Raw genomic sequence first — 54421 nt, 5'->3', positions numbered from 1 at the left:
TTGAAGAAGGTGCAGGAGCAAGGATATGCCGACGATTACACCGGAATCCGCATCTCCCGCAGCGGACGAAGATTTTATATTAAGAAGGCTACGGTTTGGAATATCGCGGATAAGGATGGCCGTTATGCAGGGCAAGCCGCCTGTTTCTCCGAATTCGAATATTGTTGACACATCCCCGTCCGTTCCGGCGGGGATTTTTTATGTATGCACCCGTTGTCGTTCATACCCAGTTTATATTTCTGTTGTAAAGTAAGTCCTAGTTGAAGGAAGTTGAACATCAGAAAGGCGGTTGACGAAGCAAATGAGCAGAATCATGGTTGTCGACGACGATCCGCATATCCGCGAGCTGGTTAAAGTATGCTTGCGTCAGGAAGGCTTTACGGTGCATGAAGCCGCCCACGGGCAGGAGGCGCTCGATAAGCTGGAATCGTTCAAGGCGGATTTGGTCATTCTCGACATTATGATGCCGCATATGGACGGCTGGGAGCTGTGCCGTCAGCTTCGGCAGCTTTACGATTTGCCGCTGCTCATGCTGACGGCGATTGGCGAGACGAAGCAGAAAGTCAAGGGCTTTGAGCTCGGCACCGACGATTATCTCGTGAAGCCGTTCGAGCCGGCAGAGCTGATCGTCCGCGTGAAGGCGTTGTTGAAACGATACCGAATCGCTTCGTCGCAGACGCTGCAGGTCGGCGAACTGACGATGAACCGTCTTACCTATGAGCTTTCCGTAGGGCAGGGGAACATCACGCTTCCGCTTAAGGAGTTCGAGCTGCTGTTTAAGCTGGCCAGCTATCCCGGCAAAACGTTCTCGCGCGATCAGTTGATCGAAGATATATGGGGCTACGACTATGACGGAGGCGAGCGGACCGTCGACGTTCATGTGAACCGCCTTCGCGAACGCTTTCCCGAGGACCGGCATTCGTTCAAGATCAGTACGATCCGGGGGCTTGGCTATCGGCTGGAGTTGAGGGCATAGTAAGCGGAATCAAACGGTGGAATAACCGAGGGCCCTGCTTGAGTTTTGCCTCAAGCAGCCGGCCCTCATTTTCATTTGCGTGTTGCCCGATCATACATCGTAAGCAGTTCTTCCGCGTAGAGGTCGATATCGAACTGATCGTTCTTTGCCAGTTGATACCCGGCAGCGTCAATTGCGCTTCGCAGCATTACCGCCATGAACCTTTTTGAAAAGCTTCTAAAGGTCCCCTCCACTTCTTGTCCGTATTGAAATATTTCTTCAAGCGGAGCATAAATGGCCTCCTCCTGTCCGGCAAAGCGCAATTCGCCTTGTTCGTTGCGATCGTTCGTCACGATTTCTATCACTGCCGCCACATGCTTTCGGTTCTCTTTGATAAAAAGTAAATTCGATACAATATAGGCTCGCAACATGTCGATGGCATTGTCCGGATTCTGCAGATGCTTGTCCATGAATGAGGCGGCTTTTTGATATAAATCGACAACGACTCCCGTCATCAATTCCTCTTTGTCCGAAAAGTGATACGTGATGACTCCTTTGCTGACGTGTGCTTTTTGTGCAATTTTTCCAATCGATGTGTTCGCACACCCGATTTCGGTGATGACATCGATGGTGCACTCGATAATTTGCTTTGTTCTTGCCTTCTCCGTGAAAGTCTTTTCTTTTGGTTTTTTACCTTGTTTATTCGTATCCATGTATTGAATTTAGCACTACCGCACTAATCTAGCAATACACCTCCGTTTTCCCACACCCTTTATCCCCGTGATTACATACTCTGCACCTTTTGGCGTGAGCTTATTTTTTGTTTTTACGCATATGATCGCCTATTCCCGCAAGGAATAAACCAATGACGATGAGTCCGAAATTGGCATACATCTCAAGCTGCTGGGAAACCCTTCCCACCCTAGGCTAATGCAATCATTCCAGCGACTAAATAAAACGTGCCCATCCAAAACATCCTTTCTTTCCATTCGGTATATAGTATGAATTCGTACTTTCGAGCTGATCGTACTAATTCTTCAACGATACCTTAACGCATGCACCGCACGTCTGGCAAAGGAACACTATCCAGAGACAAACGGCTGTGATAAAATTACCTATTGTCAGAATGGCTTCGGAACAGGATATCAGAGCGGAAGGACAGGTTGGCATTGAACAGAACATTAGTCATCAGCGACATTCACGGGAGCTATGAGAGCTTCGACGCACTGCTGCGCGCTGCGGAGTATAACGCCGGTCAGGACCGGCTCATTCTGCTTGGAGATTATGTGGATCGCGGACCAAGAAGCAAGGACGTCGTCGAACGGGTGATGACCATGGTTCGGGAGGATGGGGTTATCGCGCTGCGGGGCAATCACGATCAACGCTTTGTCGATGTCGTAACAGGCCCGTGCGAAGAGAACGAAGAGATGAAATTTTTAAAATACGGCGGAGTGCAGACACTTGCGAGCTACTATGCCCCATTTGAATCGAATGAAGGGACCGACCGGGAGCGTACCGAGAGCGCCAAAGAATGGGTTCGGTCGGAGTATGGCCATCATTTGGCTTTTTTAGGCAGCCTGCCTTTGTTTTACGAGGACGAGCGGTTCATTTATGTTCATGCGGGCTTGAATCCGGCGTATCCCAACTGGAAGGAACAGCCTGCCCGGGATATGATCTGGATACGCGAACCGTTTTATGGTCATCCGACCGTGGTCGAGAAAACCGTTATTTTCGGTCACACGAGAACCTCGTGCCTGCACGATTCTCCCGGCGTATGGTTCGGCGGCGACAAAATCGGCATCGACGGCGGCTGCGTCTACGGGCAGCAGTTGAACTGTCTGGTCATCGACGAAAACGGAGGCTTTACGACGTATCACGTGGAAGGGACGAATTGGGAGCGATGAACGAACCTTATGCCCTGGGATCGATGAATGCCGGCGACGGTGCGCATTTGCTGGCCTTGACCCGCAGCGTCGGTTGGCACTTTTCTGCGAAGCAGTCCGATTTGTATTTGCGAACGGGCCTGGTAGTCGGGCATCGGGACGGAGAAAAATGGATTTCGTGCGCGGGATTTTATGCGTACGGCCAAGCGCTGGCCTCCATCGGCCATCTTATCGTCGATCCGGCCTATCAAGGCCAAGGACTGGGAAAACGTCTGATGCTTCATTGTCTGGCGGAAGCGGCCAAGACGGGCTCGGCGGTTACCCTCGTTTCGACAAAGTCCGGGTTTCCACTGTATACTTCGCTCGGCTTTCAAACGGTCGGGTACGCCCACAGATTTCTCTACGATGTTCCTGCGGAAGGCCTGCGGCATGAACGGTCTTCTTCTGCTGAAGGAGATCTGGTACCGCTGAATGAAGCCGTGCTGCCTGAGGTGATCGAGCTGGACCAGACAGCCGCAGGCGTCCGGCGAGAACGCGTGCTTCGTTCCATCGATGAGCATAAAATCAGCGGATGGGCTGTACGAGATTCATCCGGCGCAATGCAAGGCTATGGCTTCGCCCGGGCGAAGGATGACATCTTGGTCGTGGGTCCTCTCGTGTCGTCGGACGCGGATATGGCTGTCCGGCTGCTGAAAGTGCTTATAGCAGAATGGCAGGGGCGGATTCAGCTTGATGTTCCCGGCGTTCAAGTCTCATTTCAAGACCGGCTCCGGGGGCTGGATTTTCGGGAGACGTCCGTTTCGCCGCAAATGCTGCTCGGGGCTTCGTCTTTGCCCGGCCGGCGCGAGCTGTTGTTTGCACTTGCCGACCCCGCATTCGGGTAAGAGCCCGGGCGGCCGCTTTCTAGTCAGGTCCGAGACTATTGCACCGACGTTCAAAATCTCAGTTGACAAATTGGAATACTCTGTATAGTATAAAAGCATCAAATGAACGAAAAGTGCCAGGTTGCTGACCGTACGGACGGAAGCCCTTGTTTCATTCTGCGCAAGCGGAACGAAGCAAGGGCTTTTCCTTTGTTGCAGACCGTGCATGGCATCCCGTAGAAAGGCAGGAATCCATCGTGACCTTCAGCTATGTCTCGCATTTGTATTGTCCAAAATGCGAAGCGAAGCATTCCGCTCAAGCGGCGGTACAATGTTGCTCTTGCGGTTCGCCGCTGCTCGTCCGCTACCGTTTGGAGGAGTTGAAATCGTCGCTGGACCGCTCCGAGCTGGCGGCAAGAACAGAACGGAGTCTTTGGCGCTACCACGAGTTGCTCCCGGTAGAACGCGCGAACAACGTAGTGACGCTCGGCGAGGGAGGCACCCCGCTCTTGCGGATGCCGAAGCTGGGCAGCGGGATGGGCATCCCACATCTGCTGATGAAAGACGAAGGGATTGTTCCGACCGGCTCGTTCAAGGCCCGGGGCGCAGCCGTTGGCGTCTCCAAAGCGAAGGAGCTTGGCGTGCGCGAGCTGGCGATGCCCACGAACGGCAACGCCGGAGCGGCGTGGGCGCTGTATGCGGCCAGAGCCGGCATCCGGGCAACGGTCGTGATGCCGACGGACGCTCCCGAGATCACGCGCAAAGAATGCGCCGCCGCCGGGGCCCGTCTTTACTTGGTCGATGGCCTGATTAGCGATGCGGGCAAAATCGTCGCCCAGGCGATCGCGGAAGAAGGCCTGTACGATGCGTCGACGTTAAAGGAGCCATACCGGATCGAGGGCAAAAAAACGATGGGCCTCGAAATCGCCGAGCAATTGAACTGGCGGCTGCCTGACGTCATACTGTATCCGACCGGTGGCGGCGTCGGCTTGATCGGCCTCTTCAAAGCGTTCCGGGAGCTTCAGGCGCTGGGCTGGGTTCAAGGCCAGCTGCCGAGGCTGGTCGCCGTCCAAGCGGAGGGCTGCGCCCCGATTGTTCAAGCGTGGAAGGAGAAGAAGACCGAATCGGCGTTCTGGCCCGCATCCTCCACGGTTGCCTTCGGCATTAACGTCCCCAAGGCGCTCGGCGATTTTCTCGTGCTCGACGCGATCTACCGTACAGACGGCTGTGCAGTAGCGGTCGATGACCGGACCTTGCTGTGCGAGCAGCTCCGGGTTGCTGGGGAGGAGGGAGCCTTTGTGTGCCCGGAGGGCGCTGCGGCGTTTGCTGCCGCCCGTTTACTGCGGAGCAGCGGGTGGATTCGGGAAGAGGAGACCGTCGTCGTATTGAACACCGGCTCCGGGGTGAAATACCCGAATACGGTTCAGGCCGCCCCGCCTGTGCTGCAGCCGGGCGAGCGGTTGAGCGATCGGGGAGAGCCATGGCTCCGGCCGCCGGATGACCAAGCGGGCGGGCAGAAACGGGAACCGCTGCCATGACACTTGATACCGCATTCATGCTCGACCATCTGCCGGACTTCGGCCATGCGGCGCTCGTGACGCTTGCCGTCGCCGGAATCGCCATCGTCTCTTCGCTGCTTGTGGCTGCGCTGAACTCGGCCGTTATCTTTTTCCGGGTGCGCGGGCTCATATGGGTTGTGCGCGCCTACGTCGAGCTTGCGCGGAATACGCCGCTGCTGATTCAGCTGTTTTTCGTTTATTTTGCGCTGCCGTCTCTGGGCATCCATCTGTCCAATTACGCTACGGCGGTACTGGCGTTGACGTTTCTCGGCGGCGGCTATTTCACGGAGGTGCTCCGCGCCGGGATCGAAGCCGTATCCGGGAGCCAGACGGAATCGGGACTGGCGCTCGGCCTATCCCGCTGGCAGTTGTTTCGCTTGATCGTTCTGCCTCAAGCGCTGCGGATTGCGACACCGTCCTTGTTTGTTAATTTTATTTTTTTGCTGAAAGAAACGACGGTCGTTTCCGCTGTGGCGATCCCTGAAATTTTGTACACCACCACGAACTACATCGCGCTCTATTATAAAACCTACGAAATGCTACTGTTGATGACCTTCCTGTATTTGCTGCTATTCCTGCCGCTGTCCTTCTTGCTTTCTTGGGTGGAAAGGAGGTTCCGGCATGGTCAGTTCGGGATTTGATCTCTTGATCGTATCGCTTCCCCAGCTCGGCAAAGGCTTGCTTCAGACGTTAACGCTCGCGTTGTACTGCATCGTGTGCAGCACGGTCGGCGGCCTTGTGTTCGGAGTGCTTCGGGCCTCCCGCAGACGCTGGCTGGGCGTGCTTACCCGGACGTATCTGGAGCTGTTCCGGTCGATTCCGATTTTGGTCTGGCTGTTTTTCTTTTTCTTCGGTTTGCCGATCTTCTTCGGCATTGACCTGCCCGGCTTCGCCTGCGCCGTTCTGGTGCTGTCGCTGTGGGGGATGACGGAGGTCGGCGAGGCGGTCCGCGGCGCCCTGATCTCACTGCCCAGGGGGCAGAAGGAAGCGGGGCAATCGATCGGTCTGAGCCCGGTGCAGCTTTATGTCCACGTCCTGCTTCCGCAGGCGCTGCGCCGCATGATTCCGCCCGTCATCAACGTGTATACCCGCATCGTCAAAACAACGTCGCTCGCCGTCCTGATCGGCGTAACGGAAATCATCAAGACGGGGCAGCAAATGATTGAGCGGACAGGAGAATCCGTACTGATCTACGGAACGCTGTTTCTGCTCTATTTTGCACTGTGCTATCCGCTGTCCGTCTTATCCAGAAGATTGGAAAATAAACTACGGAGTGGGGGCGAGGCGGGTGTCCGGGATTTTGCTTGAACTGACGAAGGTAAGCAAAGCTTTCGATCGGCATTGGGTGCTGCGAGAGATCGACCTTCAGATTGCCAAAGGCGAGGTGGTCGTCATCCTTGGGCCGAGCGGCTGCGGCAAAAGCACCTTGCTGCGGTGCCTGAACGGGCTGGAAACGGCGCAAGCCGGCAGCATCCGGTTTTGCGGGCAGGAGCTGACCTCGGGGAACGTCCGCTGGCAGCACATTAGGCAGCAGATCGGCATGGTGTTTCAGAGCTACCATCTGTTCCCGCACTTGACCGTTCTCGACAATATCATACTCGGCCCGGTCAAAGCCCAGCGCCGGTCCAAGCGGGAAGCGGAGGCTCAGGCGGAAAAGCTACTGGAGCGCGTCGGATTGCTCGATAAGAAGCATGGCTATCCGAGGCAGCTTTCGGGCGGTCAGCAGCAGCGAATTGCCATCGTGCGGGCGCTGTGCATGAACCCGGAGGTCATTCTCTTCGACGAGGTCACGGCGGCGCTGGACCCCGAGATGGTCAAGGAGGTGCTGGAGGTCATGCTCGGTCTGGCCGAGCAGGGCATGACGATGGTGATCGTCACCCATGAAATGGGCTTCGCCCGGGCGGTAGCCGATCGGATCGTCTTCATGGACGAAGGGAGAATCTGTGAGACGGGCTCGCCGGAGGCGTTTTTTACAAAACCGAAAACCGAGCGTGCCCGACGCTTTTTAGATAAATTTTTGCTTGTGGAGACATGGAAAGGGAGAGAGAGCGGATGATAAAAAAGAGAAAACTGTCCTTATTGGTTTTAAGCCTGCTGGCAGGCTTGCTTGCCGCCTGTGGCACGGGCGGAAAGGCGACGAACGATGCGAAATCGGGAGTGGAGCCGAAGACGTCAGGCGCGCTGCAAAAAATCAAAGACCGCGGCAAGCTGATCGTCGGCGTGTTCTCGGATAAGCCTCCGTTCGGCTTTACGGACGAGAAGGGCAAGCTTGTCGGCTTTGACAACGACTTGGCAAGGCGCTTCGCCAAAGATCTCCTCGGCGACGAAAGCAAAGCCGAGTTCGTGGTCGTCGAGCCGGCAAGCCGCATTCCGTTCCTGCAAAGCGACAAGGTCGACCTCATCGTCGCCAACATGACGGTGACCGAGGAGCGGAAGCAGGCGGTCGATTTTACCAACCCGAATTTGAAGGCGGCGACGCAGGTCATCGTGCGCGACGATAGCGGCATCAAGTCGCTGGCCGATTTAAAAGGGAAAAAAGTGATCGTCACGAAAGGAACGACCGCCGATATTTTTCTGACCAAAAACCGGCCGGACGTCGAGCTGATCAAATTTGAAAAAAATACCGAGTCGCTTCAAGCGTTGAAGGACGGTCGAAGCCCCGCGTATGCCCAGGACAGCCTCATCTTGTTGAGCTGGGTGCGCAAAAATCCCGGCTTCACGGTGCTTCCCGAGAAGCTGGAGAAAGAAGCTCCGATCGCTCCGGCGGTGAAAAAAGGAAACGGCGAGCTGCGGGAATGGGTCAATCAGGAGCTGGAGGCGCTGGGGAAAGAAAAGTTTCTGCTGCAGCTCTACGACAAATACGTCAGGGCAGAGCTCGGTCCGGACGTCGATCCGAACGAAATTATCGTAGAAGGCGGCAAGTGGCAATAGTTTGCGGAAAAAGGGAACCAAGCCCAACGGCATGTCAGGGCTTGGTTTTTGATTTAGTCAGACGGCCTTCTCCTGTAAAGCAGCGACCAACTGCGGGTGAAGCGTACGGCTGGCGGCTGCGATTCCGCCGGGACCTTGCCTGAACGGGCGGCCTTCCGTATCCGTGACCGTGCCTCCGGCTTCCTGTACCAGCAACGCGCCGGGCAGCCAATCGAAGGTGTCATTCCCGTGCTCCCAGTAGGCGTCCAGCCTCCCGCTTGCGACATAAGCGAGCTGAAGCGACACGGAGCCCAGCATCCGGGTGATCATCGAACGGGACATAACCCGTGAAAGCCCTTGAATCGTCTCCACCAGCGTGCCGTCTTTGGAGACTAGGGTAGAGTGGGAGGTGGCGACGACGGCATGCTTCAGCTCCTGCTTTTTGCCCGCGGCTATCCGCACCCCGTTTAAATAAGCGCCTTCGCCCTGCACCGCATGAAACAGCTCGCGGTGGCACGGGTCGTATACGGCGGAAAAGAGCGGAGCGCCGTCCCGGATCAAGCAGAGCGCCGTAGACCAGAACGTGAAGCCTTGGAAAAAGTGAAACGCTCCATCCATCGGATCGCAGATCCAGTAGTCGCCCGAACGCATGGCTTGCCGCTGTTCTTCCAAATCGAATTCCCCGTCGGACCAGCGGATCGCCGGATAGTTCGTTTGCAGCGCAGAGCGGATGGCGTCCTCCGCTTGGCCGTTAAGCTGCCGAAACCGCTGTGCAAGCTCCTCGAAATCGTGCGGCGGGGTTCCTCGCGTCTCCGCAAATTTCGCATACAGGTCGTCTCCGACTTCCTTCAGCAGTCCTGTGCAAAAAGCAATATCGATCCCAGTCATCCAATATCCCATCCTTTGTTATTCATATTATTAGGCAAAATGAGGCAAACAGCTTTTCATAGTTTTCTCTGTACTTCAGCCGAAGCAATTCGATGCATACGCCGTTCCACTCCTTTACAGTAGTATGTATAAATACTACTTCGAAAATCGTGTCAGGTCAAGTACTCGAGCAATGGCAGCTTAGTTGACGAAAGCGCTTGCGACACGAAACTTTCAAGCCAAAAGCCCTATGCGAGGCAGGTATAAACTGGTATACTGAATTGTGGAAATAGTATAACTTTTCAAACATGAGGGGAGTTGAACAGATGAGAGTTCTACCGAAAACGAACGACCTCGGCTTCTTTGAAATTCGGCTCGAATCCATCGGCGGCTTGGGAGCCAACCTGGCGGGGAAAATGCTTGCGGAGGCTGGCGTCGTTGGAAGCGGGTTTAACGGCGTGAGCTTTTCTTCTTACGGTTCGGAGAAAAAGGGCTCGCCGGTTAAAGCGCATATCCGTTTTTGCGACATAAATACGAATATTCGCGATACGACTCCGGTGGAACGTCCGCACGTCGTAGGCATTTTTCATGAAAACTTGTCGAAAACGGTCAACGTGATCAGCGGCATTTACGAGGACAGCCTGGTTCTGGTCAATTCGGCAAAAAGTCCGGAAGCCCTCAAAGAAAAAATGAAGCTGATCGGCGGCACCATTGCGGTGGTCGATGCAACCGGCATTGCGCTGGAGGAGAAAAACCGCGTCAACATGGCGATGTTGGGCAGTCTGTTCCGGCTGTGCGACTTCCTCGATTTCGAGCATATGAAGAGCATTATCCGCAAATCGCTGGAGAAAAAATACCCTGGCGCGGTCGAGCCTGCCCTGCGTACGTTCCAGCGCGGCTATGACGAGGTGCAGTTCCAGACGTTCGCGCTGCCGGAGGGCACGGAGATGCCACTGCCGAAGCGGTGGGATATTCCAATGTACGGATATGAGACCCAGCCGATCGGCGGGATGGTGACGAATCCGGGGAACAGCCTCCTGAAGGATCTCAGCATATCGCGCAGCGGGATGATGCCGCATTTTGACGACGAGAAATGCATTCACTGCGCGGCCTGTGACACCGCCTGTCCCGACTTCTGCTTTGTGTGGGAAGAGCAGCCGGACAAAAAAGGGCGTCCGCAAATGTTCCTGCAAGGGATCGACTATCAGTACTGCAAAGGCTGTCTCAAATGCGTCGTCGCCTGTCCGACCGAGGCGCTGTCCTCCAACCGTGAGACGGAAGGCTATGCGGAAGAGCATCGTGTGCCGCATCGTTTTAGCTTGGCCCAGTAAGACAAATCACTGTTAGCAGGGAGAGGTGAACCAAACGAATGGCTATTGAAATTAACAAAGAGGTCAGCCAAGGTACGGTTGAGCAGCGGATGGTCTACGAATCCGGCAACGAGATGGCGGCTTATGCGGCTCACCAGATTAACTACCATATTATGGGTTACTTCCCGATTTCGCCGTCAACGGAGGTTGCGCAGTTCCTCGATCTGATGAAGGCGAACGGCCAGCATGACATCAAGCTGATTCCGGCGGACGGCGAGCACGGCTCGGCAGGGATTTGCTACGGCGCTTCCACCGCGGGTGGACGCGTGTTCAACGCGACCAGCGCGAACGGTTACTTGTATATGCTGGAGCAGATGCCAGTGCAATCCGGGACCCGGTTCCCGATGGTATTGAACCTCGTCTGCCGTTCGGTATCCGGACCTCTGAACATCCACGGCGACCACTCGGACCTGTACTACGCGCTCAATACGGGCTGGCCGATCCTGATGTGCCGCGACCCGCAAGCCGTCTACGATATGAACATTATGGCCATCAAGCTCGCCGAAGATCCGGAGGTTCGCCTGCCGGTCATCGTCGCTTCCGACGGTTATTTCACTTCTCACCAAAAACGCCGCGTGCAAACGTTCGCTCACAAATCGGACGTGCATGCCTTCATCGGTGAGCAGCCGAAGCAGTTCCCGCATGTGCTTGACCGCAACAATCCGATTACGGTAGGACCTTACATGAACGAGCCGGATTACATCAACAACTGCTATCAGCAGTCCGTTGCGATGTACAACGCCGGAGAAGTATTCGACCGCATCCGTCAAGAATACCAGGTGCTGACGGGCCGCGATTATCCGATTCTCGACCTGTACCGGATGGAAGACGCCGAAGTGGCGGTATTCCTGATGAACTCGGCGTCCGAAATCATTAAAGATGTCGTCGATCAACTGCGGGCCAAAGGCATCAAAGCCGGTTCGATCGCGCCGAATATGATTCGCCCGTTCCCACAGAAGCAGATCGCCGAAGCGCTCAAAAACGTCAAAGCCGTCACGATCGGCGACCGCGCGGATTCGTACGGGGCGCACGGTGGGAACATGACGATGGAGATCAAAGCGGCGCTGTTCACGGAAGGCAACCGCGATACGATGGTCATCAGCCGGATTTACGGGCTGGGCGGCAAAGACTTCTATGCGGAGGACGGTCATCACCTGTTTGAATTGGCGATCGAAGCGGTCCAAAAAGGCCGGGTCGACGTCCCGTTCGATTATTACGGGCATACGCCGGGCGATCCGGACAAGAAGCCGCAGCGTGTCATCGAGCCGATGAAATACGAGGATTTGAAGACCGGATTGATTACGGTTGACAAAGACGAGACGACGGGCCAATTGAAGGTAAAGGTTCCGCCGATCCGCCAGCTGACCAAGAAGCCGAAACGGCTTGCACCGGGGCATGGGGCCTGTCCGGGCTGCGGTATTTTCTCCGGTCTGGAGCTGTTCTTCAAAGGGATCGAAGGAGATATCGTGGCGCTGTTCCATACCGGCTGCGCGATGGTCGTGACGACGGGGTATCCTTATTCTTCGCATAAAGCGACCTACATTCACAACTTGTTCCAAAGCGGAGCGGCAACGCTCTCCGGTGCCGTGGAAATGTTCTGGGAGCGCAAACGCCGCGGCGAGTTGGAGCATCTGAACCTACCGGACGATTTCACGTTCGTCATGATCACCGGCGACGGCGGGATGGATATCGGGATGGGCCCGGCCATCGGCGCTGCGCTGCGCAATCATAAAATGATCATTCTCGAATACGATAACGAAGGCTATATGAATACCGGCGCGCAGCTGTCCTATTCGACGCCGCTCGGCCACCGGACCTCCACGTCCAATGTCGGGAAGCATCAGGGCGGCAAGCTGTTCCATCATAAGGACACGCCGCAGATTATGGCCGCGACGAACATTCCTTACGTGTTCACCGGGTCCGAAGCGAACCCGCAGGATTTGCTGAAAAAAGCCGCCAAGGCGCAATATTATGCGCAGAACGAGGGTCTGGTTTACGGCAAAATCCTCATCACCTGTCCGCTCAACTGGCTGTCCGAGGAACAAATCGGGCAATCGCTGATCGATCAAGCTGTCAACTCCTGCTTCTTCCCACTGTACGAAGTGGAGAACGGCGTAACGACGATCACGTTCAATCCGGAAGAGAAGAACAAGCGGATTCCGGTTGGCGACTGGTTGAAAAATATGGGCAAGACGAAGCACCTGACGAAGCCCGAATACGCGGAGGCGCTGCAATCGTTCGAGAACGAAGTCGAACGCCGCTGGAGCCGTCTCAAGGCGAAGCACGAAAATCCTTACCTGTAATAGGGTAAGGCCGGCACGAACCTCAGGCGCAAACTCAACCTGTTGAGCTTGCGCCTTTTCATTTTCAGAACCGATTCGGAGGAGTTCCGATGCCTTATGTACTGAGACATACCGATTCCGGTGAAATCGCCGCATGCATTCAAAAAAACGTATACGATTTCGATTATTTTGGCGTCAAACAGTGGGAGGAAGAGGGGCAGGCCGCGGCGGATAAGCATGCTTTTCTGGAGAGCATCGGGTATGATAACCCGCATCATTGGCATATCCTTTTGATCAAAGAGGATCGTGTCAAGCTCTGCAACGTAAAGCTGAAGAACGATCCGTCGCGCCGGGTGCGCCTGAGCGGAGACGGTCAGATCACCGTTCATTCCGCCTCCGAACGACTATAAAAACGGGGAATGGTAGTTTTGATGAATACAAACCCTTTTGCCGATTTCGAAGCGGCGGGCACGGCGCAGGAGCTGGCCGCGATTCAGGAATCGATTCGAACCCAGGGATTTACCGGCTTCAGGCTGCTGCTCGAAGGCTTCCGGGATCGTCTGAAGCAATTTTCGGACGGTGACATTGCATCCGTGAATAAGCTGCTGGCGCAGGCTAAGCAGTTGTTTCCCGAGCCGGAGACGTTCAGCCCATCCTGGCGCAACATATGGGACGAATTCGAGCGGATTGCCGCATACAAGCAAACGGTGCTGGAGACCATTCCGGCCGAAGAGCGCGAAGGGGAGTGGCAGGTGTTGCTCGATAACCCGTATACGAATTCGGATCTTGTATGCTATCCCGGACTCAGCTTTTTGGAGGGGGCGTATTTATACGCGTACTTCCGCAGCGACCTGAAGCAGAACGAATATATCCGGCTGCAAAAAATACAAAATCTCGTTATGGCCTTCGGCAGCGAGCGGCAGGAAGCCGCGAACAAAAATAAAGAAGGTTAAATTTGGAGAGTATAGGAGATTAAAGGATAACCGGGATTCGAGCGGGAAACCGTTTCAAATCCCGGTTTTTCGTATGGATAAAATTCGTCCTACGTTACATCCGTTCAGCGAGCTTCAGTGCGAACAGCTCCAAATAATGCTGATCCTTCTCGTCGAAACGATTTTTCTCCGGACTGTCGATATCCAGCACCCCGATCAAGCGCTCGCCATGGAGAATCGGAATGACGATTTCCGATTGCGAAGCGGCATCACAAGCGATGTGGCCGGGAAATTGATGGACGTCCGCAACGCGGACCGTTTCCCGGAGGCTGGCTGCACGGCCGCAGACGCCTTTATCGAGCGGAATGCGCACGCAGGCAGGCAAGCCTTGAAAAGGCCCAAGCACCAGTTCCCCTTCCTCGATTAAATAAAAGCCGACCCAGTTGATCCGCTCCAGAAACTGGTTCAGCAGCGCGGCGGCGTTAGCCAGGTTGGCAATCCGGTTCGGCTCATCTTCGATAAGCGCGGACAATTGGGAAATGAGCAGCTTGTAATTTTCCTCACGAGTTCCTGTATAGGCAGAGGCATGAAACATTAACGACGACTCCTTCTTGGCGGCAGATTACGCTGAAATTAGCATATTTTTCATGGGACGTCAAGGCGTTGAAAAACGGAATACGGTCCGGCTGGAATGGTTACCCTGTATACAAACGGCTGCAGGAGAACGTATGACGCAATCTATTCTGGTCATTGAAGACGAAGAACATATCGCCCGTGTGCTGACGCTTGAGCTCGAACACGAGGGCTACGAGGTCGAGACGGTGCATGACGGCCGGGAAGGGGCCAGACTGGCTACTTCCAAGCCTTGGAGCCTTATTTTGCTTGATGTGATGCTGCCGGAATGGAACGGACTGGAAGTGCTGCGGCGCATCCGTCAAGCCAACGCCGAAGTGCCAGTCATCTTGCTGACGGCCCGCGATGCGACGCCGGATATTGTAAGTGGGTTCGATCAAGGCGCGAACGATTACGTGACCAAGCCGTTCGTGATCGAGGAGCTGCTGGCGCGCATCCGCAACCTGATCGGGCTGACGAACCGGCATAAGCCGGAGACCGATACATTGAGCGCGGCGGACTTGACCATCGATCTCAAGGCGCGGAAAGTGACGCGCGGAGGCCATCCGATTGAATTGACGCCGAAGGAGTTCGACTTGCTGCAATATTTGATTCAGCACAAAGGGCATGTCCTGACGAGAGAACAAATTATTTCCGACGTATGGGGCTACGATTTCGTAGGTGATACCAATATTGTCGACGTCTATATCCGTTACTTGCGCCAAAAGGTTGACAAAGGTTACCAGCCCAAGCTGATCAAGACGGCGCGAGGCGTCGGCTACGAGCTGGCGGACCCCGAGCCATGAGCCTGCGGACGCGACTGATGCTGCTGTCGTGTGTGTGGATTTTGTTGATCGTCGTCTTTTTCAACTGGTTCATTTATTACTATATTTTGAAGAAGACGACGGATAACGAAGTGCGGCAGCTGTGGAATAAAGCGCAAATCATTTTGCGCGATCCGGAGATTTATGCTCCGTCCCGTTGGAATTCCAGCCAATTGCAGCAATATTTGGAGTCCGACACGCTCATTCGAATCATTTCGCCCGACGGGGCCGTGCGCGCGCAAGTGTCGTCAAGCGAGGAGCTGTCGGCTCACCCGGCGACCTACCGGACGCATTATCATACCTTCGTGCAGAATGAGCTGGGCCTGCTGATTTTATTCGTTCAAGTGCCGATTGTCGGCAAAAACCACGTTCAAATCGGGCTGCTGGAGCTTGGAAAAGGGCTGAATGTCGTCGCCGCTTTTATGGACCTTCTGGTTGCGGGACTCACGGTGACGACGGGCAGCGTGCTGCTGTTTTCGCCACTCGTCGGTTTTTTCTATACGAAGGTGCTCGTGCGTCCGATCCGCCAATTGCTGGAGACGATGCGAACGATCCGAAGCAAGGGGGATTTTATTCTGCTCAGCCCTCAGATCACGGCGAAAAAGGACGAGCTGGGCGAGCTCGGCCGGACGTTCAACGAAATGATCGTGTGTTTGCAAGAGAACGACCGGCGGCAAAAGCATTTTGTCGCGGATGCCTCTCACGAGCTGAAAACACCACTGACCGTCATCGAAAGCTATACGTCGCTGCTGCGCCGGTGGGGAGGCCAGGACCCGGCTATCCGGCAGGAAGCGCTGAATGCGATTCATTCGGAAACCGTGCGCCTCAAAGGACTGATCGACGCTCTGCTGCGGCTGGCGGAGGTGGAACGCCTGTCGATGACGGAGCTGCATCCCGTCCGCATCGCGGAGCTCATCCGCTCCACCGCCGAGCAGATGCGCCGGGCGTTCGGCAGAGATATTATCGTCCGAATCGGTTCGGAGGAGATCCAATGCCGCGGCGATGAAGCAAGGCTGAAGCAGCTGCTGATCATCCTGCTGGACAATGCGATCAAATACAGCCGGAAAAATGTCCTCGTACAATGCGATGAGGAAGAGCGCTACGTTGTTATCCGGGTGAAGGATCAAGGAATGGGGATTCCGTCCGAGGAGCTTCCTTTGCTATTCGAGCGGTTCTATCGCGTGGATAAAGCGAGAAGCCGGGGGACTGGAGGATCGGGTCTGGGCCTGGCGATAGCGAAGCAAATTGTCGAGCTGCATCAAGGCTCGATCCGCCTTGAGAGTGAGGAAGGGAAGGGGACGACGGCAACGGTCAAGCTGCCAAAATCATCCTTGACAGCGTTTTAATAAGAGCAATATGAGAGTTTTCTCATGAATTTTTAATAAAAAGGTCTGAGGCACTGCGGGGCGTGTCTTTAGCGGAGTTTGGCGCCAATTCCTTCGTTTTCATCTGTGCTATAGTGGGTACAGGCAATCAGCCAACCTTACTTCAAGGAGGACGTTACAGATGAAACAACTGTTTGGAAAACGTTGGGGGAACTTGGTACTGTCGATCGGCTTGTGCACGGCTTTTCTGTTCGGCAGTACGCTCGCGGCTCCGGCCAATAGTGCTTACGCGTATTCCGCATCCAAAGCGCAAAGCATTATTTCCACAGGGAAAAGCTACCTGCACACCCCTTACAAGTTCGGTGCGCGTGTAGGTAACACCAAAGCATTCGACTGCTCTTCTTTCATGGCGACAATCTTCGGCAAATACGGCGTGAAGCTGCCTCGTTCGTCAGCAGCTCAATCCAAAGCGGGCACCTATGTGCCAAGAAGCCAATTGAAGCCGGGAGATCTGGTCTTCTTCTACTCTCCGATTCATCACGTTGCAGTTTATATAGGTAACGGGAAAATTATGCACACGTACGGCAAGCCGGGGGTTACCATCTCCGATCTGAACAGCGGCTGGTGGAGCAAGCACTATACGACGGCACGCCGCGTACTCTAATCACAGACAAAAGCGAATGAACAAAAGCCGCTGCCCCCGGGTTTCCGGGAAGCAGCGGCTTTTTGCGTATTAGGTCATCTCTGTTCTGCCGGTCTGGGCGGCGACGGCTTCCCGTTCGTTCGAGCGGAGGAACATCCATACGCCGGACAACAGGACGAAGCCGGCCGCGGCCTGCATCCATGTGATGCTCTCGCCGAGCAGCAGGTAGGCCAATATCGTTGCACCCAGCGGCTCCCCGAGGACGCTCATCGATACGGATTCGGGACGCATATACTTCAGCAGCCAGTTGAACAAATAGTGGCCGAACAGTGTCGGAATGACGGCCAGAAGCAGAAAGATGCCCCATTCTCGCGAATCGTAGCCGGAAAAAGGCAATCCCGCCGCCACATTATATACGGCGAGCACCAGCGCGGCAAGGACAAAGACGAAGAAGCTGAATACAAAGGCGGGAATGCGCTTCAGCATGCTTTTGGCAAGCAGGATTTGCACGGCCATCGCCGCCGTTCCGAGCAGGGACAGCAGGTCGCCGAGTAGAGCATCTCCGGTCAGCCCCCAGTCGCCCCAACCGATCATGGCCGCGCCCAGAATCGCAACCGCCATGCTGAGCACGGCCAGCATATTCGTCCGTTGGCCGAGGAACAGGCACGCGCCGATCAGGACGAAGACGGGCTCCAGCGAAAGGATCGCGGTCGAGCTTGCGACCGTCGTCAGCTTGAGCGATTCCATCCAGAACAAGAAATGGAGGCCGAGCGCGAGTCCGGACCAGAACAAGCCCGCCCAGTCGCTTAGACGCAGCTGCGCCACCTCGCGGCGGTACCGCAGCAGCAAAGGCAGCAAAATGGCCGCGGTCAGTAGCAGCCGGTACATCGCAATGACCGACGACGAAGCATTCGACCAGCGGACAAAAATGGCTGAAAAAGAAATCGCGACGATGCCGATCACGAGCAGCAGCGGCAAAGGAACGGGAAAACGTTTCACAGCATTCATCAAGTTAACTCTCCATTTCATAACGTTCGGTTACAGGCACATTGCTTTATTATAGCACCGTATTCCCGACTCTTACAGAGCCAGAATTGAAAAAGCCGGCAAAGCGTGAGAAAGTCTGCAAAGTTGGACTTTTATTCCCAATTGTGATATGAAAGAATGTAGGCCGGACTTAAGAACGGACGCATCACAATAGGGGGGAATTGGAATATGTCCCGGCGTTTTGTTATCGAGGCGGTGCTTGTGGCTGTATATGGTGAACTCATGGCGCCAAGCCGCCCGGTGGAATATTTGATTCCGTATTCGACGATATTGGAATTATACGAGATGAAAGACAGCCCCGAGCCGGTTATGCCGGACCCGGAGGACGACGCTCACGTGAAAGGGAAAATCGGGGAGCTCATCGCCTTTTTCGACGACTCGTTCAATAAGAAAAAGCTGGAGCGCGCGCTTGTCGCCCCATGGCGTCCAAGCCCGCCGCTGCCGATTAACGAGAATGTGACGTTCACGGTCATCAATGCCGTGGATAATGCCCAGTACGGGGAATCGTTCGATCCGATCGAAACCGAGGTCGTGCTGACCTCCCTGCGGGAGAAAGCGCCTATTTTGACGGACCAGCTTGAATTGATGGAGAAAATCATTCAGGCCGAGGTTCCCGCTCAAGTGTATGACGTGTACGATTTTGAATTCGCCGTCGAAGACGGGATCACCGCAGACGATTTGATGAAGCCGTAACCGCCGCATCGCGCTCAGCGGCCCAATGCATGCCGGAATCCCGATTAAGGGATGCCGCCGGCGACAGGCCAACCGGATTTGCCCGGTTGGCTTTTTTTGCGCTTTTTTCGCGCAGGCTGTCACAAGCCGGTCCTTTCGTTCGCCATAAGGGTAAAAGACGCGAGAGGGTGGATCACCATGGAAAGCAAAACAATCGTTGTTGTCGGCGGAGGCTACGCCGGTCTGAATGCGGTTCGGGCGCTGCAAAAGCAATATGCCCATGCGAAACAAAAGGTTCGGTTGATCTTGGTTGATAAGGAGCCGTACCACTTGCGAAAGGTGCTGCTGTTTAAGGCGGCCGTCGGGGAGCCGGAGCTTCGGGTACCGTTCTCCTGCTATTTTGGCGATGAGGTGACCTGCATTACCGCTGCGCTGACTTCCGTGAATGCAAGCCGCCGTACGATTCAAGTGACTTATCCGGACGGTACGACCGGCGCGCTGCTCTACGACCGGCTGATCCTTGCGCTGGGCAGCATCGTCGTCTCGCCTACGCCCGAGCAGGGAGGCATTCCGCTGACGAGCGTCGCGGCCGCCGAACAAATCCGAAACGAGCTGAAGCGGAAGGTGGAGCAGGCGCGGTTGGAAAGGGAGCCCTCTCAGCAAAAAAGCCTGCTATCCGTAGCGGTCGTCGGCGGAGGCATCACGGGGATGGAAGCTTCGGCGGAAATCGCTTATTGGTTGAAGCGGGAGGCAGAGCAGGGCGGGCTCGATCCCCGCTTGGCCGAGGTGCATCTCGTCCATTCGGGGAAGCGGCTGATGGACAATGCTCCCGCCGTTGTCGGACGCAAGGCCGAGAGCAGGCTCGGCCGCGTCGGGGTGAACGTACGGTACGGCGTCCGGGGCACGAAGCATGCGGACGGCGTGCTGCATTTGAGCGACGGCTCCAAGCTGCTTGCCGGCGTATGCGTGTGGACGCTTGGACTCAAGCCGAATCCGGCGCTGAAGCAGCTAGGGCTGCCCACGGAAGCCGACGGCAGATTGACCGTAGACGCCCATTACCGAGTTAAGGGTACGAGAGACATTTATGCGATCGGCGACGGGGCCCGAATTATCGACCCCCGTACAGGACAAGAGGACGCGATGACGTGCAAAGAGGCGATTCCGCAGGCGCAGCGGCTTGCGAAAATTATTTCGTCCGAGATGGAAGGAAAGGAAGGGCCGAAGCATCGGTCGTTCATGCCGCTGTACTGCATCGGGCTTGGTCCCGAGGACGGATTGTTCTGGATGCGCCAATGGGGGATGAACCTGATTCTGACCGGAAAGGCGGGATTGTTCGTCCGGAATGCGACATGGGATTCGGCAAGCTTGATTGGCGGCGATCTCCGGCACAAGCTGGCAGAGCGGCATGCAGCAAAAGCTGAAATTTAATCTAATCAATGGTACAATAGAAATAGGACCATAGCGAGGTTCCCCTTCAGGTTAACGTGCTTGTGCTGCAAATCGCACCACGCGAGCTGGAAGGGGAGTTTTTTGTGGAAGGAGAACTTTTAAATGAAAGGTTATATTGTGACCGGCGCTTCCAAAGGATTAGGACTGGCTCTGACCCGCCGCTTGCTCGCTGCCGGGCACCGCGTCATCGGAATTTCACGGACCGCGGCGGACGCCGGCGACCGTGCGGACGGAGCTGCTGCCCCGAGGAAGGCCGAGCATTACACATATGATCTCAAACGCGTGGACGGGATCGAGGCACTGATCGCGACTATCGTCGGATCGCTTGAAAAGGAGCCGCTCGACGCCCTCACGCTGATCAATAACGCAGGCATGCTGGAGCCGATCATGCCGCTGGAGCAGGCCGATAGCCTCACGCTGACGGAGCAGATGAACGTCAATCTGCTGGCCCCGATGCTGCTGATGTCCGCTTTTATCCGGGCAACGAAGGATTGGTCCGCTTCGACGGCCAGAACGATCGTCAACATTTCTTCCGGCGCGGGGAAAAAGCCGTATTCCGGCTGGAGCGGCTACTGCGCCACCAAGGCCGGGCTGGATATGCTGACGCGCTGCGTCGGGCTGGAGCAAGGCGACGGGCTGCAGGCGGTGAAGGTCGTTTCGATCGCGCCCGGTGTCGTGGACACGGGTATGCAGGAGCTGATCCGCGGGACGGAGTCAGACCGGTTCCCGGAGGTGGAGCGCTTCGTAGGGCTGAAGCAAACGGGCGGACTGTATACGCCGGATGAGGCGGCGGAGCGAATCATAAACGTGGTGGAGGGCGGACGCTTCGCTCAGGGAGACGTGCTGGATATCCGCCATTTGCCGCAGGCGTAAAGCCATGCTGCGAAAGGGGAAGTTACCTTGTTTGACCCGACGATTTTCGATAATTTAAAAGTAGTGCTCGAAGGACATTTGTACGATTTGGATGCGGAGCAAATGATCCGGGTCATCGGCCGGGAAGATTTCATCGATCTGGCCAGCATGAAACGGATATTCAGCATGCGCATCCGACGCGACGAAGGCTGCTGTCAAGCGGAAATCAGCATGACCAGCGTGTTGTCCGACTTCGCCGGGGAAAGGTTCCGGCTCATTGAACCCGGCGAGCGTCCCGGTGCCAAGCTCGCGCTCCGACTGGACATGCCGCTCAGCCACTGCGAGCACGCGGCGGAGCTCCACCGTGCCATGGCGGACCGTTGGGCGGAGGAAGCCCGGATCCGTCACGAAAGGTCGGCGGAATTCGTTCCGGACGACGGTTCCGGACGATCGGGAGGCGGGCCTTCGGATGAAAAAGGCGCTTACCGGATACATATCGAGTTTATCCGTAAAATCGATGAAAGCCATATCGATGATATGGAAAGCCTGCTTGCCCATCTGGTCGACAGCTTGGTCGATGCGGACGAAGTTGGCGATCGGGAGGGAAGGGCCCGCGACAGCGAATAAAAGTGGTCGAAGCTCGGCATACTACAATCTGGATAAGGAGGGAAGATCATGGCGAGAATTGCAGTGGAAAACAGCTTGCAGGATGTAAAGGACGCGCTGCAGCAGAGCGGGCACGAAGTCGTATCCGTCGATAACGCGAGTTTGCAAAATTGCGACTGCTGCGTTATTTCCGGACAGGACAAGGACGTGCTGGGCATCGCGGAAACCACAACGAAAGCTTCCGTTATCAATGCTCAAGGCATGACATCCGACCAGATTGTCGATCGAGTGAACCAAAGCTTAAGCTGATTCGCCTTCGTTCCGCTAGCCATCGGCGGACACACCGCAAGGACCGGATTCCATTGAAGCCGGTCTTTTTTTTGTGCAAAAAATAGTTTGGCGGGGCTGCGGCAAGGGTATGTATAGGTTTTCGAGGTTTGCGGATATGTTGGATTTTCGTGTTGTGCGGATTCGCTAAGTGGGTGGGGCTGATAGTGTGGGCAGGGACAAGTGCATGCAAGATGACAAGTACGTGCGACTAATGGTATGTGCAGTTGATAAGTGTGTGCAGAAGACAAGTGCGTGCGGCCGATAGCGAGTGCAACTGACAAGTACATGAAGCTGAGAAATAAAGGAACTGCGATGCGTTAAGCGGAACGTTGGATCGTTCGTCGGGGGTTAGAGGAAGCAGGATGACTTATTCGTGTCGAAAAATGTTCATGTCCCGCGGAATGGGAGTATTAGCGAACGTCAGTTCCTCAATTTGCGCTGAGAGCGGCGAAATGGATGACATAAGGCATGTCAGTTCCTCTATCATGGGTGGCGAGTGATTGGAAGCGGTAGACCGGGTAGAGGAGCGTTCCACTGGTATTGTCGGGAGCGATGAAAGCACGCTTCCATGCCGTGGGAATGCAGTTCGTTCCTGCGGCCGCTTAACGGAGGGGCTTCAGGATGAGGTTTCGATGCCAGTCAGGAGCGGAATACGCCGGGTGGGAGCCTGCGAGCTGCAGGCCCAAGCTGTGACTCCGGCGATGTCGAACGCTACCGTCCGGACTTTTGGCGCTTCGCGATTTCCTGGGTAACGACGAAAGCCAGATCTTCGTTGCCGAACATGGACAGCACGCCGAGCAGCGTTTCGTCCGGCACTTCCCCGGCTTCCTCCTTCGGCACGGTCAGCTCCAGCGCTTGCTGAAGCGCGGCGTTCGCTTCCTGCTGCGGGTATGCCTGCTCATACAGCGCGACGGGATCGAGGCCGTGGTTGATGCACCATTGGGCGAACGCGAGAATCATAATATTTTCGTCCCGTTGATAATTGCGGATGACTTGCTCTTCGATTTCTTTGCGGTTCATTGAAAAATCTCCTTCTAAGCGGTAAGATGGGTTCATTATATCGAAAGTTCAGGTGGGTTCACAATGATTCTTAACGAAAAAATTAAAGCGTTCGAAGTTCATTTAACCGGAGTCGACGGTGAAGATCTCGGCATCGTCCCTACCTCCGAGGCGCTGGCGATGGCCAGGAAGCTCAAGGTGGACCTAGTCTGCACGTCGCTCATGAGCAGTCCGCCGCCATGCAAGCTGGTCCGCGCGGGGAAAGCAAAAGAGGAGGAGCAGCAAGCCCGCAAGCGTGAGCAGGCACCGAAGCTGAAGGAAATTCGTCTGACGCCGCAGATCGAGGAGCACGATTACGAGACGAAGAAGCAGCAGGCGGAGCGGATTTTGAAATCCGGGGACGCCGTCCAATTCGTTGTGCGGATTCAAGGCAAGGAAGGGGCCCAAGCGAAAGCGCTGCTTGAATCGCTGCTGAACGATTTGTCCGCGAGCGGACGCAAGAAGACGGGCATCCAGCTTAGCGGGAAGCAAGCGGCCGTTCAAGTCGATCCGTTGACTGACTAGGGCTGTAGGGAGCATTTGCTGCCAGGACGGATTTTTTGGCTTCAACCAATTTTGGATATTTACACCTCTTTCGGGATTGCGATAGGATGGAAAGGATCGCAAATTTGGAAGGGGTTTTCCATATGGAGTACGGAATGAATAAGAATCGGGACAATTGGAACGACCGAACGCCGGTGCATGAGCAATCCGAGTTTTACGATGTAGCATCGTTCCTTGCGGGCCGTTCGTCTCTCTTGTCGGTTGAACTGGACGAATTGGGCGACGTGGCGGGGAAGTCGATGCTGCATCTGCAGTGCCATTTCGGGCAGGATAGTTTGTCCTGGGCCAGGCTTGGAGCGCGGGTGACCGGGGTCGATTTTTCCCGGGAAGCGGTCAAGCTGGCCTGCTCGCTGAACGACAAGCTGGGGCTGGACGCCCGGTTTGTATGCGCGAATGTGTACGACGTGCCTCAGGTGCTGCCGGAGGAGAAGTTCGACATCGTGTTCACGTCTTACGGCGTGCTGTGCTGGCTGCCGGACTTGACGAGGTGGGCGGAAATCATCTATGAGAGGCTGAAGCCCGGAGGCACTTTTTATATTGCCGAAGGTCATCCGCTTGCCGATATTTTCGAAATCGTCGATGGAGAGCTGCGCATGGTTTATTCGTATTTCGAAGGCGAAGCGATCGTACTTGATACCGAGGGCACGTATGCCGACCGAAATGCCACGATCAACAATACCGTCACCTACGAATGGGCGCATTCGCTGGGCTCCATCGTGACTGCGCTGATTCAAGCCGGGCTGCGCATTGAGTTCGTTCACGAGTTTCCCTTCTGCATGTACGAAAAGTTTCCGGGGCTGATGGAGAAGGGCGAGGACGGCTGGTGGAGAATGAAAGGGAAAGAGCTTATCCCGATGCTGTTCTCGATCCGGGCGACGAAGCCGGCAGGAGCGTGAACGGCCGCGGCGTCTCGGTGTGGGGGAGTTGATGGGTATGGAACATAAAACTTTGTATATGGAAACGCTCAGGCACTATTGTCCCGAGCTGCCGCTGCGCGAGGTCGAGGCGATCGAGTCCGGTCAAAACAACGACGTGCTGCTCGTGAATGCCGAGTGGATTTTCCGATTTCCCAAATATGCGGAAGGGATCGAGCGGCTTCGCTACGAAGTCCGTCTTCTAAACACCGTGAAGGGACGGGTGTCGATTCCGGTCCCGGCCCCGGCGAAGTGGCATCTCCAATCCGATCGGCTCGGCAGCGTGTTTGTCGGCTACCCGAGAATTCCCGGGGAACCGTTACTGGACGGTCAGTGGGGGAAGTTGGAGAGCGCAGGTGTGTCCATGGTTCGCGGGATTGCCCGGCAGCTTGCCGCCTTTTTGAACGAATTGCACAGCGTACCTGCCGATGCATTGGGAGAGTCCGGGCCGGAGTATGACGGTTACCGCGAATGGTCGGACCTGTTCGAGCGCATCCGGGTGAAGCTTTATCCTCACATGAACCGGGAAGCGCAGCGATGGACGGAGCGGCACTTTGCGAGCTTTCTCGGCCATGGGGCGAACTTTCGAATAACGCCGGTGCTCGTTCACGGCGATTTCGGGGGCTCGAACATTCTTTACGATCCGGAGCGGCGCGAGATTAGCGGCATTCTTGATTTCGGCTCATCCGGTCCGGGAGACCCGGCGGTGGATTATGCGGGGCTGCTCGCTTCTTATGGAGAGCCGTTCTTGCGGCATATGATCGAGCTTGATCCGGATATGGAAGGGCTGCTGGAGCGAGTGAAATTTTATCAAGGGACGTTCGCGCTGCAGGAAGCGCTGTTCGGCTTGGAGAACGACGACCCGGAAGCGTTTCGCGACGGGATCGAAGCTTATAGGTAAGCGGCACGAAGCTTCATGAGGTGCTGAGCTGTGACAGGTAATAGAGGTTACGAGAGGGCGGGGTATCCACTTCCGACCGCTGCTCCACCCCACAAAGTGAAGTTGAATCAGGGAAGCTTAGTCCGAGTACTTTGCGGGGACCCCGGGTCCTCGGGAAATTTGATTGGAAGCCGCTTGTTAGCGGACATTTCCCGAAGACAAAGGCGGACGTTATCGCTTCTCCAGCGGATACCCCACCTCCGTTTGCATCTCTATTTTTATTTAAGCCCACTTTCTTAACAAGCTTGAACAGTTATCTTCCAAGGTAACTGTTTTTTTGTTTTTTCATCCGGCAGAAAAAATAGGCTTGCAAAAACTAATGGTATTAGTTAATATAAAACTAACGATATTAGTTATTTAACTAAGGGGAGATACAACAATGCAAATCAAACAAGAACTGACCGTTTACCAGCTGACGTTTATGCCGCGGATGTTTCCGGTGAATTGTTACTTTGTCGAAGAGAACGACGGCTTGACATTGATCGATGCGGCGCTTCCATATAGTGACAAGGGAATTCTGCAAGCGGCACAAGCCATCGGGAAGCCGATTACGCGGATTGTCTTGACCCACGCGCACGACGATCATATCGGCGCGCTCGATAAGCTGAAGCAAGCGCTGCCCGGCGTTCCGGTGCATATTTCCGCCCGGGATGCGCGGCTGCTGGCGGGCGATGTCACGTTGGACCCGGGCGAGCCGAATACTCCGGTCCGCGGCGGCGTGCCGAAGAACGTGCGGACGCGCGCCGATGTGCTGCTTCAGGACGGCGACCGGGTCGGCTCGCTGTTGGCTGTGGCGGCCCCGGGACATACACCGGGCTCGATGGCCTTTCTGGACACTCGTAACCGGGCATTGATCGCTGGCGACGCGTTCCAGATAAGAGGCGGCATCGCCGTATCGGGTCAAGTCCGGCCGTGGTTTCCGTTCCCGGCGATGGCAACCTGGAGCAAGGAGCTTGCGTTGGAAAGCGCCTGCAAGCTTCGGGAGCATCGGCCCTCGCTGCTCGCTGTGGGGCATGGGAGCATGCTCAGTCGTCCCGAAGAGGCGCTCAACCGGGCTATTGCCGATGCCGAGCGCAATCTGCCGCTCACCGCGAAAAGGAGCGTGTAAACGATGTCACCAAGAATCGGTCTCGATCTGCCTACGATCCTGCAAGCCGCAGTTGAAATCGCCGATACCCGAGGTCTGGAAGAGGTCACGCTGGCTTCGCTCGCTCAGAAGCTGGACGTTCGGTCTCCTTCCCTCTATAACCATGTGAACGGATTAAGCGGGCTGCGCAGCAAGCTGGCCGTCCACGGCCTGGAGCAGCTTCTGCACGTCATGACACAGGCCGTTGTCGGGCGCTCGGGAGACGATGCGGTACGCGAGCTAGGCAAAGCCTACGTGGCGTTTGCCCGCGCGCATCCGGGCTTGTACGATGCGACGCTCCGCGCTCCCGACCCGCAGGACGAGGAGGTGCGGCGCTTGGCCGGCGAAACGGTCGATCTCGTGGTTCGCGCGCTGCAGGCGTACGAGCTGAAGGATGATGCCGCGCTGCACGCTGTACGCGGACTGCGCAGCCTTCTGCACGGCTTCTCATCGCTTGAGCAGCGCGGCGGATTCGGTCTGCCGCTCGATCTCGATGTCAGCTTCCGGCTGCTACTCGACACCTTTCTTGCGGGTCTGCACGAGATGAAGCGGAGGGCCAAGGCGGAGTCAAAGCCGACTTGAGAGGGAGGAGATCGGTATGAGCTTTATCGTCTTCGTGCTTTTATTCACGCTTGGGTGCGGGTGGCTGGACGCCAAAACCAAAGCGAAAGCAAGCTCGTACCCGAAAAAGGAGGGCTAGGTCATGTTCGCAGGTCATTTCGGACTAGCCGCGGCAGTGAAGGCCAAGACTCCGAACGTTCCGCTGTGGGCGCTGATGCTGAGTACGCAGCTGTTGGACGTTGTTTTCGTGCCCTTACTGCTGTCGGGTGCGGAGACGTTGGAGCCTGTCACGGGCGAAGGCTACGGAGGAAGCCTGATTCACGCGGATTACACGCATTCCCTGATTGGAGCCTTGTTGCTTGCGATTCTTGCCGGTTGGGGAGCCGGAAAGCTGTGGGGGAGACGAGGAGGTGTGGCGGTCGGTTCGGTCGTATTCAGCCACTGGCTGCTCGATCTGCTCGTACACCGGGCCGATATGCCTCTTTTTCCGGGGAATGCAGGCGGCTTTCCGCTGCTCGGCTTCGGCTTGTGGCAGGTCCCGACGCTCAGCATCTTGCTGGAATCTGCTTTAGTTTTGCTCGGCGCCGTACTGTATTACCGATCGGTTATGGCGGCGGCGGAACGAAGCCATCGAGGGTGGGCCGTTGCGGCAGGAGGCATCATGGGCTTGTTATTAACCCTTGCGCTTGTAACGGATGTGTATGGTTAGAGGAAGGAAGAGAGGCTTGCATCTCATGTCGGCAGGAGATGGGAAGTCTCTTTTTTTATTGGTTTCCAATAACTTGAATTTCCGATATAATCACAACCATAGGCACTTCGTAAAATAAGGTCGGTGAAATGTGGGGGAGATACGGACCGCTGGTACATCATGAGCAAGCCTTTGATTGCCGATGCCGGGACCTAATTAGAAAAAGGAGCTGATCGGATGGTTATAACCTTTATTCACACGATAGCCGGATTTCTTTCCATGGATTTATTCGGCGCGGTTCTTCCCTTGTTAGCGGTCGCTTTTGCCTGCGTTGCTTTATGTTATTTTATCGATAAAGGTATCCGCAGACAGTCTCGCTAAAAGCATCGTGTTCATCAAATCGTGCTTGCCGGATACTCAGATCGGGAGTATAATGAGTTCTTTGGTCATTCCGATTATATAGAAATAGAGAGGGAGAGAGAAACGTGAACGCTGGGATCGGTTACGGGCTGCTGGCTTACCTTGCCTGGGGCCTTTTGCCGTTGTTTTGGAAAACCTTTATTTCTGTTTCTTCAGGAGAAATATTAGGCCACCGCGTCGTGTGGTCCTTCGTATTTGTTGCGCTGCTGCTCTTGATCGGCGGCCGTTGGAAGGCGCTCAAGAGCGCTTTTTCCGAGCGTAAAAATGTTTTGCCGATGGTGGGGTGCTCCCTGCTGATCAGCCTCAATTGGCTTATCTACATCTGGGCCGTCAACCACGACCGCGTTGTTGAAACGAGCCTGGGCTATTACATCAACCCGCTGATCAGCGTGCTGCTTGGGGTCTGTTTCTTGGGCGAAAGGCTTCGCGCGGTACAATGGACGGCCATGGTGCTTGCTACGGCGGGCGTAACCGTTCTGACATTTAGCTACGGATCGGTTCCATGGGTATCGTTGGCTCTGGCGATGAGCTTCGGAGTGTACGGGCTCGTCAAAAAGAAAATGCAGCTCGAGCCGATGGTGAGCCTCGCCGGAGAAACGATCGTCGTGCTGCCTGTGGCCGCCGTTTATTTGCTTGTTGTGGGGATGACAGGCCAATCGACGACATCATCGTTAAGCACGGGTTACCAGCTGCTGCTGGCAACGTCAGGAGTGGCCACGGCGCTGCCGCTGCTGTGGTTTGCCAAGGCGGCTCAAAGGCTGTCGCTGACGACCGTCGGGTTCCTGCAATATTTGGCTCCGACCATTAGCCTCATTCTGGGTGTCACTTTGTACAACGAGCCGTTCACGACCGTGCACCTGATCAGCTTTTGCCTGATCTGGAGCGCGCTGCTGCTGTTCACGCTGAGCTCGCTGAAAGGCAGGCTCGCGATGCGTGCGGCAGGTACCGGAGTGCAGAAGGGCTGAGCTTCATGGAAGCCGGTTCGACCATTTTGGTCGGCCGGCTTTTTGTTCTTCTTGACCGCTTGCGGCTTACAAAGGAGTAAATATTTGTTAAGATAAACTTAATCCGAAGCGGAGGAGTGACAAGCATGGAAAGGCGTCAGTTAGGAAATACGGATATGAAGGTCAGTATGCTTGGATTCGGCGGAGCGGAGATCGGCTTTGAGGGCGCTTCCGTATCGACCGTGGAGCGATTGCTCGATTCGGCGCTGGATGCGGGGTTGAATATGATCGATACGGCGGAATGCTATAAAGGCAGCGAGGAGCTGATCGGACAAGCGGTCGGTTACCGCCGGAAGGACTGCTATTTGTTCACGAAATGCGGACATGCCTCCGGCTTTGCCATTCCGGATTGGGACCCGGATCTGCTCGCCCAAAGCATCGACCGCAGCTTGAAGCGGCTGAAGACGGATTATATCGACTTGATTCAGCTTCACAGCTGCTCGGAAGAGCTGTTGAAGCAGGGGGACGTCATTGAGGTGCTTCAGCGGGCGCGCGAGGCGGGAAAAGCACGCTACATCGGCTACAGCGGCGACCGCGAGGCGGCGCTCTATGCGATCCGCTGCGGGGCATTCGATACGCTGCAGACGTCGGTCAATATTGCGGATCAGGAAGCCGTAGAGCTTACGATACCGGAAGCTGTCCGGAGGGGGATGGGCGTCATTGCCAAGAGACCGCTCGCGAATGCGGTCTGGCGGACGGGCGAGAAACCCGTTTCGGCTTACCATGAGCCGTATTGGGAGCGGTTACAGCGGCTTCGTTACGATTTTCTGCAAGGGGACTTGGAGCAGTCGGTCGAGATCGCTCTGCGGTTCACGCTGAGTATTCCGGGCGTGAGCACGGCCATAGTCGGCACGGCGAATCCGAACCGCTGGGTGCAGAACGCAGAGCTGGCGGGGAAAGGCATCCTGCCGGAAGCGCAGCTGCAAGCGATTCGCAGCCGTTGGCGCGAAACGGCGTCCGGGCAGGACTGGAGAGGGCAAGTGTAATTCGTCAGGCGTCAAGTGTCCGCTCCGAGCGGGTCTGCCTGAGGGTGATGATGACGATCGCTGCGGCGCAGGCGGCGGCGACCCAGCCGTTGAACATAAAGACGTTCCGCATGCCGTACGCTTCGCTTGCATAGCCGCCCAAGAAGCTGCCGATGATCCGGGCAAGGCCGAGATTCAGCAGCCCGTTCAGCGTCTGGCCGCTCGCCTTGAGCTCCTTCGGCACTTCCTGGTTAATATACATCGCCATGGTGACGGTTAGCACGATAAAGATGAGCCCGTGCAGCAGCTGCGTGGGAAGCACCCAATATGGGTTGTCCGTGAACGAGAAGATGAACCAGCGAGCCATGGCCGCCAGACTTGACAAAAGCAAAATATGCGTCATGCGAACGCGCTTCATAATCTTGGAGGCGAACAGCAGAAACGGGATTTCGCTCAGGGACGAGACAACCATCGACCAGCCAAGCAGCACGCTGTCGCCGCCCATTTCTTTGTAGTACACCGGGAAAAACGTATAATAATACCCCATCGTTATTTGCAGTACTAGATTAATCGCCAGATAGGTGACGAGCTTGCGGTTTTTGAACAGCACCCACACCTGCATTTTGTTGCCGGTCGATTGGTATCCCGATACCTTGGGAAACTTGGCCAGCAGCAGCAGCGACACCAGCATGACCAAGGCGTAAGCATAAAACAAATAGCCGATATGGTCCTTTGCGATCCACCCGAAGGTAATGGACATGACCGCAAAGCCGATCGTGCCGCCGAGCCGGATCGGGCCGAACGACCAGCGCTTGTGCTTCTCCAATTCCTCCAGTGTGATGGCGTCGCTCAAGGCGAAGATGGACGTTTGGAAAAACGTAAACAAGCATACGACGACAAGTAAATACAGGAACGCTTCGGAGAAGGGGAACAGCAGAATCATTGCCCCGCTGCCCGCGATCAGCCAGCCGAGGACGGCGTTTTTCGTCCTGGCCCGGTCCCCGACGGCACCCCATAGCGGCTGAGCGAGCACGGCGACGAACGGACCGACGCTGAGCAGCGCCCCGATCTGGGTCGGCGTCGCGCCGATCGACTGAAAGTAAACGGGAATGTACGTTCCGTAAATGGCATTGCCCATGTAAACGACGAAGTAGAACAATAGAAAATACGACATAGCCATCGTGTTATCCCGCGCTTTCGTCAGCAAAATGAGGAACGACAATAATTATCTCACTCCACCGGCGGATTGACAATGAAAATCGGGCCTGCGGCTGATCCGGACAAAGAAATCAAGCTGTATATTAACAGTCCCGGCGGTTCGATTGCGGCAGGTCTTGCCATCTACGATGCCATGCGGCATGTCAAGCCGGATGTGAGCACGCTTTGCATCGGACTTGCCGCATCGATGGGCGCGTTTCTTCTGTCCGGCGGCGCGAAGGGGAAGCGCTACGCGCTGCCGAACAGCGAAGTCATGATTCACCAGCCGCTCGGCGGGGCTCAAGGCCAAGCTTCGGACATCGAGATCGGAGCCCGAAGAATACTCAAGCTTCGCGACAAACTGAATGGGCTGCTCGCGGTACATACCGGGCAGCCCTTGGATACGGTCGAACGCGATACCGACCGGGATTATTTTATGAATGCACAGGACGCTTTGGCTTACGGGATCATCGACGAAATTTTGCACCGCGACGTTTAAGGTGTAAGCTCCGGCCTCCAGTCCCGGACACCGTTGTCTTCAAGAATGCCAAGCGTAACGTCGGTAATGTCCGGATCGCTCAGCAGCATCGCTTTCAAGCGGAACTTAATATCGTCGGCATCCGCCAGCGTCAAGCCGACGCGGAGCTCTACATAGCCGTCGACGTGATACGTCCGGCCCTCCTGCAGGATGCGGAGCTGGTTAATGTCCCGGACATCCGGGTCGGCCAGCAGCAGGCCGGCGACCCGGTCCTCTACATCTTTCGGCGCGGCTACGCCGATCAGACCTACCATATTGTCATACCCGACTTTGAATGCCACACCGACCATAAGACAACCGATTAGGATCGTGGCGATTCCGTCTAGCATTTTGAAATCCGACAGCTGCGTAACGATGACTGCGATCAAGGCAAGAGCCGCACCCAGCGTCGCAACGATATCTTCATAGAAGACCAGCCGGGTAGGAGGGGCGGACCGCCCGACATTCCGAAATGCGGCGGGTATGACCGCAAATCCTTTGGCTTCCACGCGCGCTTCGCGGACGATTTCTTTCATCGCCTTCCACAGGATGGCGCCGTCGGTCAGGATGGCGATCAGCAGGATGGAAAAGTTCAGCCAGAAATTCGAAGCTTGCGCGGGGTGGGCCAGCAGATGAAAGCCTTCCAGTATCGTTTCATAAGCCATGAAGGAAACGACCATGACCGCGACCATACAGAACAGATTGATTACACGGCCGAAGCCGGTGGGAAACCGTCGCGTCGGCTGTTTTTCCGCGAGCACGCTCCCCGCAAAAACAAACCCTTGGTTGATCGCATCCGCTACCGAGTGCATGGCCGACGCGAACATGGCGCCGCTTCCGCTAAGCGCTGCGGCGACTCCCTTGGCAGCCGCAACGGCCGTATTTCCAAGCGCCGCCATTAAGGAAGAAGTGTTTCCTTTTTTAAGTAAAGCCCATAATCCCATCGTTTGCTCTCCTCATCGTTTTCGAGTTTGATGCGCTTGCTGCCGGCTGCGGCCTAGTCGTTCCTAGCATAACCTGTTTGTCTCAGCGGCAGAAGCGTCATGATGAACTTTCTTTGTACAAGTTCTTATGAACCTATAATACGACCTTTTTAGTTGGATAACAAAGTCTATTTTGAAGCATTCTCGGCGAAAAAACGTCGGAAACGAGAAAGAGAATGCCGTAGGAAGCTCAATCTTAACGGGATGAGCTTTTTGACATTCTCACTACAAAGTCTTATGATTAGTTCAAATGAACTCATTGCCACGAAGGGGCTCGCTTATGGAAACCTTTTATTTAACGAGAAAACAAATGGCCGGCTTGTTAATGTCTCTTGCCGGAAAGACGGATCGGACGCCGCTGGCTACACTGCAGGAGGCCTGGGCCAAATCACACCGGTCCGACATGGAGCACGGCAAGACACTGGGGGCGTTCGTATCCACCTCGCTGCCTCCGATCTTCGAGAAGCTGATCAAGATGAAAAGCACGGGCGAAGGCTTCTCGCTAACCGATATCGTTGCACTCGGCAATCAGATCGAATACGCGCAGTATTCGGTCACTTCGGTGCAAAATTGGGTGAAGCGGGATTTCAAGTCGCTCATCCCTTCGCCGCGGCTGGGGAAAAAATATTCGATCGACCAAACCGCCATCTTGTTCATGATCGACGATTTGAAGGCGACGCTCGATTTTGAGTCGATCCGCAAGCTGCTGACGCTCGTCTTCAACCGCCCGGACGACGATACCGACGATGTCGTTGCCCCGCTACAGCTGTACGCTGCATACTCCTCGATCTTTGAAGAGCTCGACCAAAACAACGACCAAGTGCTGGACCTGTCCGGACACGACAGCGGTTTGCGTAACCACGACCATATGCTGGAGCAGTTAATTAAGCAAAAGGCCGACGACTATGTCGGGACGGTGGAGGGATTGAGCGACGGGCAGAAAAAGCTGCTGAGCCATACGATTTTTATCGCAATGGTGTCGGTGCAGACCTCGTATTTTCAATCCCTGGCCAAACGTTATTTGAACGCAACGCTGTTTTTGCAGGATCTGGTGTAGCGTTTTTTGCCGCGGCAACTTTAGCTGCAACTCGTTCTCGGACAGGCCCTGCCCGCAGACTCGTGTTATAATTTACCGTGAAGGGAGAGAATTCGATCATGCTAACCTTGAGAGCTGCCCGGGAAGAAGACATGCCGTGGGTGAACGAGCAGTACCGGGAAGTAGGCTTCGCCGAATCCGATTACGGGAACGAAATCATCGTGCTCGCTGAATGGAACGGGGAAAAGGCAGGTGTCGGCCGCTTGGTCAACATGGGGCAGGATACTTACGAGATGGGCGGCATCTATGTGCAGGAGCGCTTCCGGGGGAAACAGGCGGCAAACGCCGTCGTCGGTTTACTGGTGGAGGAGGCCGGGCGGCGGGGAGTTCCGCACGTCTACTGTATCCCGTTCGAGCATCTGGAGTCCTTCTACAGCCGGTTCGGTTACAAACGGGTGGAGGACGAGTCTGCCGTACATCCCGGGGTATTGAAGAAATACCGGTGGTGCCGCACCGAATATCCGCAAGAGACGATCTTGATGAAGCTGATTCCCTGACAGTCATTGTCAGTGATTGTTTGTTATACTAACCACAATCGACATTAAGGGAGATGCAGCAAATGACGAAATCCGTTCAACCCATGCTTGAGCCGTTCACGTTACCCAATGGGATTAAACTGAAAAACCGCATCGTCATGGCGCCGATGACGCATTCCGCTTCGCTGGCGGACGGGGCCGTTTCGGGTGCGGAAATCAAGTACTATGCGAGACGGGCCAACGGGGTCGGCATGCTGATTACGGCCGCAGCCGGCGTCACTGCCAGCGGAAGCTTCCCGGGGACGGCGCTTGCCGACCGCGATGAGCTGATCTCCGGGCTGAGCCGCCTGGCCTCAGCCATCAAGAGCGAAGGTGCCAAGGCGATTCTGCAAATCGTTCACGGTGGGCGCAAGTGCTTTCCGGGCGGAGATCTCGTGAGCGCAAGCGCGATCTCGGAAGAAAAGGAAGGGGCCGCCGTGCCCCGCGAACTGACCGATTCCGAGATCACCGGAATCATCCGGGCGTTCGGCGAAGCGACCCGGCGGGCGATCGAAGCCGGCTTCGACGGGGTCGAGCTTCATGGAGCGAACGGATTTCTCATTCACCAGTTTTTCTCCCCGCACTCCAACCGCCGTACTGACCGCTGGGGCGGAACGCTGGAGAAGCGCATGACGTTCCCGCTGGAGCTAATCGGCGAAGTGCAGCGGGTCGTACGCGAGCATGCAAAGGAACCGTTCATCGTCGGGTACCGGCTTTCCCCTGAGGAACCGGAAATGCCGGGGATTACGATGGCGGATACGTTGGCTTTTGTCGAGGTGCTGGCGGGCCAAGGGCTCGATTATCTCCATATCTCGCTCAATGATTTCCGGTCCGTGCCCCGGCGCGGGGCGGACGATTCCCGAACCCGCTTGGAGCTTATTCAGGAGCTGGTCGGCAGCCGGGTCCCGGTGATCGGTGTGGGAGCGATCCGCACCGCGCAAGACGCCGTGCAGGCGCTGGGGTCGGGAATTCCGCTCATCGCGATTGGCCGCGCGCTCATCCTTGAGCCGGATTGGGTCGCCAAAGTAGCGCAAGGACGCGAGCAGGAGCTTCGTATGGCGCTGTCCAAGAACGATCAGGAAAGCCTCGCCATCCCGGATTCGCTTTGGAAAATGATTTTGGCCGTCCCGGGCTGGTTCCCGGTCGAAGGCGAAGCGTAGAAGGCAAGCTTTCAACCAAGCGAAGTCGGCGAAAGAGTGCAAAAATGAGCATGAAGGTCGCAAACTCCCCATCCTTTTGGAATGGGGAGTTTTTTGATTGACAATCGGGATTGTTATTATCTATAATTTTGACTGATATCAAAGTCAAATTAAAAGGTGAAAAGCGACATGTCTCCTCGTACCAGAGAGCAAAACGAACAAATTCGGAAGCAGCGTAAACAAGAAATTTTGCAGGCGGCGATCCGCGTGTATGTCGATAAAGGCTATTCAGCATCCGAGATGGGGGATGTCGCGAGTCAGGCCGGGCTTGCGCACGGGTTGGTCTACTATTATTTTAAAAATAAAAAGGCGTTGTTCCGCGAGCTTTACGAAGTCATGATGGAGGAATCCAGACAGTTTACGAAGACCTTCTTCGAGCAAGAAGGGTCTGTGTTTGAGCTGTTCAAGAGCTATGCTCGCATTGTGTGTGAGCGTGTTATGGAGAATCCGGTCATACCGCGATTTTACATGCGAATTAGCTTGGATTTACATCACCTGTATACGTCGGAAGAGTTTTCTCCGTTCGAATGGATGAAAAACTTCATGCATCAGATGACTCAAGCGATTGAAAAGGGGATCGCGCAGGGCACGATTCAACCAGGTGACGCTAATCTGATGGCTAGGCAGTTCTGGGGTTCAGTGTCTCAGGGGATGAATTATTTGGATCAGGTGCAGCAGGAGCTTATCGCGCAAGATATTCCGGAAACGGCACGGAAAGAGCAGTTAAAGCAGATTTTGGATCAGGTGGTCGAATCGTCCGTGTCTTTGTTTAAACCTTAATAAATTTTTTTACTTTTATTATTGACTTATATGTCAATCAAAAATAAGATGGCAGTAGGAGCGTGATTGGAATATGGCTACGATTCGCAAGGAAATTATGATTGAGGCTAAACCCGAGCAAGTGTGGGATGCGGTGCGTGATGTCGGCGCGGTGCATCGGCGCTTCGTCCCCGGCTATACCGTGGATACGCGTCTGGATGGCGATTACCGAATTCTTACCTTTGCGAACGGAGCGGTCGTGCGTGAGCTTATCGTTGCCGTGGATGACGAGGCGCGTCGGCTGGCGTACGCAGTAGTAGAAGGACGTATGCCGCTTGTGCATCACCATGCAACGTTTCAAGTCTTTGCCGAGAATGATAGCCGTAGCCGGCTTGTTTGGATCACCGATTTTTTGCCTCATGAGCTCGCAGCGGAGATACGAATGCGCGTAGAACGGGGAGCTGAAGTGATGAAACAAACGATTGAAGCGGAAGTTAAAGCGGGCAGCCAATGTCATATGAAAGGGGATGGAAAATGATAAAAATATTAGTTATCGCAGCTCATCCGAATTTGCAACAGTCGCGTGTCAACAAACGTTGGACAACGGAATTGCGCCAACATCCCGATCGAGTGACGGTACACGAGTTGTATGCAGCGTATCCGGAAAAAACAATCGACATCGAGCGCGAGCAGGCTCTGCTAGCGGAACATGATCGCCTTGTTTTGCAATTCCCGCTTCAATGGTACAGCACGCCGTCGCTGTTAAAGCAATGGCTGGACGAAGTCTTCACAACAGCCTGGCTGTTCGGACCCGGCGGCAGGGCAGTAGCAGGTAAAGAGCTTTTGCTTGCCATCTCCATCGGAGGTGTGGAAGCGTCGTACCAAGCAGGTGGCTTGATCGGCTACACCATCAGCGAACTGACCCGGCCCTTGCAAGCCCTCGCTAACCAAATCGGCATGACGATGCTCCCGCATTTCAAGTTGTACGGCGCGGTACAAACAACGGACGAGCAGATCGAAAGCAGTGCCAAACAGTATCTCCAACACATCTTGAACCCTGAACTAGATCCCCGAATTGCCAGACAACGAATGCTGGATGAGATGAAACAAAAAATGAAGGCGGCTCAGTAATCCTTACCTCACAGGCTCTCTCTTTTAAACGCAATATTTGGTATAATGGGATGATTTAGAAAAAGTGATGAGGGTGGACGCCATGAAATCCGATTTTCGGGAAGTAAAATTATCCGAATTAAGCGATATTCAAATTGATTATTTTATCGCGCCGTCAAAGACTGTGGAATATCGCGATATGATGATTATAAAATATTCGGGCGAGTACGGCTTCGGCTCGGCGGGGAACAGCGATGCGGTATATATGAAAGCGATGGGGCGGGCGGCGCTGGAAGCCTGGAAGCCCGACGCGATTATTCTGGATTGGTCCGATCTGAAGTATGAATGGGGAGATATGCTGGAGATGACGCTGGATATCGATACCGGCTGCTGCCAGCCGGCTCTGCCCCTGGCTGTCATCGTAGGCCCGCCTTGCGAGGAAGCTGTCAGGACGCTGCTGCTTGGAATCAACAGCGATGAGGGGCTGGAAAAGATCGAATGGGTGTTCAAGAATAAAGACAAGGCGATCGATTATATCGAACAACAATTGCAGAAGGCAGGGTCCTAGAAATAAATACTTACGTTGCGATGCTGCGCGGGATTAATGTGAGCGGACAAAAAATAATTAAAATGGATCGCTTGAAAAGCATTTTCGAATCGATGCAGCTGCAGGAGGTGACGACTTACATTCAGAGCGGGAACGTCATCTTCGGGACGACGGAATCGGATAAGGTTGTTCTTCGCGATCGGATCGAAAGCACGCTGAAAGAGGCGTTGGGGTACGACGTTCCCGTCGTAATCAGGAGCAACGACGAGCTTGATGAGGTCATTAAGCTAAATCCGTTTGCCGTCGCGGAACTCCCGGAAGGTGAAAAAGTATATGTAACCTTCCTCGCATCGCAGCCGACCACCGAAGCGATAGCACATTTCGAGATGTACAGCAACGATGTGGACGATTTCCGGGTGCTGAGCCGGGAAGTATATATTTTATCCCGGAAGGGGTATGGGAAATCTTTATTTTCAAATAATTTTGTGGAAAAGAAGCTGAAGGTGACCGCGACAACAAGGAATTGGGAAACGGTCAATAAGCTTGCCGATCTCAGCAGACGATAAGAAACTGCATAGCTTACTAAGTTCTGTAACTTTTTCCCTGGTTATTGCGTTTGGTATATGGGCGTGGCTGGGGCATGGCCACGGTCCAGCGCGAACGGGAATCTAATCATAGGGGAGCCTGAATGCTTATGTTAACGATTACGACGGAAAGATTACTGATCCGGGAGTATAAGGAAAGTGACTTCGAAGAACTCAAGATGCTGCTTTCCGACTCTGAGACGATGCGTTTTTGGCCCCAGCCTTTTGACGATGACCAAGTTCATAGTTGGTTGGAAAAAAATATTCGGAACTATCAAGATATGGGATGCGGCAGATGGGCCGTCTTTCTGAAGGCGAATCGGAAGTTCGTCGGTGACTGTGGATTCATGAGGTACAAAATTATAGATCACTTCGAAAACGATCTGGGCTATATCATTCACCATCCTTACTGGCATCGAGGCTACGGGTACGAAGCGGCCAAGGCTTGCTTGGAATATGGCTTCGGTTCATTGAAATTCGACAGCGTATGTGCCAATATGGCGCACGACCATCTCGCTTCGCAGAAGGTGGCCGAAAAATTAGGAATGAAGCGGGAAGCGCAGTTTATGAACCCGCGAAACCGGAACCTGCTGACCTATGTATATCGGATAAGCAGAAATGAAGCCTCTGGCAAGGAAGGAAATTGATTAGAACAAGCAACAATTTGCGATGTGCACGGCGATAGGAGGGAGTCTGCGATGTGGAACAAACTGTTCAAGTTTGGGGAGACGCCGCCGATCCGGCTAATCACGGTTTTGTTTTATGCGGGGTGGATTCCGATAGCTTATAAAGCCGCCCTGTTCGGAGAAGAAATCTATAGGACGAATACCTATATGACAACGGTTAAAGAAGGATATTTTTACACGGCCAAGGCGGTAAACGATCTTCCGAAGGGATTCGTATACGGTGTTGTCGCTTTTGCGGTAGCCGTTGTGATATGGAAAATATTTTGCGAGATTTTGCTGATTGTTTTGCGGTTTTTCGAAGCGAGCAAATGAGCAAGGGCCTGTGTAAATAAACAATTGGGCTGCATGCATAAAGCAGATCATTGCGTGACAGGCCGATCTGATCGACTTCAACCGCAGCGGCAAAGAGAAATAGTATCGTTTAAGCAAAAATTTGCGCGGTTCGCTTCAGTTCATTAAGGATTTGATCGTCGCGGTGGAGGAAAGCAACTAATTTTTTTAATATATGAGTTTATAAGTTTAAACTTAACAACATTTTCGGATAGCCTGGCGGTGAACGTGTCGGGTTGATTTTTCCGATCCGTCGTCCATTGTTGCAGCCATTCGCGGACATGAGATCGTCTATAATTGTAAGGCGGATGCGAAGCTGCACACGGTCATCGACACGGAAGCCGAGGTGGAGGTCAAGCTGACGCGAAGGCCGATGGAAGCGGCCGCTTCCTAAGGGGCCGGACGTTTTGTCCAGTTAAGCACGATTGTCATGTGCGATTTTCGGACAGGAGATTCTATCGACGAATCCTACGTAATCGTGCCGGAGTATCCGATCCAGGCATTGGCCGTGAAGAGGGAGGAAGTAGTCCGGCAAGCCGGGCGGGAAGCCGGGATCGGGACCTTTGCGCCTCGCTATTCTTTGACCGATGCCGTGGATACCGCCGTCCGGGACTTGATCCGTCGGAACGGGAACCGCTTTTAAATAATCGCTCTTAACAAGCTTTAAAGAACATGATAAACTTCCTTTGTGAACAAATGATTGGGAGGATTTACCTATGTTGCCTGCGGATATGGTATGGAGACCGAGCACGGGGATTGGTTATGAACACGTTAAAGTTAGAGAGGAAAACAATCAAATTCTCATTGATAGTATTGTTATCGGAAGTCAAAATACCAATGACATCTTCAGAGTGAAATATGATATCGTGCTCGATAAAAGCTGGGTCACCAGAGCAGTCACAATTCGTTACTTGGGAGAAGATCAAGTCTTGCGTCTCTTGTCTGATGGCAATGGGATTTGGAAAGATGAGCAGGGACAAGTCATCCCTGAATTATCAGGCTGCGTGGATATTGATCTTTCATGCACTCCCTTTACGAATACACTTCCGATCAACCGCTTGTCATACGAGCCATTACAACAGCAGGAAATCCAGGTGGTCTACATTTCTGCCGCCGATTTGAGCTATAAACAGGTTAAACAGAACTATACCTTGCTGGAAAGCGGGAAGGATTCGTCTATATTTCGATATCAGAGCGGGAATTTTACGGAGAACATTACGGTCGATTCAAACGGTATCGTAGTGCTCTATCCGAATCTATTTTATCGCGAGATGGGACCAGATGCCCGATAAGAAGATCCATAACAAAAAGCCCCGGAAAGGGGCTTTGTATGTTTCATGCGACAACGGGCGATTAATAGTTTTGCACATTCTTGGACCACTTGGCGTATCCTTTGGAGGATTTCTCTTTTGCGATTTTGGCGTAATCGTCGGCTTTTCCGATGTTATTTAAATATTCGTTATTATCGCTTGCTTTTTTGTCCCGGACATATTTATCGAGATAATCCAATGCAAGCTGATAATGCCGAGCGCTCTCCTGGTAATCGGTTAGGGTGAACCTCATTTGGCTAGTATCGATACCATACTTATTGAAATCGTCATAGACGCTTTCCGTTGTTTCCTTCGTTAGGTTTGTTAGCATTTCATTGGCTTTGAAGTAGCTTGTCTTGGCAATGGAGATTAAGGAGGAAGCCTCCGCTTTCCCCGCATTCATGGCATCGGCAGTCAATCTATATTTTCAGTGGGTTTGTCCAATGACGGACCGCTAACTGAAGTGGTGGAGTAGATACCTTTCGCAATTGTTGACATATTTATAAACGTTAATGTAATATGTCTATTATGAGGTAAACGAGATGAGGGTGTGTTTGTTTTATGCAGCTATCTGAGCATTTTTGGAATGCATCGTTCGAAGAGTTGAAGCGGGGTTACGTCGAGGAGACGGATTGTTATATTTGCTTGCTTTGCGGCAAAACGGTGGAGAAGGGAATTATTTATCCGGACGAAGGCACGCTCTATGAGGCGGAACGCTATACGCGGGTTCATATCGAAAACGCCCATGGCTCCGTGTTCGAACATTTGATCGGGCTCGATAAAAAACTGACCGGACTGACCGACCATCAAAATAGTCTGCTTCGGCATTTTTACCAAGGGATGAGCGATGCGGACATTCAGAAGGAAATGGGCATCGGTAGCGCATCCACCATCCGCAATCACCGCTTCGCTTTGAAGGAAAAAGAGCGCCAGTCCAAGGTGTATTTGGCGATGATGGAGCTGCTCAAGGAAAAGGACAAGCATGCGCCGGCCTTTGTCGAGCCTCACAGAACCGCCAAAATGGTGGATGAGCGATACAATGTGACTGCGGAAGAAATCGAAGAGATTTTGCAGAAATATTTTCCCGAGGGTACGGACGGGCCTTTAAAAACGTTCAATCTGCAGGAAAAGCATAAGCTGGTCGTTCTGAGAGAGATCGCCAAGCGATTCGAGAGCGGACATGTCTACAGCGAGAAAGAAGTTAATGAAATATTGAAGGCCGCATACGACGACTTCGTTACTTTACGGCGCTATTTGATCGAATACGGTTTTTTAGACAGAAAACCGGACGGAAGCCAGTACTGGCTGAAGTAACGGTTGGGGAGAAAAGGGGAGATGGCCATGAATCGGCGGGAAGAACTGAAGCAGATGTACAAAGAAGTGAAGCCCCAGGCGGGCGTTTACCAAATCAAGAATACCGTTAACGGAAAGATTCTGGTCGGCAGCACTCTGAATCTGAAATCGCTGAACGGAAAAAGGATGGAGCTGCAGCTCGGCACCATGATGAACAAAGCGCTTCAGCACGAGTGGGAGGAGTACGGCGAGCAATCGTTTGAAATCGAAGTGCTGGAGGTTCTGGAGAAGAAGAAGACCGGTTTTTTCGACGCGAAGGAAGCTCTGCTCAAGCTGGAGGAAAAATGGCTGGAGCGGCTTCAGCCATACGGCGAGCGGGGATACAACCGGGAAAAGTAAGAATCGCGCGCAACAGAAGGAAGAGGGATCTGCGTCAGCTTTGACGCCGGTTCCTCTTTTTTTTCATGGTGACATGCCCATGTCGTTTATTATTGGCAGCCGATATGATATATTAGGTATCGCCTAATAAAGTTAGGCGCTGCCTAATCTTTGGGTTCGGAAAGGGGAAGGCTTATGCTGGTGTGGATGTTAAGAAAGATGATGATGGAGCGGGGCATCCGAACGGGGGCCTCATTGTCCCGGCTGTTAAAGGAAAAAGCAGGCTACGAGCTGTCCGCTCCCTCGATCAGCGCCCTGCTGACCGGCCAGCCGAAACAGATGAAGGCCGAGACGCTGGACGCTCTATGCACGGCTTTGGACTGTACTCCGAACGACTTGTGGGCGCATACGCCGTCGCAAGTCAGAAGCGCATCCATATAAAAAGAAAAGAGGCGTTAACATTATGGCTGAAAAAACAATACTGCCGTTCGGCGACCCGGTTCTTCGTAAAAAAGCGAAGCCGGTGGAAGAGGTAAATCCCAGAATTCTTAAGCTGCTTGACGATATGGTCGATACGCTGTATGCCGAAGAGGGCAGGGCGGGGCTTGCGGCACCGCAGATCGGATTTTTGCGCAGGGTGATCGTGATGGATTGCGGCGACGGACTCATTGAGCTCATCAATCCGGTCATGTTGGACATGTCCGGAGAGCAGATCGGGCCGGAAGGCTGTCTGTCGTTTCCCGGGCATTCCGGGTTCGTGAAGCGGGCCAACCAAGTCAAGATCAGCAGCTTGAACCGGCAAGGCGAGACGTTCGTTCTCGAAGCGGAAGGGTACCTTGCGCGCTGCATTCAACATGAAATGGACCACCTGGACGGGGTGCTTTACATCGACCGGATCGAAGGAAATGCGCTCATTCACGACGAGACGGGGCGCAAGGTTAATGTGTTCGATATTATTCGTCTGTCCAAGCCTGAGCATTAAAGAAGCAGAAGCATTTATTAAAGAAATAGCCCGGACTTGAGGTTCAAGTTCCGGGCTATTTCGCATGTTTTACCTTTTTCTCATCTCGAAAAATTCGCATAAGTCCCTACGATGATAAGCCACATCGCTGACCCCGGACTGAATCACGACCGTGTCGTTGTCGAAGCGGGTGATGATCCCGCCGGAACCGACCACATGGTCGTCTTGAAAAACCCGAATCGATGCTTCGCGTTCCATCGCTTCCTGGAAATCCGCATCGGTTACCAATCTATGATTACGCGCCATCCTTGTTCTCCTTCGTCGTTAGGCTGTATCCATTGTACCATATTTGCGAAAAAACATCAGAATAGGCAATGGTGCTGCGCTTATTCGGCCAAGGCGTGAAAAGGGCATCGGGAGTGGCATTCTGCCTTAACCGGAAGCATACAGTTTAGAAAGACTATGAATTCATCTATCAAGGAGCGGATGGTCGATGTCGACGGTCGTGCATACGATGCCGGCGTTAATCCGGCACGAGACGGACATGCAAATGTTCCGCCAATGCTTGTCGAGCCTGGAGCGGGCCGAGCGGAGAGCCGTCCTTGTGCTGCATAATCAAGGCATGCTTACGAACGACCGTTTGCTGGAAATGGCAAGCTCGCTTGAGCTAGATGCGCACGTCATCGGCGGCGGAGAGAACGTCGGCATTCCCGCAGCTAGACAGGCTTGTTTCGAGTATGTTTGGCAGCATATTCCGGACTGCGCATACATAACCGAAATTCACCCGGATATGCTGTTTCCCGCGGGCTGGACGGCGCCGCTGCAAGCTTTCCTGCAGGAACGGCCGCAGGAGCCGTGCGTTTGTCCGGGGATATTGACGGCCGCCGGGGAATGGCACCCCGAAGGGAAGGGCGTGCGCAGCGCAGCCGTTCCGAGTTCGATCCCGGAGCTGCTCGTTCTGCTGAACGAGTCTAGAAGGGATGAGGTGGCCGAGGGATTCGTCCATCCGGTCATGCATCGGTCCGAAGCTCTGCGGGCGGTCGGCGGGTACCGCTTGGAGGATTTGCCGGGAAAGCAAGGCTACGAGGACGATTATTTGCTGCTCGCTTACTATCACGAGCTGAGGCTGCCCAAAGGCTGGAGGCCGAAGGCTGATCTTCGTTCGCGCGTCTTTCATTATACGATGGCACAGCGCATGGATTATAGCGATTTGAACGAACAAGCCGGGTTGAATTTGCAAGGGCTGCTGCGGCGTTTTGGAACCCAAGGGCTTCACGACCTGAAAAATATCCATGCCTTGCCCAGTTTTCCGATGGGAGGGTCTGTATGAACGTGGTGCTTTTCGGGGAACCCGGCGGAGAGGAGGAAGCATGGTTTCCGCTGCTGCCGGATTGTCAGGTGCTTGCCGTTTCTGCGGGGAAGAAATCCGGGAAGAAAAACGGCATCTCCTATGTTCCGCTTTCAGCGGTTAGAGAGCTGGAACCGTCGCATGGGGTGGCCGTGGTGTCCCATCCGTATTGGATGCCCTTCCTTCGGCAGTGGAAGCCTCATGCCGTGATCGGGCTCGCTTACGGTGCGGAGGCTTCTTCGGACGCTTCCTTCCAGTATTACCAGAAGGCGCTGAACAGGCTCTGCGATGCGGTAATAACCGATTCGGAAGAAACCATGCTGAATCTTAATCTGCGGGGCATTCCGTCTTTTTACGCGCCCGGATCGCCAAGTCATGTGTTACAGGAGGCCGGGGGAGTCGGGCCGGGCTTCGGTACGGCGTTCGATGAACGCTGCGTTGAGCTTGTAGACTTGTGCAAGGCGAATGCGAACGTTCACGATTTGAGGCGGTCTTTGCAGGAGCTGGCGTCGCACAAAAGAATGGAACGGACGGAAGGGCTGCTTGAAGCCATCGAACGCGACTCTCACAACGAAGCTCTCCTCGCGCTTGCCGCTCGTTATTTGTATGCGGAAGGACGGCATAGCGAAGCGGAGTACTACGGCTTTCAAGCTTTTGGCCGCTGTGTCGTGGCGAATGGAAGCCGCTGCCTCTCACTTTACCGCTGGATTGCGATGGTCCAGGCCCGGCAGGGCAAGACCGAGGACGCTTTGAACAGCTTCGGCGTTACGGCGATTCAAGCCGAAGACAAGGCCCGCTACCAGCGGCTGCTTGCCGCTTACGATCAGCAGCTGCATGCTCTGGTGTGCGCGGACTTTTGCCGGGAGAACGGGAATCTGTCGTATGCTTTGGAGCTGCTCGAACGTCACCCTTCACCTTTTGATCGTTCTATCCGTTATCAGCTTTACAAAGAAACGGGCCAGTATCCGAAAGCACTGAATCTGCTTATTCAAGACCGTCCGAAGGAGCCGGCAGTGGAGCGGGAGAAGTGGTTGCTGTTCGGAGAGCAGGAAGAACAGGAAGGCTGCGTGCCGCAGGCCGTTTCTTTTTATTTGAAAGCGGCTTGCATCGATCAGGAGGTGATTTCGAACATCTTGCGCTTGGAGAAGGTGGAACGTTTTTTGGCTGCCTATTCTTAAACGAGGTGAGGCTTCATGCGGCCCGTTCGCAAAACCGAAAATAATCGCTTGACGGCAATGATGCAGGTTCGCAACGAAGAAAATCGTTTTCTGGAAGAAGTGCTCCAAGACGTGAGCGAGTATGCGGATGACATCGTCATCGTAGACGATGCGAGCACGGACCGGACGGCAGATATCTGCCTGTCGTTCCCCAAGGTGAAGGAGGTGGTGCGCCTGACGGAGCGGCATTTTTCCCGGGAATGGGAACTTCGTTCCCTGCTCTGGAGAGAAACCTGCAAGTACGGACCCGATTGGGTGCTGGCTATCGATGCCGATGAGGTATTCGAATCGAAATTCAAACGGACGGTCCGGCAGCTTATGGACCAGGACAGCTACGATTGGGTCGCATTTCGGATGTACGATTTCTGGGGCGGACGAACGCATTACCGCGAAGACGAGTACTGGCAGCTGCACAAGCGGCATACGATCATGCTGCTGCGCAATTTGCCGGGCTTTCCTTATTACTACTTGCAGCACGATCATCACGTTCACCGGGTGCCTCTATCATATGGAGCGCTTCCGGGCCTGCTGTCGGATATCCGGGTGAAGCATCTCGGATGGGCGGGCAGTGAGGAGGAGCGCCGCAGGAAGTACGAACGATATAAGCAGATGGACCCGGAGGGCGTCTGGGGAAGCCAGGCCCAGTATGAATCGATTCTGGATGCCGCTCCCCGTCTGGTCGAATGGAAGGAGGAGGAGTCTTGAGCAGCGTCGCCATTTTGACGCACAGTTTTTTGGACGCGTATAACGGTCGGATCGATAAAATTTACGGAGGCGGGCTTGAGAGGTACCTTTACGAGCTGTGCCTGCTCATACGGAAGCTGGGTGCGGAACCGGAAGTGTATCAGTTAGCGTTCCGCGAGCCGTTCGAGACACGGCTTAAGACGACCGAGCTGGCCGGGATGAAAGTGCACGGATTGTTTTGCGGACAGATTGAGAAGGTGGCGGAGCTCTTCGAGGAGATGTCCCGCAAAGCAGCCGCTCCGATCATTTATGCGAGCTGTATCTGGCATCCGATCCGCTATGTGCCGGGGTCCCTTGGCATCTGTCACGGCATCAATTGGGATCGGACGGACCTGGTGACCAGCGCCAAGACGCAAGTGGCGGATAATGTCCAGCGCGCATTAAACGAATTATGGCGCATTGTATCGGTCGATTCGCATTTTTTGACCTACTGCCGGTCGGTCTGTCATTATTTCGATCCGCTCAAGGTGGAGCTGATCCCCAATTCCGTCGATACGAGCTGCTTTTACCCCGGGGAGCGCAAAGAGCAAGGCCGCACAGGCTTGAAGGTGCTGTTTCCCCGCCGAATCAGCCACGAAAGAGGCATTCTTCCCATGATGGTCGCAGCCGATGCGTTGTTAGAGCGATTTCCGGATCTTCAAATGCAGTTCGTCGGAGAAACGATCGAGGACGCGGACATATGCCGGGCATTTCTGTTCTGGTTATCCTGCCACCCGCATCGGGCAAGAATCACGCATGAAGTCAAATCGTTCGACGAGATGAGGCTCGTCTACGCTGACGCGGATATCGCCGTCATTCCGACCGTGTATTCCGAAGGAACGTCGTTGTCCTGTCTCGAGGCCATGAGCTCCGGGCTGCCGGTGGTTGCGACCAACGTCGGAGGACTCAACGATCTTATTCTGGATGGCTATAACGGCAGGCTGGTACCGCCTTCGGCCGAGCGGATCACTGCGGCGCTTATTGAGCTGATCGAGGATCGGGAGATGCGGAAGGCTTTGGGGATTCGGGCCCGGGAGACTGCGCGCTGCTTCGACAAGAACATATGGGCCGGCCGGTGGGGGCGGGTGCTGAAGGAATATTTGCGGAAGGAAGAAGCGATAACCTAGAAAATCTGGAGGAATGCATATCCGTTCGAAGCGATGTGACAGAAACGCAAGGGGAATCGACAAGCGTTCCGTTTCATACAAAAAGGCGACGCCTCCCGCCCGTTGACAGAGGGTCGCCTTTTCATGCGGATAGCCATAGGGACAGCTTCAGCCACTCGGCTTTTTCCAGCGGTTGACCAAGCCGCTCGAATGCAAGCGACTGATATGCTTGCGCCAGAATAAGCCGGGGCAGCGGCCAATCGGGAAGCCGGTCTTGGACTTGGCGCAGCGCGGCGTCAGCCTCCTTCCAGCGCTGCAGCGCGCCGCAAAGTAATCCGTAGGCGCACAACTCCTGCGGAGATAGCCGATCCCGGTTACACCGGGAAAGAATAGCTTGAAGCGCGAGATCGGGAGCTTGCACAACAAGCTGAAGCAAAGGCGGGCGAAGCAGACCGGGAAGATGCCGGAGAGCCCCCACGGATTGGCGCAGGTAACGAACGAGTCCGTCCCAGCAGGCCGACTCCAGGAAGACCGTGCAGGCGGTAAGGAAGGTGCGCTCATCCGCAGCAGCGGATTCGTCTCGGACAAGCTCCTGCCTGTCATCCTCCTTGGCGGCGGACAAATCGAATTGGAGAGCCCAGCGGAGCAGCTCGATATCGAGCGTTTCCTCTTTTGGTTCGTTCAAACCTTGCAATTCTGCCAAAACACCGGCTTTGTCTCCTTGCTTGCAACGTATCAGCCACTGACTGAGGCGAAGGGACAATGGATTTAAGCTCGCGAGGACCGGTTCGGGTGCCCACTCTCGGATTCGCTGCGCAAGCGGCAGCTCGTTGTATCGAAGCAGGCAGCGGACCGCTTCCGTCCATTGCTGCAACGTCAGTTCCGCCTGCCACCTTCGGAGGCAGTACAGCAATTGGGCCCAGCGCCCCTCGGCGGCGGTCAGCTCAAGCCAGCGCCGCCAAGCCGGTTCGTACCGGGGGAACGAATCCAGTGCTTGACGGTATGAGCGAAGGGCTTCGGCCCGATTCAGCAGCTTCTCCTGTAATTGGCCAAGCCGGTGTGCCGTTGCAAAGCTTCCGGAGCCCGTCTGGCTTGCGTAAAGCCCAGAGCGAGGCGTCTGCAAGAGGGAGCATTCGTAAGCCTTGCGTGCGGAGCCGTACTCGGCTCGCTCCACGCAAAGGTCTCCCAGGAGATCCCACAGGTCGGTAAAATCGGGAAATAAGCGGAGCCCTTCCTTTACAAGCCGAAACGCTTCGTCGTTCGATCTCTGCACCCGGAGCAGGAGAGCGGTCTTGAGCAGCAGATCGGGATAAAATCCGCAGGAAGGCTCAAGCGATTTCAGCAGCGGGAGGAACACTCCCATGGCCTCGCTATATTGCCCCGCATGAAGATATTCGGTTCCCAGCGCATACTGCAGCCTCGAATCCCCCGGGGTTTCCGCGATCGCTTTGGCGAGGAGGGCTGCGTTGCGCTGCGGTTTTCGTTTCTGCCGGACTCTGTTCTCCAAATAACCGTAGTGACGAATCGTAATGCGGCTTGGAATCGGGGTTAGATGCCTTTTCAACAAGGAAGGCACGATATCCTCGTGGATTTTCCCGCTGTAGCGTAAATCGGGAAAATTCCGAAACAATCGGCAGCACGAATCGGTAAAGCAGAGATATTCCGTAAGCTGTCCGTAATAATTGACAAAATGCAAGGCATAGGCGAAGGCGTCGGATCGGCATAACGACTCGGACAGCAGCGGCAGGCATTCGGGCGCCAGCTCTTCATCGGCATCCAGCACCAGAATCCAGTCACCTGACGCCGCGTCCAGCGCCTGATTCCGCGCTTTTGAGAAATCGTCCTCCCACTCGTGGGCATAGACGCTTGCTCCGAAATCCCGGGCGATGGCCGCGCTGCGGTCTGTCGAGCCGGTGTCGACGACGATGATCTCCGACGCGATTCCGGCAACCGAACTCAAGCTGCGGGACAAGAGCTCTTCTTCGTCTCTCACGATCATGCATACCGACAGGCGTGGGCTAGACAGAAATCGCTCCCTCCCGCTCCGGCAATCCCTCGTCGAAAGGAAGCGACAAGATGGCGCTCTTGATCAATTCCGGCTTCGGCTCCAACCGCAACAGACGGTTCAAATGCTGCTCGGCATTGTGAGATAAGTCGTAAACCATCTGGAGCACCGAATCGCATTGGAAGTCTTTTTCCAATGTCCGCTGCTGCTCCTCCCATAGGGACAAAAATTGGTGGTAGGCGGGATATTTTTTTTGAGCATGAAGAATACGCGCCTTCTTTGCCGTCTCGCTCAATGATTTCGGCGAGCTTGGCTGCAAAGGGGGAAGCCAGTCGTTCGGCAGTCCGTTTTTGAAAAAGTCTTCGCTCCATGGCCCTCCGGATTCAGGGTTCCCTGCTGACGTTTCGGTCAATAGACGACAATCTGCGGCGATGGACAGCAGCGCCTGTTTCTCGTCCTCATCCACTCCATCCGTCAAGGCCCACAACTGCGTCAAGTTTTCCAGCGCCTGGTAACAATGGGTCCGATAAAGGACCCCGGCAATATCGGCTCGCTGCTGCCGGAGGCGCAGCTGGAATGATTTCTGGATTAACGCCATCAGCTCATGCTGCTTTTCTGCCTTCCGATATAGGCGGAACATGCGATAGAGGGAACGAAGTGCGCCCGGGTGCTGCTGGAAGGAGGTGAGGTAGGCTTGCGCCGCTTCGTTGTCCTGAGCCATGGTTTCGCATACGAGACCCAGCAAGTAGTACGTGGTATGGGACCCGACACCCGCTTCTGTGTGGTAGCCCTTGGGTTCCGAGTAATGACCCGCTTTTCGGAAAGACTGCTTGGCGGATTGAAAATCCCCGATCGTCATCTGGTAGCAGCCTTTGTAATGATACAAGTCGGTATAGTCCGGATATAGAGCAATCCCGCGATCACAGCTGTCGATCGCTTCCTTCAGCCGGCTCATTGCCGCGTAGCAACGGGCTTCGCACTTATACAACAGGTGGGCGTAGTTGGCCATCGGATGCGCATACCGGATCGATTGCTGAAACGCATCCAATGCTTCTTCAACCTGATTATTTTGCAAATATTCAATCCCGATGTTATACAGGTGGAACGAATGCTGGGGATGCTCTTCCAGCTCTTTTTTCAGCAAAGCCAGATTTCGCTCCGTCTTGTTCTTGCTCGCCCTGATATGGGCTTGGTATCCGTAGTGATGCACCCGGATATCGGTCATGACAAAACGGGCTTCCGGATTTACCTGTTGAATATTTTCGGCAATCTGCTCATGAATTCTTCCGGTGAAACGGTACCCCGGCAAATTCCGAAACATGCGGATCGTAGGATTGATGCTGGCGTTCAGCTCCTTGTCGCCAAAATGATTGATGATTCGCACAAAATATGCATCCGCCTCGGCGCAGCCGGCCCAAGTCAGCAGATCCTCTTTACTGCCCGCATCAAGCTCCTCGTCCGCGTCCAAAAATAAGATCCATTCGCCCGACGCATGATCCACGCCAAGGTTCCGCGCCCCAGCAAAATCGTCCTGCCACTGCATCTCGATCACACGGGCCTGAAACGACTTAGCAATCGATATCGTCTCGTCTTGCGAACCGGTATCGACCACGATCATTTCCGAGACGACGTCTTTGACGCTTTCCAAGCAGCGCGGCAGGGCTTGCTCTTCATTCTTAACGATCATGCACAGCGAAATGCCGGCAGGCTTCATGGTAATTCCTCCTTTGTACGCCGCGCCAGTGAGGACGCCAATCCGACTTGGAGACCAGCTCGATGGAAAGATTGAGTTTCTGCAAATTGGCTTGTAGCAGAGCGGCTTCCGGTATTCGCTCCAGAGCTTCTTGCACAATACTCCTGGCTTGCTGCAAATAACATAAGGCTGCGGCTGTTCTGGCTTTACGATCTTCCGGGTCAAGGCTCAAGGCTTGCTCGAAGAGCATGGATGCTTCCTGCCATCGGCTGCGGTCATACAAAACGAGCCCCAGAATGTAAAAGCTCTCGCCATCCAGCGGTTCCGTCTCCATGACCGTGAGCAGGCGATCGGCGGCTTGATCCACATAGCCTTCGTAGAACAGCATTTTTGCCGTGAACGGGCGAAATGCCGGAGTAAGTCCTGTCAGCCTGTCGATGACAACCGGATATTGCATTTGGATGGCCAGATGGAGCAGGGGCTTGACGAACAGCAAGTACGAGTAATCCGAATCCTCTTCGGATATTTCGGCATGCGTTCGAAGCTGCTCGAATAAACGGGCGTAAAAGGCTGCTTCCGGCTGGCGGGTCATCCAATCCGATAAGTAAGCGGGGATGGGAACGGCTTTCTCCAAGCTGTTCAGCAGCAGCGTATGAAAGAGGAGAGGGGCGTCCGGCGCTTCCGAGGCCGATATCGGTTCGGCCAGCCGATGCGCTTCCTGGATTTCTCCTTCGCGGATCAGGGACAGCGCGATCCATTCCCGGATGCGCGGCGATCGGGCGAGGTAGGAATTCAGCACCTCGCGGCTGGCGCGGTAGCAGCCGACGTCGAACAGCGCTTCGCCAATGCTGATCTCGCACAGCTCGCGAAGCGGATAGGTAGGCGAATCCGGCTGGAAATTCGGGCTTACGATATGAAGGAGCTCCTTGACGATCTCCTCTTCGGTTTTATTTAAAGCGATCAGGACATCTGCAATGCCGACAAACGCTTCTTTGGAATAAAAGCAATGCTTGAGCGCGTCCAGATAAAATTTTAATGCGTCCCTGTATGCGGACCATTTCGCGGCAATGTTCCCCATACCCAAATAAGACCGGAAGGAATGAGTGCCGGACTCCGTTAGATAGGAACGGGAAGGGGAGGCGCCGACGGCGGCTTGAAACGACCGAAGCGCCATATCTTCCTGGTGTACAGCCGTGTAGGCGACCCCTAAATAATAATGCAGGTCGGGGTAATCCTCATATTTATGCTTTTCCTTTTCAAGCAGCTTCACCGCTTGCGGAAAGGCGGCGGTTTTGATCAGTAATTTGGACAAATCTTTCACGATCGTCGGCCGGTAGGAAACTTCGGGCGGAGCACTTTTCAGAGCTTGCTCCAAAAGCTTGACAGCATCGCAATCCATCCCTAGCTGTTCGTAGCACACGCCCAAATGGTAACGGTAATAGGAGGATTTGGGGTGATCTTTAACAGCTTGCTGCAGAATGGACAAATTTCTCTTGGTCTTCTCCTTTTGTTCCTGTACCTCGGGCAAGTAGCCGAAATGCAGCAGGCTTAGACCGCTTGTACCGATGCAAGCGATCGAACCGTTACGCTTCTCGATGGAAGGGAGGATGTCTTCGTGAATCGGACCTTGGTACCGGTATTGCGGCCGATTCCGGAAAAGGCGCAGCGACCGGTGATAGACCCGTTCATGAGGGAGCGAACCGGTTACATTTTCCACGTCCAGCCAGAAGGCTTCCAGCTCTGTGGTTTTCAAGGTTTTCTTGAGTGTTTGCAGATCGCCTGTCATTTGTTCGTCGGCGTCAAGAACGAGAATCCAGTCTGCCCGGGTTCGAACCACAGCCGCATTCCGAGCTTTGGAAAAATCCTTTTCCCAATCGATACGGAACACCTTGGCCCCGTAAGACTCGGCTATTGGAATAGTTCGATCGGTAGAACCGGTATCCACAACGATAATTTCATCCACCCAGGATTTGACGCTTTCCAGGCATGACGGCAAAAAATGCTCTTCATTACGCACAATCAGGTTCAAACTCAGCAGCATGACGCGGTTTCCTCCCTCCCAGGAAAAAAACAACCCCTCTGCTATGCAGAGGGATATGTTTCCATTTTATGAACCTTGAGCGTTGAATATGACGTCAATCGTTCCCGTTACCAACGTCGTTGATGCCCGGTACGCGAGGCGGGTATATTTCAAAAAGCGTTGTGGCACGAGCACGTCAACAGATCCAGGAGCCAGATTCGAGCTGGTTACGTCGGTAAACCAGTTGGTTCCGTTCGCGCTAATTTCCAGTATTGTATCGACGGTTCCCACGGGACTGGAATTGTAGACAAAGAACGAATAAGTTTCCAAAACAGCGGTCGTTATAGCCGCCAGCGGCGTGAACGTCGTAGCTGTACCTGCCGGAACGGCCAAGAAGCTCTGTTCGACGAAGCTGTTCTGCGAGATCGCCGTTAACGTCCCGCCCAAGATGGCGGTAATCGTACCGGCCGTGATGGTGGCTCCCAGTATGGAACCGACCGTAGTCAAGGTTCCTGCGGTGATCGTGGCTCCGAGCACGCTGGTAATGGTGCCGTTGAGCAGGTTGGTGATTGTTCCGCCTAGGATCGTGGCGCTGACGGTTCCGCCGAGAATGGTAGCGCTGATCGTGCCTGCTGTAATGGTA

62 protein-coding genes and 1 pseudogene (1 of these 63 cut by a window edge) are annotated in these 54421 nt (G+C 54.6%); 50 read left to right on the top strand and 13 right to left on the bottom strand.

The window, feature by feature from the left end; all coding sequences use genetic code 11:
- Nucleotides 1-168 carry the 3' end of an MEKHLA domain-containing protein gene (locus tag PEL01S_RS23950; protein ID WP_127462074.1) on the top strand. 300 nt of this gene lie to the left of the window's left edge, so the window shows 168 of its 468 coding nt (coding positions 301-468); its start codon lies beyond the left edge, outside the window; the stop codon is at nt 166-168.
- 133 nt (nt 169-301) lie between these two features.
- Nucleotides 302-976, top strand: a complete 675-nt coding sequence (locus tag PEL01S_RS23945; protein WP_063178518.1) for a response regulator transcription factor — start codon at nt 302-304, stop codon at nt 974-976.
- 71 nt (nt 977-1047) lie between these two features.
- Here the strand turns inward: PEL01S_RS23945 and PEL01S_RS23940 are convergent, their stop codons facing one another.
- On the bottom strand, nt 1048-1668 hold the full coding sequence (locus tag PEL01S_RS23940) for a TetR/AcrR family transcriptional regulator (protein ID WP_127462073.1): 621 nt from the start codon (nt 1666-1668) through the stop codon (nt 1048-1050).
- A 456-nt stretch (nt 1669-2124) separates the two neighbouring features.
- Between PEL01S_RS23940 and PEL01S_RS23935 the strand changes: the two genes are divergently transcribed.
- The 7 genes from PEL01S_RS23935 to PEL01S_RS23905 all read left to right on the top strand — a co-directional run bounded on the left by PEL01S_RS23935 (nt 2125) and on the right by PEL01S_RS23905 (nt 8191).
- Complete coding sequence (locus PEL01S_RS23935) at nt 2125-2859, top strand: metallophosphoesterase (RefSeq protein ID WP_108534277.1); 735 nt, start codon at nt 2125-2127, stop codon at nt 2857-2859.
- The gene (locus PEL01S_RS23930; RefSeq protein WP_127462072.1) at nt 2856-3722 is read left to right on the top strand and encodes a GNAT family N-acetyltransferase; all 867 of its coding nucleotides are present in this window, start codon (nt 2856-2858) and stop codon (nt 3720-3722) included. The genes PEL01S_RS23935 and PEL01S_RS23930 overlap by 4 nt, the downstream gene beginning before the upstream one ends.
- A gap of 236 nt (nt 3723-3958) precedes the next feature.
- A complete protein-coding gene (locus PEL01S_RS23925) occupies nt 3959-5239 on the top strand; it encodes a threonine synthase (protein ID WP_063178621.1) in 1281 nt (426 codons plus the stop codon).
- Nucleotides 5236-5901, top strand: coding sequence for an amino acid ABC transporter permease (locus PEL01S_RS23920; protein WP_063178514.1), 666 nt, complete (start codon nt 5236-5238; stop codon nt 5899-5901). Before PEL01S_RS23925 ends, PEL01S_RS23920 begins: the two co-directional genes overlap by 4 nt.
- Nucleotides 5882-6568, top strand: a complete 687-nt coding sequence (locus tag PEL01S_RS23915; RefSeq protein WP_063178512.1) for an amino acid ABC transporter permease — start codon at nt 5882-5884, stop codon at nt 6566-6568. Before PEL01S_RS23920 ends, PEL01S_RS23915 begins: the two co-directional genes overlap by 20 nt.
- Complete coding sequence (locus tag PEL01S_RS23910; RefSeq protein ID WP_127462071.1) at nt 6549-7316, top strand: amino acid ABC transporter ATP-binding protein; 768 nt, start codon at nt 6549-6551, stop codon at nt 7314-7316. The genes PEL01S_RS23915 and PEL01S_RS23910 overlap by 20 nt, the downstream gene beginning before the upstream one ends.
- Complete coding sequence (locus PEL01S_RS23905; protein WP_127462070.1) at nt 7313-8191, top strand: transporter substrate-binding domain-containing protein; 879 nt, start codon at nt 7313-7315, stop codon at nt 8189-8191. The genes PEL01S_RS23910 and PEL01S_RS23905 overlap by 4 nt, the downstream gene beginning before the upstream one ends.
- 57 nt (nt 8192-8248) lie before the next feature.
- On the opposite strand, the gene PEL01S_RS23900 is transcribed toward PEL01S_RS23905, so the two are convergent.
- Complete coding sequence (locus PEL01S_RS23900) at nt 8249-9058, bottom strand: inositol monophosphatase family protein (RefSeq protein ID WP_163767625.1); 810 nt, start codon at nt 9056-9058, stop codon at nt 8249-8251.
- A gap of 305 nt (nt 9059-9363) precedes the next feature.
- On the opposite strand from PEL01S_RS23900, the gene PEL01S_RS23895 reads away from it, so the two are divergent.
- The 4 genes from PEL01S_RS23895 (at nt 9364) to PEL01S_RS23880 (ending at nt 13642) form a co-directional block, all read left to right on the top strand.
- Nucleotides 9364-10368 carry a 2-oxoacid:acceptor oxidoreductase family protein gene (locus tag PEL01S_RS23895; RefSeq protein ID WP_127462068.1) on the top strand — a complete coding sequence of 335 codons (1005 nt, stop codon included), beginning with the start codon at nt 9364-9366 and terminating at the stop codon, nt 10366-10368.
- Between the two features lie 38 nt (nt 10369-10406).
- Nucleotides 10407-12710, top strand: a complete 2304-nt coding sequence (locus tag PEL01S_RS23890) for a thiamine pyrophosphate-dependent enzyme (protein WP_063178504.1) — start codon at nt 10407-10409, stop codon at nt 12708-12710.
- Between the two features lie 89 nt (nt 12711-12799).
- Nucleotides 12800-13099, top strand: coding sequence for a hypothetical protein (locus PEL01S_RS23885; protein ID WP_127462067.1), 300 nt, complete (start codon nt 12800-12802; stop codon nt 13097-13099).
- A 21-nt stretch (nt 13100-13120) separates the two neighbouring features.
- Nucleotides 13121-13642 carry a hypothetical protein gene (locus PEL01S_RS23880; protein ID WP_127462066.1) on the top strand — a complete coding sequence of 174 codons (522 nt, stop codon included), beginning with the start codon at nt 13121-13123 and terminating at the stop codon, nt 13640-13642.
- 94 nt (nt 13643-13736) lie between these two features.
- On the opposite strand, the gene msrC is transcribed toward PEL01S_RS23880, so the two are convergent.
- A complete protein-coding gene (gene msrC, locus PEL01S_RS23875; protein ID WP_127462065.1) occupies nt 13737-14216 on the bottom strand; it encodes a free L-methionine (R)-S-oxide reductase MsrC in 480 nt (159 codons plus the stop codon).
- A 133-nt stretch (nt 14217-14349) separates the two neighbouring features.
- On the opposite strand from msrC, the gene PEL01S_RS23870 reads away from it, so the two are divergent.
- From PEL01S_RS23870 to PEL01S_RS23860, 3 genes are all read left to right on the top strand, one after another.
- Nucleotides 14350-15039: a response regulator transcription factor gene (locus PEL01S_RS23870; RefSeq protein ID WP_127462064.1), complete on the top strand. Its 690-nt coding sequence runs from the start codon at nt 14350-14352 to the stop codon at nt 15037-15039.
- Nucleotides 15036-16403: a sensor histidine kinase gene (locus PEL01S_RS23865; RefSeq protein WP_127462063.1), complete on the top strand. Its 1368-nt coding sequence runs from the start codon at nt 15036-15038 to the stop codon at nt 16401-16403. The genes PEL01S_RS23870 and PEL01S_RS23865 overlap by 4 nt, the downstream gene beginning before the upstream one ends.
- Nucleotides 16404-16563: 160 nt before the next feature.
- Nucleotides 16564-17046: a C40 family peptidase gene (locus PEL01S_RS23860; protein ID WP_063178493.1), complete on the top strand. Its 483-nt coding sequence runs from the start codon at nt 16564-16566 to the stop codon at nt 17044-17046.
- Between the two features lie 69 nt (nt 17047-17115).
- Here the strand turns inward: PEL01S_RS23860 and PEL01S_RS23855 are convergent, their stop codons facing one another.
- Nucleotides 17116-18033: a DMT family transporter gene (locus PEL01S_RS23855; RefSeq protein ID WP_127462062.1), complete on the bottom strand. Its 918-nt coding sequence runs from the start codon at nt 18031-18033 to the stop codon at nt 17116-17118.
- Between the two features lie 207 nt (nt 18034-18240).
- Here PEL01S_RS23855 and PEL01S_RS23850 point away from each other — a divergent pair, with 207 nt between their 5' ends.
- The 5 genes from PEL01S_RS23850 to PEL01S_RS23830 all read left to right on the top strand — a co-directional run bounded on the left by PEL01S_RS23850 (nt 18241) and on the right by PEL01S_RS23830 (nt 21960).
- The gene (locus PEL01S_RS23850) at nt 18241-18765 is read left to right on the top strand and encodes a hypothetical protein (RefSeq protein WP_063178490.1); all 525 of its coding nucleotides are present in this window, start codon (nt 18241-18243) and stop codon (nt 18763-18765) included.
- A 177-nt stretch (nt 18766-18942) separates the two neighbouring features.
- Nucleotides 18943-20172 (top strand): NAD(P)/FAD-dependent oxidoreductase, encoded by a 1230-nt coding sequence (locus PEL01S_RS23845; RefSeq protein ID WP_163767622.1) that lies wholly within the window; start codon nt 18943-18945, stop codon nt 20170-20172.
- A 123-nt stretch (nt 20173-20295) separates the two neighbouring features.
- Nucleotides 20296-21066: a (S)-benzoin forming benzil reductase gene (locus tag PEL01S_RS23840; RefSeq protein ID WP_127462060.1), complete on the top strand. Its 771-nt coding sequence runs from the start codon at nt 20296-20298 to the stop codon at nt 21064-21066.
- A gap of 27 nt (nt 21067-21093) precedes the next feature.
- Complete coding sequence (locus tag PEL01S_RS23835) at nt 21094-21672, top strand: hypothetical protein (protein WP_063178487.1); 579 nt, start codon at nt 21094-21096, stop codon at nt 21670-21672.
- Nucleotides 21673-21720: 48 nt separating this feature from the next.
- Complete coding sequence (locus tag PEL01S_RS23830; RefSeq protein WP_063178485.1) at nt 21721-21960, top strand: YkuS family protein; 240 nt, start codon at nt 21721-21723, stop codon at nt 21958-21960.
- A 732-nt stretch (nt 21961-22692) separates the two neighbouring features.
- Here the strand turns inward: PEL01S_RS23830 and yxiS are convergent.
- Nucleotides 22693-23001: a protein YxiS gene (gene yxiS, locus PEL01S_RS23825; RefSeq protein ID WP_127462059.1), complete on the bottom strand. Its 309-nt coding sequence runs from the start codon at nt 22999-23001 to the stop codon at nt 22693-22695.
- A gap of 63 nt (nt 23002-23064) precedes the next feature.
- Here yxiS and infC point away from each other — a divergent pair, with 63 nt between their 5' ends.
- From infC to PEL01S_RS23785, 8 genes are all read left to right on the top strand, one after another.
- A complete protein-coding gene (infC, locus tag PEL01S_RS23820) occupies nt 23065-23544 on the top strand; it encodes a translation initiation factor IF-3 (protein ID WP_127462058.1) in 480 nt (159 codons plus the stop codon).
- Nucleotides 23545-23678: 134 nt separating this feature from the next.
- Entirely contained in the window at nt 23679-24479 is an 801-nt protein-coding gene (locus PEL01S_RS23815; protein ID WP_239551129.1) for a class I SAM-dependent methyltransferase, read from the top strand.
- A 37-nt stretch (nt 24480-24516) separates the two neighbouring features.
- Nucleotides 24517-25398 carry a phosphotransferase family protein gene (locus tag PEL01S_RS23810; protein ID WP_127462056.1) on the top strand — a complete coding sequence of 294 codons (882 nt, stop codon included), beginning with the start codon at nt 24517-24519 and terminating at the stop codon, nt 25396-25398.
- A gap of 418 nt (nt 25399-25816) precedes the next feature.
- Nucleotides 25817-26545 (top strand): MBL fold metallo-hydrolase, encoded by a 729-nt coding sequence (locus tag PEL01S_RS23805; protein WP_063178477.1) that lies wholly within the window; start codon nt 25817-25819, stop codon nt 26543-26545.
- Between the two features lie 3 nt (nt 26546-26548).
- Nucleotides 26549-27145, top strand: a complete 597-nt coding sequence (locus tag PEL01S_RS23800) for a TetR/AcrR family transcriptional regulator (RefSeq protein ID WP_036676142.1) — start codon at nt 26549-26551, stop codon at nt 27143-27145.
- Nucleotides 27146-27266: 121 nt separating this feature from the next.
- Complete coding sequence (locus PEL01S_RS23795; RefSeq protein WP_127462055.1) at nt 27267-27833, top strand: permease; 567 nt, start codon at nt 27267-27269, stop codon at nt 27831-27833.
- 464 nt (nt 27834-28297) lie between these two features.
- On the top strand, nt 28298-29197 hold the full coding sequence (gene rarD, locus PEL01S_RS23790) for an EamA family transporter RarD (RefSeq protein ID WP_063178473.1): 900 nt from the start codon (nt 28298-28300) through the stop codon (nt 29195-29197).
- Between the two features lie 125 nt (nt 29198-29322).
- Nucleotides 29323-30222 carry an aldo/keto reductase gene (locus PEL01S_RS23785; protein WP_127462054.1) on the top strand — a complete coding sequence of 300 codons (900 nt, stop codon included), beginning with the start codon at nt 29323-29325 and terminating at the stop codon, nt 30220-30222.
- A gap of 4 nt (nt 30223-30226) precedes the next feature.
- Here the strand turns inward: PEL01S_RS23785 and PEL01S_RS23780 are convergent, their stop codons facing one another.
- On the bottom strand, nt 30227-31423 hold the full coding sequence (locus tag PEL01S_RS23780) for an MFS transporter (protein WP_127462053.1): 1197 nt from the start codon (nt 31421-31423) through the stop codon (nt 30227-30229).
- A gap of 45 nt (nt 31424-31468) precedes the next feature.
- Between PEL01S_RS23780 and PEL01S_RS23775 the strand changes: the two are divergent.
- A pseudogene (locus PEL01S_RS23775) lies at nt 31469-31897 on the top strand (ATP-dependent Clp protease proteolytic subunit); the annotation flags it as partial.
- Here the strand turns inward: PEL01S_RS23775 and PEL01S_RS23770 are convergent.
- Nucleotides 31894-32859: a cation diffusion facilitator family transporter gene (locus tag PEL01S_RS23770; RefSeq protein WP_127462052.1), complete on the bottom strand. Its 966-nt coding sequence runs from the start codon at nt 32857-32859 to the stop codon at nt 31894-31896. The pseudogene PEL01S_RS23775 and the gene PEL01S_RS23770 overlap by 4 nt on opposite strands.
- Before the next feature lie 319 nt (nt 32860-33178).
- Here PEL01S_RS23770 and PEL01S_RS23765 point away from each other — a divergent pair, with 319 nt between their 5' ends.
- The 12 genes from PEL01S_RS23765 (at nt 33179) to PEL01S_RS23710 (ending at nt 41016) form a co-directional block, all read left to right on the top strand.
- Nucleotides 33179-33955, top strand: coding sequence for a DUF1836 domain-containing protein (locus PEL01S_RS23765; protein ID WP_127462051.1), 777 nt, complete (start codon nt 33179-33181; stop codon nt 33953-33955).
- A gap of 98 nt (nt 33956-34053) precedes the next feature.
- Entirely contained in the window at nt 34054-34491 is a 438-nt protein-coding gene (locus PEL01S_RS23760; protein WP_127462050.1) for a GNAT family N-acetyltransferase, read from the top strand.
- A gap of 62 nt (nt 34492-34553) precedes the next feature.
- Entirely contained in the window at nt 34554-35669 is a 1116-nt protein-coding gene (locus PEL01S_RS23755) for an NADH-dependent flavin oxidoreductase (protein WP_127462049.1), read from the top strand.
- A 168-nt stretch (nt 35670-35837) separates the two neighbouring features.
- Nucleotides 35838-36488: a TetR/AcrR family transcriptional regulator gene (locus tag PEL01S_RS23750; RefSeq protein ID WP_174806996.1), complete on the top strand. Its 651-nt coding sequence runs from the start codon at nt 35838-35840 to the stop codon at nt 36486-36488.
- A 73-nt stretch (nt 36489-36561) separates the two neighbouring features.
- On the top strand, nt 36562-37005 hold the full coding sequence (locus PEL01S_RS23745) for an SRPBCC family protein (protein ID WP_127462048.1): 444 nt from the start codon (nt 36562-36564) through the stop codon (nt 37003-37005).
- Nucleotides 37005-37598 carry an NAD(P)H-dependent oxidoreductase gene (locus PEL01S_RS23740; protein ID WP_218032554.1) on the top strand — a complete coding sequence of 198 codons (594 nt, stop codon included), beginning with the start codon at nt 37005-37007 and terminating at the stop codon, nt 37596-37598. Before PEL01S_RS23745 ends, PEL01S_RS23740 begins: the two co-directional genes overlap by 1 nt.
- An 82-nt stretch (nt 37599-37680) precedes the next feature.
- Complete coding sequence (locus PEL01S_RS23735) at nt 37681-38145, top strand: hypothetical protein (protein WP_127462046.1); 465 nt, start codon at nt 37681-37683, stop codon at nt 38143-38145.
- Nucleotides 38124-38690, top strand: a complete 567-nt coding sequence (locus PEL01S_RS23730; protein ID WP_307722012.1) for a DUF1697 domain-containing protein — start codon at nt 38124-38126, stop codon at nt 38688-38690. The genes PEL01S_RS23735 and PEL01S_RS23730 overlap by 22 nt, the downstream gene beginning before the upstream one ends.
- A 128-nt stretch (nt 38691-38818) precedes the next feature.
- On the top strand, nt 38819-39355 hold the full coding sequence (locus PEL01S_RS23725; RefSeq protein ID WP_127462044.1) for a GNAT family N-acetyltransferase: 537 nt from the start codon (nt 38819-38821) through the stop codon (nt 39353-39355).
- Nucleotides 39356-39406: 51 nt separating this feature from the next.
- Entirely contained in the window at nt 39407-39706 is a 300-nt protein-coding gene (locus tag PEL01S_RS23720; RefSeq protein ID WP_063178451.1) for a hypothetical protein, read from the top strand.
- Nucleotides 39707-40154: 448 nt separating this feature from the next.
- Complete coding sequence (locus PEL01S_RS23715) at nt 40155-40367, top strand: hypothetical protein (RefSeq protein WP_127462043.1); 213 nt, start codon at nt 40155-40157, stop codon at nt 40365-40367.
- Between the two features lie 73 nt (nt 40368-40440).
- Nucleotides 40441-41016: a putative glycolipid-binding domain-containing protein gene (locus tag PEL01S_RS23710; protein ID WP_127462042.1), complete on the top strand. Its 576-nt coding sequence runs from the start codon at nt 40441-40443 to the stop codon at nt 41014-41016.
- 61 nt (nt 41017-41077) lie between these two features.
- Here the strand turns inward: PEL01S_RS23710 and PEL01S_RS23705 are convergent, their stop codons facing one another.
- Nucleotides 41078-41437 (bottom strand): hypothetical protein, encoded by a 360-nt coding sequence (locus tag PEL01S_RS23705; RefSeq protein WP_127462041.1) that lies wholly within the window; start codon nt 41435-41437, stop codon nt 41078-41080.
- A 158-nt stretch (nt 41438-41595) separates the two neighbouring features.
- Here PEL01S_RS23705 and PEL01S_RS23700 point away from each other — a divergent pair, with 158 nt between their 5' ends.
- From PEL01S_RS23700 to def, 4 genes are all read left to right on the top strand, one after another.
- Complete coding sequence (locus tag PEL01S_RS23700; protein ID WP_127462040.1) at nt 41596-42348, top strand: DUF2087 domain-containing protein; 753 nt, start codon at nt 41596-41598, stop codon at nt 42346-42348.
- 27 nt (nt 42349-42375) lie between these two features.
- Entirely contained in the window at nt 42376-42726 is a 351-nt protein-coding gene (locus tag PEL01S_RS23695) for a GIY-YIG nuclease family protein (protein ID WP_127462077.1), read from the top strand.
- A 174-nt stretch (nt 42727-42900) separates the two neighbouring features.
- Nucleotides 42901-43146, top strand: a complete 246-nt coding sequence (locus PEL01S_RS23690; protein WP_127462039.1) for a helix-turn-helix domain-containing protein — start codon at nt 42901-42903, stop codon at nt 43144-43146.
- Between the two features lie 22 nt (nt 43147-43168).
- The gene (def, locus tag PEL01S_RS23685) at nt 43169-43687 is read left to right on the top strand and encodes a peptide deformylase (protein WP_063178443.1); all 519 of its coding nucleotides are present in this window, start codon (nt 43169-43171) and stop codon (nt 43685-43687) included.
- 69 nt (nt 43688-43756) lie between these two features.
- Here def and PEL01S_RS23680 read toward each other — a convergent pair whose 3' ends face one another.
- Nucleotides 43757-43972 (bottom strand): hypothetical protein, encoded by a 216-nt coding sequence (locus PEL01S_RS23680; protein WP_088835360.1) that lies wholly within the window; start codon nt 43970-43972, stop codon nt 43757-43759.
- A gap of 187 nt (nt 43973-44159) precedes the next feature.
- Between PEL01S_RS23680 and PEL01S_RS23675 the strand changes: the two genes are divergently transcribed.
- The 4 genes from PEL01S_RS23675 to PEL01S_RS23660 are packed head-to-tail and all read left to right on the top strand — an operon-like array spanning nt 44160 to nt 48081.
- Complete coding sequence (locus PEL01S_RS23675; protein WP_127462038.1) at nt 44160-44996, top strand: hypothetical protein; 837 nt, start codon at nt 44160-44162, stop codon at nt 44994-44996.
- A complete protein-coding gene (locus tag PEL01S_RS23670; RefSeq protein ID WP_127462037.1) occupies nt 44993-46192 on the top strand; it encodes a hypothetical protein in 1200 nt (399 codons plus the stop codon). Before PEL01S_RS23675 ends, PEL01S_RS23670 begins: the two co-directional genes overlap by 4 nt.
- Nucleotides 46193-46207: 15 nt before the next feature.
- Complete coding sequence (locus PEL01S_RS23665) at nt 46208-46936, top strand: glycosyltransferase (RefSeq protein ID WP_063178435.1); 729 nt, start codon at nt 46208-46210, stop codon at nt 46934-46936.
- Complete coding sequence (locus PEL01S_RS23660; RefSeq protein ID WP_127462036.1) at nt 46933-48081, top strand: glycosyltransferase family 4 protein; 1149 nt, start codon at nt 46933-46935, stop codon at nt 48079-48081. The genes PEL01S_RS23665 and PEL01S_RS23660 overlap by 4 nt, the downstream gene beginning before the upstream one ends.
- Nucleotides 48082-48202: 121 nt before the next feature.
- On the opposite strand, the gene PEL01S_RS23655 is transcribed toward PEL01S_RS23660, so the two are convergent.
- From PEL01S_RS23655 to PEL01S_RS34610, 4 genes are all read right to left on the bottom strand, one after another.
- Nucleotides 48203-50059, bottom strand: coding sequence for a tetratricopeptide repeat-containing glycosyltransferase family 2 protein (locus PEL01S_RS23655; protein WP_127462035.1), 1857 nt, complete (start codon nt 50057-50059; stop codon nt 48203-48205).
- 19 nt (nt 50060-50078) lie between these two features.
- Complete coding sequence (locus tag PEL01S_RS23650; RefSeq protein ID WP_127462034.1) at nt 50079-51779, bottom strand: glycosyltransferase; 1701 nt, start codon at nt 51777-51779, stop codon at nt 50079-50081.
- Entirely contained in the window at nt 51742-53799 is a 2058-nt protein-coding gene (locus PEL01S_RS23645; RefSeq protein WP_127462033.1) for a TPR domain-containing glycosyltransferase, read from the bottom strand. Before PEL01S_RS23645 ends, PEL01S_RS23650 begins: the two co-directional genes overlap by 38 nt.
- Before the next feature lie 66 nt (nt 53800-53865).
- Nucleotides 53866-54421 (bottom strand): DUF6385 domain-containing protein (locus PEL01S_RS34610; RefSeq protein WP_164824315.1); only part of this gene is annotated, 556 nt, incomplete at its 5' end.

It is taken from the genome of Paenibacillus elgii NBRC 100335, assembly GCF_004000865.1.
GTDB classification, from domain to species: domain Bacteria; phylum Bacillota; class Bacilli; order Paenibacillales; family NBRC-103111; genus Paenibacillus_G; species Paenibacillus_G elgii.
The sequence above is the reverse complement of the archived record's forward strand: the minus strand, read 5'-3'. Positions and strand labels throughout refer to the sequence as shown.

What these genes read in the sequence shown, in the direction of transcription:
- PEL01S_RS23945 (WP_063178518.1), top strand. Translation starts at nt 302, where the DNA reads ATGAGCAGAATCATGGTTGTCGACGACGATCCGCATATCCGCGAGCTG.
- PEL01S_RS23940 (WP_127462073.1), bottom strand. Translation starts at nt 1,668, where the DNA reads ATGGATACGAATAAACAAGGTAAAAAACCAAAAGAAAAGACTTTCACG.
- PEL01S_RS23930 (WP_127462072.1), top strand. Translation starts at nt 2,856, where the DNA reads ATGAACGAACCTTATGCCCTGGGATCGATGAATGCCGGCGACGGTGCG.
- PEL01S_RS23920 (WP_063178514.1), top strand. Translation starts at nt 5,236, where the DNA reads ATGACACTTGATACCGCATTCATGCTCGACCATCTGCCGGACTTCGGC.
- PEL01S_RS23915 (WP_063178512.1), top strand. Translation starts at nt 5,882, where the DNA reads ATGGTCAGTTCGGGATTTGATCTCTTGATCGTATCGCTTCCCCAGCTC.
- PEL01S_RS23905 (WP_127462070.1), top strand. Translation starts at nt 7,313, where the DNA reads ATGATAAAAAAGAGAAAACTGTCCTTATTGGTTTTAAGCCTGCTGGCA.
- PEL01S_RS23900 (WP_163767625.1), bottom strand. Translation starts at nt 9,058, where the DNA reads ATGACTGGGATCGATATTGCTTTTTGCACAGGACTGCTGAAGGAAGTC.
- PEL01S_RS23895 (WP_127462068.1), top strand. Translation starts at nt 9,364, where the DNA reads ATGAGAGTTCTACCGAAAACGAACGACCTCGGCTTCTTTGAAATTCGG.
- PEL01S_RS23890 (WP_063178504.1), top strand. Translation starts at nt 10,407, where the DNA reads ATGGCTATTGAAATTAACAAAGAGGTCAGCCAAGGTACGGTTGAGCAG.
- PEL01S_RS23885 (WP_127462067.1), top strand. Translation starts at nt 12,800, where the DNA reads ATGCCTTATGTACTGAGACATACCGATTCCGGTGAAATCGCCGCATGC.
- PEL01S_RS23880 (WP_127462066.1), top strand. Translation starts at nt 13,121, where the DNA reads ATGAATACAAACCCTTTTGCCGATTTCGAAGCGGCGGGCACGGCGCAG.
- msrC (WP_127462065.1), bottom strand. Translation starts at nt 14,216, where the DNA reads ATGTTTCATGCCTCTGCCTATACAGGAACTCGTGAGGAAAATTACAAG.
- PEL01S_RS23870 (WP_127462064.1), top strand. Translation starts at nt 14,350, where the DNA reads ATGACGCAATCTATTCTGGTCATTGAAGACGAAGAACATATCGCCCGT.
- PEL01S_RS23865 (WP_127462063.1), top strand. Translation starts at nt 15,036, where the DNA reads ATGAGCCTGCGGACGCGACTGATGCTGCTGTCGTGTGTGTGGATTTTG.
- PEL01S_RS23860 (WP_063178493.1), top strand. Translation starts at nt 16,564, where the DNA reads ATGAAACAACTGTTTGGAAAACGTTGGGGGAACTTGGTACTGTCGATC.
- PEL01S_RS23855 (WP_127462062.1), bottom strand. Translation starts at nt 18,033, where the DNA reads ATGAATGCTGTGAAACGTTTTCCCGTTCCTTTGCCGCTGCTGCTCGTG.
- PEL01S_RS23850 (WP_063178490.1), top strand. Translation starts at nt 18,241, where the DNA reads ATGTCCCGGCGTTTTGTTATCGAGGCGGTGCTTGTGGCTGTATATGGT.
- PEL01S_RS23845 (WP_163767622.1), top strand. Translation starts at nt 18,943, where the DNA reads ATGGAAAGCAAAACAATCGTTGTTGTCGGCGGAGGCTACGCCGGTCTG.
- PEL01S_RS23840 (WP_127462060.1), top strand. Translation starts at nt 20,296, where the DNA reads ATGAAAGGTTATATTGTGACCGGCGCTTCCAAAGGATTAGGACTGGCT.
- PEL01S_RS23830 (WP_063178485.1), top strand. Translation starts at nt 21,721, where the DNA reads ATGGCGAGAATTGCAGTGGAAAACAGCTTGCAGGATGTAAAGGACGCG.
- yxiS (WP_127462059.1), bottom strand. Translation starts at nt 23,001, where the DNA reads ATGAACCGCAAAGAAATCGAAGAGCAAGTCATCCGCAATTATCAACGG.
- infC (WP_127462058.1), top strand. Translation starts at nt 23,065, where the DNA reads ATGATTCTTAACGAAAAAATTAAAGCGTTCGAAGTTCATTTAACCGGA.
- PEL01S_RS23815 (WP_239551129.1), top strand. Translation starts at nt 23,679, where the DNA reads ATGAATAAGAATCGGGACAATTGGAACGACCGAACGCCGGTGCATGAG.
- PEL01S_RS23810 (WP_127462056.1), top strand. Translation starts at nt 24,517, where the DNA reads ATGGAACATAAAACTTTGTATATGGAAACGCTCAGGCACTATTGTCCC.
- PEL01S_RS23805 (WP_063178477.1), top strand. Translation starts at nt 25,817, where the DNA reads ATGCAAATCAAACAAGAACTGACCGTTTACCAGCTGACGTTTATGCCG.
- PEL01S_RS23800 (WP_036676142.1), top strand. Translation starts at nt 26,549, where the DNA reads ATGTCACCAAGAATCGGTCTCGATCTGCCTACGATCCTGCAAGCCGCA.
- PEL01S_RS23795 (WP_127462055.1), top strand. Translation starts at nt 27,267, where the DNA reads ATGTTCGCAGGTCATTTCGGACTAGCCGCGGCAGTGAAGGCCAAGACT.
- PEL01S_RS23785 (WP_127462054.1), top strand. Translation starts at nt 29,323, where the DNA reads ATGGAAAGGCGTCAGTTAGGAAATACGGATATGAAGGTCAGTATGCTT.
- PEL01S_RS23770 (WP_127462052.1), bottom strand. Translation starts at nt 32,859, where the DNA reads ATGGGATTATGGGCTTTACTTAAAAAAGGAAACACTTCTTCCTTAATG.
- PEL01S_RS23765 (WP_127462051.1), top strand. Translation starts at nt 33,179, where the DNA reads ATGGAAACCTTTTATTTAACGAGAAAACAAATGGCCGGCTTGTTAATG.
- PEL01S_RS23760 (WP_127462050.1), top strand. Translation starts at nt 34,054, where the DNA reads ATGCTAACCTTGAGAGCTGCCCGGGAAGAAGACATGCCGTGGGTGAAC.
- PEL01S_RS23755 (WP_127462049.1), top strand. Translation starts at nt 34,554, where the DNA reads ATGACGAAATCCGTTCAACCCATGCTTGAGCCGTTCACGTTACCCAAT.
- PEL01S_RS23750 (WP_174806996.1), top strand. Translation starts at nt 35,838, where the DNA reads ATGTCTCCTCGTACCAGAGAGCAAAACGAACAAATTCGGAAGCAGCGT.
- PEL01S_RS23745 (WP_127462048.1), top strand. Translation starts at nt 36,562, where the DNA reads ATGGCTACGATTCGCAAGGAAATTATGATTGAGGCTAAACCCGAGCAA.
- PEL01S_RS23735 (WP_127462046.1), top strand. Translation starts at nt 37,681, where the DNA reads ATGAAATCCGATTTTCGGGAAGTAAAATTATCCGAATTAAGCGATATT.
- PEL01S_RS23725 (WP_127462044.1), top strand. Translation starts at nt 38,819, where the DNA reads ATGTTAACGATTACGACGGAAAGATTACTGATCCGGGAGTATAAGGAA.
- PEL01S_RS23720 (WP_063178451.1), top strand. Translation starts at nt 39,407, where the DNA reads ATGTGGAACAAACTGTTCAAGTTTGGGGAGACGCCGCCGATCCGGCTA.
- PEL01S_RS23715 (WP_127462043.1), top strand. Translation starts at nt 40,155, where the DNA reads ATGTGCGATTTTCGGACAGGAGATTCTATCGACGAATCCTACGTAATC.
- PEL01S_RS23710 (WP_127462042.1), top strand. Translation starts at nt 40,441, where the DNA reads ATGTTGCCTGCGGATATGGTATGGAGACCGAGCACGGGGATTGGTTAT.
- PEL01S_RS23705 (WP_127462041.1), bottom strand. Translation starts at nt 41,437, where the DNA reads ATGAATGCGGGGAAAGCGGAGGCTTCCTCCTTAATCTCCATTGCCAAG.
- PEL01S_RS23700 (WP_127462040.1), top strand. Translation starts at nt 41,596, where the DNA reads ATGCAGCTATCTGAGCATTTTTGGAATGCATCGTTCGAAGAGTTGAAG.
- PEL01S_RS23695 (WP_127462077.1), top strand. Translation starts at nt 42,376, where the DNA reads ATGAATCGGCGGGAAGAACTGAAGCAGATGTACAAAGAAGTGAAGCCC.
- PEL01S_RS23690 (WP_127462039.1), top strand. Translation starts at nt 42,901, where the DNA reads ATGCTGGTGTGGATGTTAAGAAAGATGATGATGGAGCGGGGCATCCGA.
- def (WP_063178443.1), top strand. Translation starts at nt 43,169, where the DNA reads ATGGCTGAAAAAACAATACTGCCGTTCGGCGACCCGGTTCTTCGTAAA.
- PEL01S_RS23680 (WP_088835360.1), bottom strand. Translation starts at nt 43,972, where the DNA reads ATGGCGCGTAATCATAGATTGGTAACCGATGCGGATTTCCAGGAAGCG.
- PEL01S_RS23675 (WP_127462038.1), top strand. Translation starts at nt 44,160, where the DNA reads ATGTCGACGGTCGTGCATACGATGCCGGCGTTAATCCGGCACGAGACG.
- PEL01S_RS23670 (WP_127462037.1), top strand. Translation starts at nt 44,993, where the DNA reads ATGAACGTGGTGCTTTTCGGGGAACCCGGCGGAGAGGAGGAAGCATGG.
- PEL01S_RS23665 (WP_063178435.1), top strand. Translation starts at nt 46,208, where the DNA reads ATGCGGCCCGTTCGCAAAACCGAAAATAATCGCTTGACGGCAATGATG.
- PEL01S_RS23655 (WP_127462035.1), bottom strand. Translation starts at nt 50,059, where the DNA reads ATGATCGTGAGAGACGAAGAAGAGCTCTTGTCCCGCAGCTTGAGTTCG.
- PEL01S_RS23650 (WP_127462034.1), bottom strand. Translation starts at nt 51,779, where the DNA reads ATGAAGCCTGCCGGCATTTCGCTGTGCATGATCGTTAAGAATGAAGAG.
- PEL01S_RS23645 (WP_127462033.1), bottom strand. Translation starts at nt 53,799, where the DNA reads ATGCTGCTGAGTTTGAACCTGATTGTGCGTAATGAAGAGCATTTTTTG.